General features: G+C 54.5%; 44 protein-coding genes and 5 pseudogenes. 16 read left to right on the plus strand and 33 right to left on the minus strand.

Annotated features, from left to right (window positions below; translation table 11 throughout):
* Positions 1-90 precede the first annotated feature (90 nt).
* The 15 genes and pseudogenes from KGB18_RS09660 to KGB18_RS09725 all read right to left on the minus strand — a co-directional run bounded on the left by KGB18_RS09660 (position 91) and on the right by KGB18_RS09725 (position 15,920).
* Positions 91-522 (minus strand): hypothetical protein, encoded by a 432-nt coding sequence (locus tag KGB18_RS09660; RefSeq protein ID WP_223569718.1) that lies wholly within the window; start codon positions 520-522, stop codon positions 91-93.
* A 287-nt stretch (positions 523-809) separates the two neighbouring features.
* Entirely contained in the window at positions 810-2,303 is a 1,494-nt protein-coding gene (locus tag KGB18_RS09665) for an aldehyde dehydrogenase (RefSeq protein ID WP_223569719.1), read from the minus strand.
* Entirely contained in the window at positions 2,300-3,205 is a 906-nt protein-coding gene (locus KGB18_RS09670; protein WP_223569720.1) for a dihydrodipicolinate synthase family protein, read from the minus strand. Before KGB18_RS09670 ends, KGB18_RS09665 begins: the two co-directional genes overlap by 4 nt.
* Positions 3,206-3,239: 34 nt before the next feature.
* Positions 3,240-4,571: an MFS transporter gene (locus KGB18_RS09675; protein WP_223569721.1), complete on the minus strand. Its 1,332-nt coding sequence runs from the start codon at positions 4,569-4,571 to the stop codon at positions 3,240-3,242.
* Between the two features lie 172 nt (positions 4,572-4,743).
* Positions 4,744-6,063, minus strand: coding sequence for an NAD(P)/FAD-dependent oxidoreductase (locus tag KGB18_RS09680; protein WP_223569722.1), 1,320 nt, complete (start codon positions 6,061-6,063; stop codon positions 4,744-4,746).
* Positions 6,064-6,167: 104 nt separating this feature from the next.
* Entirely contained in the window at positions 6,168-6,890 is a 723-nt protein-coding gene (locus tag KGB18_RS09685; RefSeq protein ID WP_223569723.1) for a GntR family transcriptional regulator, read from the minus strand.
* Between the two features lie 281 nt (positions 6,891-7,171).
* Complete coding sequence (locus tag KGB18_RS30010) at positions 7,172-8,059, minus strand: methyl-accepting chemotaxis protein (protein WP_411736816.1); 888 nt, start codon at positions 8,057-8,059, stop codon at positions 7,172-7,174.
* A pseudogene (locus KGB18_RS30015) lies at positions 8,033-9,127 on the minus strand (cache domain-containing protein); the annotation flags it as partial. The gene KGB18_RS30010 and the pseudogene KGB18_RS30015, both read right to left, overlap by 27 nt.
* A 51-nt stretch (positions 9,128-9,178) precedes the next feature.
* A complete protein-coding gene (locus KGB18_RS09695; RefSeq protein WP_223569905.1) occupies positions 9,179-10,162 on the minus strand; it encodes a GlxA family transcriptional regulator in 984 nt (327 codons plus the stop codon).
* A gap of 136 nt (positions 10,163-10,298) precedes the next feature.
* Positions 10,299-11,297 (minus strand): 4-hydroxyproline epimerase, encoded by a 999-nt coding sequence (locus KGB18_RS09700; RefSeq protein ID WP_223569725.1) that lies wholly within the window; start codon positions 11,295-11,297, stop codon positions 10,299-10,301.
* A gap of 12 nt (positions 11,298-11,309) precedes the next feature.
* Positions 11,310-12,161 (minus strand): ABC transporter permease, encoded by an 852-nt coding sequence (locus KGB18_RS09705; RefSeq protein WP_223569726.1) that lies wholly within the window; start codon positions 12,159-12,161, stop codon positions 11,310-11,312.
* Entirely contained in the window at positions 12,158-13,006 is an 849-nt protein-coding gene (locus KGB18_RS09710) for an ABC transporter permease (RefSeq protein WP_223569727.1), read from the minus strand. The genes KGB18_RS09705 and KGB18_RS09710 overlap by 4 nt, the downstream gene beginning before the upstream one ends.
* Positions 13,003-14,121 carry a glycine betaine/L-proline ABC transporter ATP-binding protein gene (locus tag KGB18_RS09715; RefSeq protein ID WP_223569728.1) on the minus strand — a complete coding sequence of 373 codons (1,119 nt, stop codon included), beginning with the start codon at positions 14,119-14,121 and terminating at the stop codon, positions 13,003-13,005. Before KGB18_RS09715 ends, KGB18_RS09710 begins: the two co-directional genes overlap by 4 nt.
* Before the next feature lie 75 nt (positions 14,122-14,196).
* Positions 14,197-15,045 (minus strand): glycine betaine ABC transporter substrate-binding protein, encoded by an 849-nt coding sequence (locus KGB18_RS09720; protein ID WP_223569729.1) that lies wholly within the window; start codon positions 15,043-15,045, stop codon positions 14,197-14,199.
* 200 nt (positions 15,046-15,245) lie between these two features.
* Positions 15,246-15,920, minus strand: coding sequence for a GntR family transcriptional regulator (locus KGB18_RS09725; RefSeq protein WP_223569730.1), 675 nt, complete (start codon positions 15,918-15,920; stop codon positions 15,246-15,248).
* A gap of 625 nt (positions 15,921-16,545) precedes the next feature.
* Between KGB18_RS09725 and KGB18_RS09730 the strand changes: the two are divergent.
* The 9 genes and pseudogenes from KGB18_RS09730 to KGB18_RS09770 all read left to right on the plus strand — a co-directional run bounded on the left by KGB18_RS09730 (position 16,546) and on the right by KGB18_RS09770 (position 27,044).
* Positions 16,546-17,563: pseudogene (locus KGB18_RS09730) on the plus strand (IS110 family transposase).
* A gap of 763 nt (positions 17,564-18,326) precedes the next feature.
* Entirely contained in the window at positions 18,327-19,016 is a 690-nt protein-coding gene (locus tag KGB18_RS09735; protein ID WP_223569731.1) for a GntR family transcriptional regulator, read from the plus strand.
* A 153-nt stretch (positions 19,017-19,169) separates the two neighbouring features.
* Positions 19,170-20,021, plus strand: a complete 852-nt coding sequence (locus tag KGB18_RS09740; RefSeq protein ID WP_223569732.1) for a glycine betaine ABC transporter substrate-binding protein — start codon at positions 19,170-19,172, stop codon at positions 20,019-20,021.
* A gap of 259 nt (positions 20,022-20,280) precedes the next feature.
* Entirely contained in the window at positions 20,281-21,333 is a 1,053-nt protein-coding gene (locus tag KGB18_RS09745; protein ID WP_223569733.1) for a proline racemase family protein, read from the plus strand.
* 178 nt (positions 21,334-21,511) lie between these two features.
* Complete coding sequence (locus KGB18_RS09750; protein ID WP_223569734.1) at positions 21,512-22,444, plus strand: ornithine cyclodeaminase family protein; 933 nt, start codon at positions 21,512-21,514, stop codon at positions 22,442-22,444.
* Positions 22,445-22,603: 159 nt separating this feature from the next.
* On the plus strand, positions 22,604-23,503 hold the full coding sequence (gene yddG / locus KGB18_RS09755; protein WP_223569735.1) for an aromatic amino acid DMT transporter YddG: 900 nt from the start codon (positions 22,604-22,606) through the stop codon (positions 23,501-23,503).
* 148 nt (positions 23,504-23,651) lie between these two features.
* Positions 23,652-24,572 carry a LysR substrate-binding domain-containing protein gene (locus KGB18_RS09760; RefSeq protein WP_223569906.1) on the plus strand — a complete coding sequence of 307 codons (921 nt, stop codon included), beginning with the start codon at positions 23,652-23,654 and terminating at the stop codon, positions 24,570-24,572.
* A gap of 167 nt (positions 24,573-24,739) precedes the next feature.
* Positions 24,740-25,982: pseudogene (locus KGB18_RS09765) on the plus strand (aromatic ring-hydroxylating oxygenase subunit alpha).
* A gap of 9 nt (positions 25,983-25,991) precedes the next feature.
* The gene (locus KGB18_RS09770) at positions 25,992-27,044 is read left to right on the plus strand and encodes a hybrid-cluster NAD(P)-dependent oxidoreductase (RefSeq protein WP_223569736.1); all 1,053 of its coding nucleotides are present in this window, start codon (positions 25,992-25,994) and stop codon (positions 27,042-27,044) included.
* A gap of 1 nt (position 27,045) precedes the next feature.
* Here KGB18_RS09770 and KGB18_RS09775 read toward each other — a convergent pair whose 3' ends face one another.
* From KGB18_RS09775 to ltrA, 12 genes and pseudogenes are all read right to left on the minus strand, one after another.
* Complete coding sequence (locus KGB18_RS09775; protein ID WP_223541904.1) at positions 27,046-27,756, minus strand: GntR family transcriptional regulator; 711 nt, start codon at positions 27,754-27,756, stop codon at positions 27,046-27,048.
* A 70-nt stretch (positions 27,757-27,826) separates the two neighbouring features.
* Positions 27,827-28,849, minus strand: coding sequence for a proline racemase family protein (locus tag KGB18_RS09780; RefSeq protein WP_223569737.1), 1,023 nt, complete (start codon positions 28,847-28,849; stop codon positions 27,827-27,829).
* A gap of 11 nt (positions 28,850-28,860) precedes the next feature.
* Entirely contained in the window at positions 28,861-30,342 is a 1,482-nt protein-coding gene (locus tag KGB18_RS09785) for an aldehyde dehydrogenase family protein (protein WP_223569738.1), read from the minus strand.
* Positions 30,339-31,637 (minus strand): NAD(P)/FAD-dependent oxidoreductase, encoded by a 1,299-nt coding sequence (locus tag KGB18_RS09790; protein ID WP_223569739.1) that lies wholly within the window; start codon positions 31,635-31,637, stop codon positions 30,339-30,341. The genes KGB18_RS09785 and KGB18_RS09790 overlap by 4 nt, the downstream gene beginning before the upstream one ends.
* Positions 31,634-32,677: a 4-hydroxyproline epimerase gene (locus KGB18_RS09795; RefSeq protein ID WP_223569740.1), complete on the minus strand. Its 1,044-nt coding sequence runs from the start codon at positions 32,675-32,677 to the stop codon at positions 31,634-31,636. The genes KGB18_RS09790 and KGB18_RS09795 overlap by 4 nt, the downstream gene beginning before the upstream one ends.
* 58 nt (positions 32,678-32,735) lie before the next feature.
* Positions 32,736-33,617 carry a dihydrodipicolinate synthase family protein gene (locus KGB18_RS09800; RefSeq protein WP_223569741.1) on the minus strand — a complete coding sequence of 294 codons (882 nt, stop codon included), beginning with the start codon at positions 33,615-33,617 and terminating at the stop codon, positions 32,736-32,738.
* Positions 33,618-33,654: 37 nt separating this feature from the next.
* Positions 33,655-34,320, minus strand: coding sequence for an amino acid ABC transporter permease (locus KGB18_RS09805; protein ID WP_223569742.1), 666 nt, complete (start codon positions 34,318-34,320; stop codon positions 33,655-33,657).
* 10 nt (positions 34,321-34,330) lie between these two features.
* A complete protein-coding gene (locus tag KGB18_RS09810) occupies positions 34,331-35,002 on the minus strand; it encodes an amino acid ABC transporter permease (protein ID WP_223569743.1) in 672 nt (223 codons plus the stop codon).
* 10 nt (positions 35,003-35,012) lie between these two features.
* Positions 35,013-35,834 carry an amino acid ABC transporter ATP-binding protein gene (locus KGB18_RS09815; protein WP_317850970.1) on the minus strand — a complete coding sequence of 274 codons (822 nt, stop codon included), beginning with the start codon at positions 35,832-35,834 and terminating at the stop codon, positions 35,013-35,015.
* A gap of 53 nt (positions 35,835-35,887) precedes the next feature.
* A complete protein-coding gene (locus KGB18_RS09820) occupies positions 35,888-36,730 on the minus strand; it encodes a transporter substrate-binding domain-containing protein (protein WP_223569744.1) in 843 nt (280 codons plus the stop codon).
* Between the two features lie 186 nt (positions 36,731-36,916).
* Entirely contained in the window at positions 36,917-37,828 is a 912-nt protein-coding gene (locus KGB18_RS09825) for a LysR family transcriptional regulator (protein ID WP_223569745.1), read from the minus strand.
* A 351-nt stretch (positions 37,829-38,179) separates the two neighbouring features.
* Positions 38,180-38,887 (minus strand): annotated as a pseudogene (gene ltrA, locus KGB18_RS09830) (group II intron reverse transcriptase/maturase); the annotation flags it as partial.
* Positions 38,888-39,837: 950 nt separating this feature from the next.
* Here ltrA and KGB18_RS09835 point away from each other — a divergent pair.
* From KGB18_RS09835 to KGB18_RS09850, 4 genes are all read left to right on the plus strand, one after another.
* Positions 39,838-40,689, plus strand: coding sequence for an IclR family transcriptional regulator (locus KGB18_RS09835; RefSeq protein WP_223569746.1), 852 nt, complete (start codon positions 39,838-39,840; stop codon positions 40,687-40,689).
* Positions 40,690-40,820: 131 nt separating this feature from the next.
* Positions 40,821-42,212 (plus strand): MFS transporter, encoded by a 1,392-nt coding sequence (locus tag KGB18_RS09840; RefSeq protein WP_223569747.1) that lies wholly within the window; start codon positions 40,821-40,823, stop codon positions 42,210-42,212.
* Between the two features lie 130 nt (positions 42,213-42,342).
* Entirely contained in the window at positions 42,343-43,272 is a 930-nt protein-coding gene (locus KGB18_RS09845; RefSeq protein ID WP_263292336.1) for a dihydrodipicolinate synthase family protein, read from the plus strand.
* Between the two features lie 214 nt (positions 43,273-43,486).
* Complete coding sequence (locus KGB18_RS09850) at positions 43,487-44,734, plus strand: OprD family porin (RefSeq protein WP_223569748.1); 1,248 nt, start codon at positions 43,487-43,489, stop codon at positions 44,732-44,734.
* A gap of 477 nt (positions 44,735-45,211) precedes the next feature.
* On the opposite strand, the gene KGB18_RS09855 is transcribed toward KGB18_RS09850, so the two are convergent.
* A complete protein-coding gene (locus KGB18_RS09855) occupies positions 45,212-45,784 on the minus strand; it encodes a TetR/AcrR family transcriptional regulator (RefSeq protein ID WP_032830684.1) in 573 nt (190 codons plus the stop codon).
* 133 nt (positions 45,785-45,917) lie between these two features.
* Here KGB18_RS09855 and KGB18_RS09860 point away from each other — a divergent pair, with 133 nt between their 5' ends.
* A complete protein-coding gene (locus tag KGB18_RS09860; protein ID WP_223569749.1) occupies positions 45,918-46,676 on the plus strand; it encodes an SDR family oxidoreductase in 759 nt (252 codons plus the stop codon).
* Positions 46,677-46,745: 69 nt separating this feature from the next.
* Here the strand turns inward: KGB18_RS09860 and KGB18_RS09865 are convergent, their stop codons facing one another.
* Positions 46,746-47,144, minus strand: coding sequence for a nuclear transport factor 2 family protein (locus KGB18_RS09865; protein WP_223569750.1), 399 nt, complete (start codon positions 47,142-47,144; stop codon positions 46,746-46,748).
* Positions 47,145-48,404: 1,260 nt separating this feature from the next.
* Here KGB18_RS09865 and KGB18_RS30020 point away from each other — a divergent pair.
* Positions 48,405-48,608, plus strand: a pseudogene (locus KGB18_RS30020) (HAMP domain-containing protein); the annotation flags it as partial.
* Positions 48,609-48,761: 153 nt separating this feature from the next.
* Entirely contained in the window at positions 48,762-49,466 is a 705-nt protein-coding gene (locus tag KGB18_RS30025) for a methyl-accepting chemotaxis protein (RefSeq protein WP_411736817.1), read from the plus strand.
* 859 nt (positions 49,467-50,325) lie between these two features.
* Here the strand turns inward: KGB18_RS30025 and KGB18_RS09875 are convergent.
* The 4 genes from KGB18_RS09875 to KGB18_RS09890 all read right to left on the minus strand — a co-directional run bounded on the left by KGB18_RS09875 (position 50,326) and on the right by KGB18_RS09890 (position 57,046).
* Entirely contained in the window at positions 50,326-52,764 is a 2,439-nt protein-coding gene (locus KGB18_RS09875; protein WP_223569752.1) for an efflux RND transporter permease subunit, read from the minus strand.
* A gap of 16 nt (positions 52,765-52,780) precedes the next feature.
* Positions 52,781-53,851 carry a WD40/YVTN/BNR-like repeat-containing protein gene (locus KGB18_RS09880; RefSeq protein ID WP_223569909.1) on the minus strand — a complete coding sequence of 357 codons (1,071 nt, stop codon included), beginning with the start codon at positions 53,849-53,851 and terminating at the stop codon, positions 52,781-52,783.
* 71 nt (positions 53,852-53,922) lie between these two features.
* A complete protein-coding gene (locus KGB18_RS09885) occupies positions 53,923-55,311 on the minus strand; it encodes a DUF1329 domain-containing protein (RefSeq protein WP_223569753.1) in 1,389 nt (462 codons plus the stop codon).
* Positions 55,312-55,330: 19 nt separating this feature from the next.
* Positions 55,331-57,046: a DUF1302 domain-containing protein gene (locus tag KGB18_RS09890; protein ID WP_223569754.1), complete on the minus strand. Its 1,716-nt coding sequence runs from the start codon at positions 57,044-57,046 to the stop codon at positions 55,331-55,333.
* Positions 57,047-57,671: the final 625 nt, after the last annotated feature.

Below are 57,671 nucleotides of genomic sequence, written 5' to 3' on the forward strand. Positions count from 1 at the left end.
TGTAGTGTCTTAAAGCTTGAGGGGGACATATCCGTTACAGATCGGGTACGGCAAATACTGGATGCAGTCGACGGACTGAACCACACACCTTCAGTCATGTGAACGTGTGTTGGCTATACGCTTACGCTGTGACGCCGGCACTAAAGGCAGCGCTTGCCACCGACCAGCGCGTTGATCCTCCCTGTAGACGAGGATGTCTCGATGCAAGGCCAGAACAGCGAACAGCACGTACTCGCCCATGATGTCAGCCATCGACCTATCAACCAGCCGAACAAGCGACAGCTGACCAGGTAACTGAGCCAAATCGAACTGATCGACACCAGCCCCTGCCGAATAAAGGATTCGAAGATTACAAAACTGCTCTGCAAGATCGCTAGGAGGCTCCCAAGCCAACAGATACTGAACGTCTGTAGGGTTACCTACATCAGGCCACTGGCGGAACTCTAACTCAGGAGCAAGCTTAAATAGGCAATCCCGCCACCTTTCGGCATCGGTCGAGCCCGCCATGTATAGGATGCACATTGAAAGCTCCTTGATCGGAAGGGCCCTATTGGTGATATGCCTCTCACACTGCAGTTTCGTCCTTTAATGCTTTATAAAAAAAGCTTCCGGATCGCTCCGGAAGCAAACTGTTGAACACACAACGATGGGTGACCAAACCGCAAGAAAACGACTGCTGTTTTTCAGCGTGAATTTTGCTTGCGTGTCCAAGCAGAGATAAATCCCGTATACCCAGACACACACTCATCTCGACCTCCCTGATGGATAATCGAGATGAATGTGCATACCTGCAATATTGAAGTAGTGCCTTACTCAGATACGTCAATCCAGATCGTCTTGATCTCGGTGTATTGATCGTGCGCCCAGATCGACTTGTCGCGCCCGCCAAAGCCAGACTCTTTGTATCCGCCAAACGGTGTCGAGGCATCGCCCTCACCGAAGCAATTGACCGTCACGATTCCTGCGCGTATTTCACGCGAGAGCTTGATTGCGTTACGCAAGTTGTCGGTGTAGACCGATGCCGCCAGGCCGTACACCGAGTCATTGGCCAGGGTGATGGCTTCGTCGATGGTGGCGAACGTCGTAACGGCGAGCACCGGGCCGAAGATCTCTTCCTTGAACAGCTTGCTATCAGCACCCACGCCATCTACGACGGTAGGCTCAACAAAAATATCGCTCTCGGTGTTGCCGCCAAAGACAACCCGCAGTTTCTCAACGCCAGCCTGTTCAAGGTAAGAACGGACTTTCTCGAAATGCGATTTGCTGACCATGGAGCCAATGCGGTTTTCCGGATCCAGTGGGCAGCCCATTTTCCATTCCAGCATCTGGACGCCGATACGCTTCAGCAGTTCGTCCTTAACATCGGCATGGACGATCAAGCGCGAAGAGGCCGAGCAGTTTTCACCCATGTTCCAGAATGCGCCATTGACCACATGGCTCGCGACCGAATCCAGATCCTCTACATCATTCATCACAACAGCCGGGTTCTTGCCACCGCACTCCAGCACAATGCGTTTGAGGTTCGAATCTGCCGCATAGTTCAGGAAGCGGCGACCGGTCGCTGTCGAGCCTGTGAAGCTGACCATGGAAACATCCATGTGCCGGCCAAGCGGCTCACCTACTTCACTGCCACCGCCCGATAGCACGTTGAAGACACCAGCTGGTACACCAGCTTCAAACGCCAACTCGGCGACACGCAGGGCGGTCAACGTGGTTTCCTTGGCGGGTTTGACGATGATCGAGCAGCCTGCGGCCAGCGAAGGGCCGATTTTCCAGGCCAGCATCAGCAGCGGAAAATTCCACGGCAGTACCAAACCCACAACACCGATGGCTTCACGCACCACAAGCGTCAATGCACCGGAACCGACTGGTGCCGTGTTGTCGTAGATCTTGTCGATCAACTCTGCGTGCCAACGGAGTGTGTGAATGGTTTCGGGAATATCCGTGAGCTGGCACTCGCGGACGGGCTTGCCGCTATCCAAACTTTCCATGACAGAAAGCTCGTGGGAGTTCTGCTCCAGGAGATCGGCAAAGCGCAACAACACTCGCTTACGCTCACCGGGGCTCAGCTTATGCCAGCGACCATCTTCGAAAGCATCTTTAGCTTTTGCTACGGCGAAATCGACGTCCTCTGCGTTGCAGGCTGTGATCTCGGCCAGCACTTCATCGGTTGCCGGGTTCGTTGTTGTGAATGTTTTGCCCGAACCGGAAGTGTAAGACTCGCCGTTAACGAAGGACTGCGTTGGGAACTTCAGTTTTTGGGCAATGGCGGCATATTCTGCCGCGCTGAGAAGGCCAGTCATTTTGAACTCCCGGTCACCTGAGCGACGTCACGTTTGAGAGTGGTGATAATTTCCTGCAGGGCCTGTTTTTCATGGTCATACAGGGGTTGAAGCGGCGACCGCACACTACCGGTACGCAGGCCATTCAGTTCGCAACCGACCTTGATGGACTGGACAAACTTGCCGCTTTCCAGGAAATCCATCAGAGGCATAAATGCACTCATGATCTTGCGACCTTTATCGAAGTCCTTTTCGACTACGCAGGCTTCATACAACGCAACGTGTTCGCGCGGGATGAAGTTCGATCCGGCACACACCCAGCTGCGGGCGCCCCAGGCGAAGAACTCAAGAGCCTGATCATCCCAGCCACAGGACAGGGCGATGTTTGGGTAATTGCGAGCCAGGTTATGCACCTGCGCCATGTCACCCGAGCTTTCTTTGATGGCGACGATATTCTTCGATTCGGAGACTGCCTTGAAATACTCCTGGCCCATGCTTACGCCCATACGTGCCGGGTAGTTGTAGAGCATGATCGGCAGGTCGGCAGCACGGTCGACAGTCAACGCGTGAATGGCGTTTTCTTCCTGAGTCGGCAGCGCATAGGGTGGCGAACCCACAAGGATGGCATCTGCCTTGATGGCGCGGGCAGCCTTCGCATATTCAACGGAATCTTCAGTGCGGATGGCGCCGGTGCCGATGACCAGCGGCAGTCGGTTGCCGATGACATCCTTAGCCTGCGTCGCGAGATCGATGCGCTCTTGAGAGGTATGAGCGTAATACTCGCCGGTCGAACCACCGATGATGATGCCGTGCACCTTCGACTCGATCAGGTATTCAAGCACTTCAGCGAATGCTGGCTTGTCGATTGCCCCAGTTGGAGTCAGGGGAGTAATTGCCGGGGTATAAATGCCTTCGAATTTCATGATTGCTTCTCCATCAGTAAGGGTTTTTTTCAACTCAGTTGCTCAATGCCGCCGCATCGCGCAAGTTTAGGGAACGTGTTTCCGGTGCCATGGCCCACGCCGCCGCCAACCCGATGAAGGTAACGGCTGCCGCCACATACATGGTGTTGCCGATACCCAGTGTCTGCAGTGAAATAGGTACCAGGTAGGTACCGACCGCTGCCCCAACACGGGACAAAGAAGTGCCGATGCCGACGGCAAAGGCGCGGATTTCTGTTGGGAAAAGTTCGTTCGGATAGACCAGTTGAAGAACCTGCGCCCCACCGATAAATATCGCGTAGGCACCGAACAGAAAGAGCACGAGCAATTCGTTGCCGTTTGAAAATACCGCCAGCAACAACAACGAGAGGCCCGACCAAAGAAAACTGTGGATTAGCATGCTGCGTCGGCCAATCGTGTTGATCAGTCGGGTTGCAAGTACGCAACCGACAACAAACAACAAGGTAATGGCCATGGAGCCATAAGACGCCCACTCGCCTTTCAGATTGAGTGCCAGCAAAACTTTGGGCGCGAAGGCGTAAACAGCAAAAACCGGAATGATCGAGCACGACCAGAATACCGAGACAAAGAACAAACGCTTGCCGTATCCGGAGTGCAACAAATCGCCGAAAGACATTTTCTTTTCGTCCGGTTCCTCCGGCAGATCCCGCAACGAATAGTGCGGGCCATAAACACGCTTGATCACGCTCTCGGCGTCGCTGTCGCGCCCTTTGCTCAACAGCCAGCGCGCGGACTCCGGTGTACCGATACGCAGCAAGAACAGCACCAACCCGATGACGGCGGCGCTCGCCAATGCATAGCGCCAAGCATCGTCACCACCTACGTTGAGAATAGCGTTACCGACGATGTAGGCAAATGCCGCACCGGCAAACCACAGAATGGTCAACGCGGCGAGTCGCGGCCCTCGTTGTTTCTTAGGCAAGAACTCCACCAGTAGCGAGGTGGCAACCGGGTATTCAATGCCTACCGCCAGACCGATAATGAATCTGAAGAAAAACAATTCCCCTGCCGATTCAACCCAGAATTGCGCCAGAGAACAGATGATAAACAGAGATGGCCCGATAAAATAAACGGTCTTGCGGCCTAACTTGTCAGTCAGCCAACCACCGATAAACCCGCCGAAAAAAACCCCCATCAATGCCGATGCCGCGATCATTCCCTGCCAGAACTCAGAGAGACTCAGAGCAGAGGTAATTTGCATCATTGCAATACCGATAATACTTAACACATAACCGTCCACAAACGACCCGCCCCCAGAGCGAGCCGTCAGCAAACGGTGAAAATTATTGAGCGGAACATCCTCGATGGATGCGTTAGGACTTGTCATTATTGTCTCCTATTTCGCCTCGGTCATTCGAAAGGCTTAAGCGCAAACCCAAAATTCGGGTGAACGAAAACCGTCTCGATCAGAAACAGTCAGCCTCCATGGACTAGCCAATAGAGCTAAAAATTTCCAATCAATCGTTTAAATTCGTAGTTATCTGTAAAGTGTTACTTGATCAGCTTTCCTTTCCTGCCCGACACTGACCCCATAGCAAGTTCATATTTACTCCCGCTGAAAGTATCGGCTCAGGTGGGTTTCTGTTTGGCCCTGGGGAGGACAGAAGAAAGTCAGTAAGATGGCTTTTCTTACCCGCTAACCAATCTGCCAGCAATGATCCAGTTACCGTTCCTCGCGTAACACCTAGTCCATTGCAACACAGAGCACCATAGACATTATTCGATAGCTGTCCGAATTGAGCCATGTGGTTTCGAGACAACGCTAAAGAACCGCCCCAGGTGTATTCGAAATCGACCTCAGGAAGCATGGGAAAACGACGACCAAATGAATCTTTGTGCCGTTGGACAAACCGCTGGAGGTATTTGGGATGACTGCGTCCATCGGCATTGAAGCTGAAGCTGTTGCGCACCAGCAGACGACTGTCAGTTGTTCGGCGCAAGGTAGTGCCAAAAGGATCGGCGGGAATCACGCCCCAATAAGGGAGGCCACCCAGTCGTGCTTGCTCCTCTTCTGTGAGCTGTCGGGTCAGGCTCGCATAAGTGAAAATCGGCAGCATGCGCCCTTTCAAAAAGCCAAAGCTCATGGCAAACGCGTTGTTGGTCAGGAGTAATTTGTCCGCAACAATACGACCGTTCTTGTGAGTTAGAACGGTTTTATCGCCGTACTCGACGCCAGTAATCGGGGTATTTTCGTAAAGTGTTACGTTGGCGGGCAAGCTATCGGCCAGGCCTTTGACCAGTGCCGCTGGTTGAATCAGGGCTGTACCAGGTGTAAACAGAGCCTTGCGATAGAAGTGCGTGCCAATATGATTCGGCAAGTCTTGCTCTTCGATTATCTGGTAATCCTGGCCAAGCTTATCCAAGCCACGACGGTACGCATCCAGAACCGCTATGCCTCTATTTTCGATGGCCGCTTGATACTTTCCGCACATCCGAAATTGGCAGTCGATTTGGTGCTTTTCCACCAGATCCTTCAGCATGGATTGCCCGGCCAGGTTCAATTCCATACTGATTTTGGCAGTCTTGATATCACCGATATAGTCATCAGCACCGATATCGTGTGGCAGGTCAATGGCGAAGCCGGCGTTTCTTCCAGATGCGCCATAACCAACCTCCTGAGCCTCGATCAGAACAATCTCATCATCAGGAAAATTCAGTGCCAGTTGACGCGCCGCTGCAAGCCCGGTGAAACCGGCACCCACAACAACCCAGCGTGCCGAGCGGATACCAGAGTGGGACGGACGAGCCACTCTAGGTTGGCTAAGGTGGAACCAGCCACAAGTAGAATCATCTGCCGGTGTGTATCTGATTTTTGCCATTTTCGCGACCTGGGTTCTTTATAGTTGTAAGTGCTATAAGCTTCCCGTCTGCACAACCTAACCACATTACGTGTAGTGCTTATGCAAGTAGAACCGGCTGCCTATTAATAGTTAATTGCTACTTCCAACCCTTCTGGCGCTGCGTATTCGGACATTCTGCGGCGCGACAGTTCAAGGTGCGCACGCACGATATCTCCCGCTAAAACCGGGTCATGGTTTTCAATAGCACTGATCATTTCGTCATGCTGTTCGGTCGCCAACTTCAGATCTTCCTGCATATCAATTGTCGTTGGGTGGCGATAAAAGATCTTCCCTAGACGCGCATGGTCGATCAGCAACCGCTGCAGGCTCGGCAACAAATAGGCGTTATGTGCCATCTTGCCGATCTGTAAATGGAACTCATCGTTATAAAGCACACGCTTCTCGACATCTTTTTCCTCGATTGCTTCTCGGAAAAACTCTTGTATGCGCTTTAACTCGGCAATCTCGGATGGTGTCGCGTGCGTGGCGGCCAATTGGGTTGTCGCGATGTATATCAATGGTGCTGCAAGGAAAAAGCTTCGCAGCGATTGATAGTTCATTGACGACACGCGGGCAGCCCGATTTGCCTCAAGGTCGATATAGCCTTCGGCAGCCATCTGCCGCATGAGTTCGCGCACAGGTGGGCGAGAAAGTCCGAATTCGTCACATAAGGCCAGCTCATCAACGACGGCACCGGGGGCAAGCTCCATGCTGAGAATGCGGCGCCGCAGCGTCTCTCCCAGCACGGCTTTACGGTCAACAGGCAGCTCAGAGGAAGCCTGCGGTTCGAGTTCTTTCGTTGCCATTATGGAAACCTTCATACGGGTAAGTGAGCACGGTCTACTACCTGTATTATCACTATAAAACAACATTATTCTTTGTGTCTACAATTAATATACACAACTTGATCAGCCTTTTTCACCAAGTGACAGACGGCTGCTTGGGTGAGAGCAACTCAATCTGCTGAGAGCGAACTGGAGGCAGTAGGCCTGGCACAGCCGCCTATTGCACTACGGTCTTGTAGAAGCTACGGGATACAAAAAAGGAGCCACCTGAAATGGGGAAAGCCCAATGCCGTGCGGCGTCTTCAATCGGTGTGGAAGCGGCCAACCAAACGATTAAGCTCGCGGGACACCTGTGACAACGCCTCAGTCGTTGTCCTAGACTCCTGCGACACTTGATTGATGCGTTCAGCGTCGCTATGAATGTCCACGATGTGCCGATTGATGTCCTCAGCCACAGCGTGCTGTTCCTCTGCCGCAGTTGCGATCTGAGTGTTCATATCCTTGATAGTCGTCACTGCCTCGTGAACCCCCGTAAAGGCTTTCTCCACCTGCGCAGTGAATGCCACAGATTCGTTCGACTGTGCCAGGCTCTGCTGCATCTCAGTCGCCACGCTCTGGGTGCTATTGACCAGCAAGACCAAGAGGTCATTAATTTGCTCAGTTGATTCAGCTGTTCGCTTAGCTAAGGCTCTCACCTCATCGGCGACTACCGCGAAGCCACGACCTTGATCGCCTGCGCGAGCGGCCTCTATTGCCGCGTTCAGTGCGAGTAGATTGGTCTGCTCTGCGATGCCTCGAATGGTGTCAATGATGGTCGTGATGCTTTGGGTGTTCTGTTGCAAATGGCTTATTGAGTCAGCAGCACCTTTGATTTTTTCGCCAAGGTTGCTGACCTGTTTGATCATCAACGAAATGACCTTTTGACCGGTATGAGCTTGATCCTCACCATGCTGTGCCGCTTCTGCCGCACGGTTACAACTCGCAGCTACCTCATTTGCAGTGGCGACCATTTCGTGAAACGCGGTCGAGACCATATCTACAGCAGTGGACTGACGCTGCACCGTATCGTCGAGTTGAATGGCTTGTGCTCCGATCTGGCTGGCCCCATGATCCACATGCTGGCTCGACGTTCGGATATCCCTAATCAAACCCTGGATACTGCTGACAAATCCGTTGAAGCCTTGGGCCATTTCAGACATTTCGTCACTCCCCTCGACCTCCAGACGCCCAGTAAGATCGCCGCCACCACTGGCGATATCCCTAAGGCGATCCGATGCAGCATTTATAGGTGAGATCAAGATCCTGGAAAGGGCTACACCACAAAGTGCAAATACAAACACAAGCCCTGCACTGAGAGCACTGATAACAAGCACTAAATGCCAAGCGCCTGCATTGATTTCACTATTTTCTATCAACCCTATGTATGTCCAACCTAGAGTTTCGGACTTAAACACATTGGCGACATAGTCAATACCGTCGATTTTTACGTCGTAAAATCCAGCTTGCTTGTTCGCTAACAGTGCATAGCCATCACCCAATTCATCCAGAGACTTCAAATTGTTATCCGGATGTTTAGGATCAGCGAGAAGCTTTCCGCTGCTTTCCAATACCAATAGATAGCCACTTTCCCCAAACTTAACCTTTTTTGCTGCTTCAGTGAGCTGCTTCAAAGAGACGTCTAGGCCGATAGCGCCAGTATTTCCCTGTTTGTCGATGAACGTCGATACGGTTGATATGTTCATCGTATTATCTTCCGCAAAGAGGTAAGCGGAGCTGCGAACAGGTTTTCCGTTGCCGGTCAGCCCGGTTTTGAACCAGGGCCGCAGACGAGGATCGTAGTGCGCTGCAACATTGGCATCAGGCCATTGGATGAATCGACCATCGCTCGTGGCCATGTAGACATATGCGTAGCTAGGGTGCGACTTTCCTAAGATGCTGAAAAAGTCATAGATACCTGCCCCATTGCCAGAATTCGGCGCACTCGTTTTTAATTCAGCCGGAGACTCGAGATAACTACTCAAGCTGTTATCTGCTGATTTTATAAGTGACATTTCCGCCAGAAGCATGACGTTCTCGGCAACGCTTGTAAGAAAAATATTAAAAGCATTGTCGACTTCGTGCATCTGCTTCAAGCTGCTTTGATTGAACTGTTCGCGCTCACGCTTCATGGCTTGATTGGCAATAAAAACCGTAATGATCAGCGTAGGGATTAGCGCGACGCAGATAAACGCAGCGATGAGCTTCATTCGGATAGTCATAAAATTCTCAATGATAAACTTAGCATAGCGGCGCAGCTCTAATGGCGCGCTCTACTTGACCAGCCTAACTTCCTTGGATGGACGATATCCAAAATAGGAGCTGTAACACTTGCTGAAGTGACTGGGCGAAACAAATCCACAGGCAACCAGCACATCAACCTGAGATAACTCCGTGTGTTGGAGAAGCCTGCGCGCTTCGGTGATGCGTAGTTCCATGTAATACCGCTGTGGCGTTGTGCCCAATTGCTCCCTGAACAGGCGCTCAAGTTGTCGACGAGAGCGACCTGCGTAAACCGCCAGTTGTTCCAGTTCCAGAGGCTCTTCGAGATTGGCGTCCATCAACTTCACCACCTCACGCAATGGCGCACTCACACAGATATTTTCAGCCGGCTTTATGCGCCGGTAGCGAGACTCCTCAAAAGCGAGGATGTCCTCAATCCCCTCGACCAGAGCTTTGTCATGCAGGCCCTTGATCCAGTCCAGCGCCATGTGGAAAGCTCCCGACGGGCTGGATGCCGTGAGCCGGTCTCGATCAATTACGTATGGCTCACTACTGACCTGTGTTGCCTTGCAGAACTCCGCAAGCGCAGGGCGATGTTCGGGGTGAACAGCGCAGCGATAACCCTCAAGCAATCCGGCGCGCCCCAAGAACCATGCGCCATTCCACAATCCAGCAAGACTGACACCCAAATCGGAGGCTGTTCTAAGCAAGCCAATCAAGTCATCCGTCGCCTTCAGTTCTGTCCGGTAGCCACCGCAAATAACCAGAAGATCCAAATCTTTGATTGAGGAACAATCGATACGGGCCTCTGGCCGAATGACCAGTCCCAGATCACTGACAACCTCTCCGTCGCTCATGCCGAAAGTTCGGGAGGAGAACAGCTTGGGTCGTAGAAGATTTGCAGTGACAACCGTATCCAGGACTTGAGTGAATGCGGGGAGAGAAAAGTGCTCAAGCAGCAGAAATCCAGCTCGAACCGTTTGAGCTGCTCCGTTGGGGTTGTCATTTAAATAGCGAAGATTTTTTCCCTTCATACCTCCGCTAAATTGGCGTCGTTCGATCACGGGTCGACCTACTCTTTTACGTTCGAGAACACGTCAGTTGGCGCATGAATAAATCGCATCACCAAGCGCAAGAAATCATTAATTCCTGGCGCAATGTGGCGCCCCATCAAGCAAGCTGAAAACCGTGGCGAAGAGGGTCTCTACCATCCACAAAGATGGTGTTGTGTCCGGTGATCTGTGCCCATCCGCCGATGCTTGGCCGGATGCCGTCGAACGTACCGACTTTGACCGATGCTTCGACTTTCCCTTCGAAGATCGTCCCTATCAAGCTTTCGTTGCGGTACGTATCCCCCACCTTTAAACGGCCCTTGCCAAACAGTTGGGCCATTCGCGCAGAAGTTCCCGTGCCACCGGGAGAGCGATCAATAGCCTTGTCGCCGTAGAACACTGCACCGCGTCCATCGGCTGCAGTAGTGTGTCCGTCGTCGCACCAGATGACATGGTGAACGCCACTGATTCTGCTGTTCTCGGGATGTACAGGGTCACTGACTTCAGCCAGTGCCGTGCGCAGCTTCTGGCTCAGGCTAACGATGTCTGCCGTGGTCAATCCTTCCAATCCTGCCCAGTTTTCCTGCGGCTCGACGACTGCATAGAAATTGCCGCCGTAAGCGATGTCCACGACGAGCTCACCTACACCGGGCACATCGACCACCACATCGGCACTGTGCAGATAGCTGGCCACGTTGAACAGGCGAATCGAGTCCACATATTCGCCGTTCATGGTGTAGGCGACGTCGACTCGCCCAGCAGGCGTTTCGATGGCCAGCGTGCCAGGTTCGCGAGGTGTGACCAGGCCTTCCTCAATTACGACAGTAGACATTCCGATAGTGCCTGCGCCACACATTGGCAAACATCCACTGACTTCGATAAACAATGCACCGAAATCACAGTCATCACGCGTGGATGGATAGATGATTGCCCCAGACATAACATCGTGTCCTCTGGGCTCGAACATCAATGCGGTTCGAATCCAGTCATGATCACGAACGAAGATATCGCGTCGCTCGGCCATCGAAACGGAGGGCAACAGAGGCCCACCGCCTGTCACTACCCGAACCGGGTTCCCGCACGCGTGTGAGTCAACACAAAAAAAGCTACGTCTCATTGTGAAAATCTCTCAAAGGAGTTTGTTTGGGGAGTGACGCTGCAACGCACCGCGTGACAGACGATCCAGAAGCAGTGCCACGGCGACAATCGCCAGCCCTGCACGTAGCCCCAACCCCATCTCCATCCTGGTGAGGCCCCGGGTCACTTCAGCACCGAGACCGCCAGCCCCCACCAGACCTGCCAGTACCACCATCGCCAAGGACAACAGGATGCATTGGTTGAGCCCGACCAGCAGCGTGGGCGCGGCGGTCGGGAGTTCGATCTTGAACAGAATCGCCCTCGGCGAAGCACCGATAGCCTGCCCCAGTTCAAGGAACTCCTTTGGCAGCTGCTTGAAGGCCAGGGTCGTCAGCCTGAGCATCGGTGGGATGCCGTAGACAATGGTCGCGATGATTGCCGGTACTCGACCAAGGCTGAACAGCATCACGGCGGGAATCAGATAAACCCAAGGCGGAACGGTCTGCATGATGTTGAGAATCGGCAAAAATGCGTCATCCACCTTCTTTACACGTGCGGCAAGAACACCGAGTGGGAAAGCGATTGCAACCGAGATCAGCACTGCCACGGACACCAGCGCAATGGTTTGCATCGACGCAACCCAAAGCCCGGAGAACAAGCAAAATGCCAACATCAAAGCGGCAAACACCGCGACCTTCTTGTTGGCGAAAAAGAAAGCGAGCAACGCCACACCGCCGATCATGACGTAAGGGTGCGGCGCAAGCAGCGCACCTTCAACGCCACCCAGTACGGCTTCGATTACTTGGCTGATGACCTTGAATAACCCATGCAAATTAGCGTTTAGCCAATCGACTGCGGGCGCCAGGAACTCACCTGGAGAAAAGTGGATTTCTGCAGAAGTCATTGGGAGTCTCCCATCCGAGAACGCGCAGCGCTCTGCGCCAATCGATCCAGAATCATGGTCAAAATCACGATGGCAATTGCCGCGTTGATCGACTTGGCGATATCCAGTGTGCGAACGGCACCATAGATAGATTCACCAAGACCGCCGGAGCCGACGATGCCAGCGATGACGACCATGCCAAAAGCCATCATCAGACTTTGATTCACCCCGGCCATGATGCTAGGCATAGCGAACGGTAAACGGATCTTGAAGAACATCTGAAACCCGGTGACGCCGCTCGCCTCCCCTAGCTCGATAAACTCTTTGGGAGTCATTCGAATCCCCAGAGAGGTCAAACGCATGGCGGGGGGCACAGCAACAATAAAGGTCGCTAAAAGTGCGGTGGCCGTGCCATAGCCAAGCAACGCAATGGCTGGAAGCAGATAGATGTAAGGAGGCATCGTTTGAACCAGATCCAGGCAGGGATCCACGACTCGATCAAATGAAGGAGCAAGGCCGGCCAGTACGCCTAGTGGTATTGCTACCACCAACGCGAGCACGGTAGCCGTCAGCACTAAAGCGAGGGTGCTGACCGTTTCTGGCCACAAGCCAATGACGTCACAGAACACCAACGCCAAACCTGTAAGAATCGCGAAGCGAACACCGACCGCTCGCCAGCCGATCAGGGCCATGACAATCGCGATGACGTAATACGGGGGATAGGCGATACACCATTGCACGCCTTCATAAATCCCTTTCAACACAGTATTAGCCGTGTCGAATACAAACTCGCCGTTGTCCATGAGCCATTCCAGGCTCGAATCGATGACTGCGTCGAATTGATCGGAAAAGTCAGGAATGCTCATGTCGACGCCTCCAGAACTGTGCCGGCAGGTGAAGCCGCGAATTCGTTCGGAATGCCTTGAACACCACGAAGCAGGTCACGAGGTGTGATGATCCCTACCACCACACCGTTATCCAATACGGCGAGTGCATCGCGCTCGGACTTCATCGTCAAACCGATGAGCTCGTTGATATCGGCGTCGAGCGCGGTCTTAGGAAGCCGGGTGATGTCACAGCTTGGGTTGGCAACCTTGAATGGCTCGACAGGTGTCATGACTGAATGAGCCCTGACCAAATGCAACCGGGAAATGCCTGCCACAAACTCCGCAACGTAGTCGTCAGCTGGATTGAGAACGATCTCCTCAGCCGTACCCACTTGAATGATCGCGCCGTCTTTCATGATCGCGATGCGGTCACCGATGCGGATGGCCTCGTCCAGATCGTGGGTGATGAATACAGCCGACTTGCCCAGCTCCTTGGTCAGTTGGCGGAACTCATCCTGCAACTGCCGGCGAATCAGTGGGTCAAGCGCACTAAACGGCTCATCCATCAAGATCACTTCAGGATCCGCAGTGATCGCCCGAGCGAGACCTACCCGTTGTTGCATACCACCAGAAAGCTCACTTGGGTAACGCGATATCCAATCGCTCAAGCCGACCTTGGCCAAGGCCTGCTCGGCCACCTTGTAGCGCTCGGCTTTGCCCACGCCCTGCACTTCCAGGCCAAACGCCGTGTTCTCCAAAACCGTTCGGTTCGGCAGCAAGGCGACGCTTTGGAAGACCATACCAATATGGCGCGCCCTCACCTCTCGCAGCTGTGCTGGATTCAAGGATGAGAGGTCTTTGCCTTTTACGACGATCTTGCCAGCGCTAGGCGTGATGAGCTTGTTCAAAAGCCTTATCAGGGTAGATTTGCCACTGCCGGACAAGCCCATGATGCAAAAGATCTCGCCTCTGCGAACCTGGAGACTGACGTCGGAGACTCCGACCACGCAGCCGTAGTTTTGCAGAATCTGAGTCTTGGTTAGCCCCTGCTGAACGACAGCATTCATAGCTGCAGGTGCGGCTTTACCGAAGATTTTCCAGACTGACTGGCAATCTATCAGCACTTCGTTGGTGTCAATTTTGGCCGTTGTCATTTTCGTACCCGTGAACCAGTTTTCTGGCTTCTCTATTGAATCAAAGGGCGGCAGTGGCGAAGAAAGAGACGCTCGTTATTTCTTTATGTTTTCCCAACGCTTTAACAGCTCGGTATTTTTTGCCGTCCAGCCTTGAATGGCCTGATCCATGGTCTTGCCATCCTTTACCTCGCTGTTGATAGCGGTAATGTCGGCCAGGGGTACGTACACGCTTGCGATAACTTCGCGTGCATGCGGGTATTCGGCAGCAAAACCTTTATGGCCAATCCAGTAGTACGCTTGAGGCGGAGGGAAAATAGCTTTTGGATCTTTCAGGAACTTCATGTCGAACTTCTGAACCATCCACGACGGCTCCCAAATCGTTACAACCACCGGTTCTTTACGATCAACAGCCGATTTCAACGCGGCGGTCATGGCAGCGGTACTGCCTTCAACGAGCTTGAGCTTCAAGCCGTAGCCCTTAACTGCGTTGGTCGCGTCGCTCATCAAGCCCGAGCCAGGCTCGATGCCGATGATTTTGCCGCCCAGCTTGTCCGCGTTGTCGTTCAGCTGGTCGACCGAGTCGATATCAACGTACTTGGGAACGGCAAACCCTTGGTAAAGCCCGAAAGACACCGGGGACAGCTTTTCCAGGCGGTTCTTGTTCTTGTTCCAATAGTCGTGCGACGCATAGTCAGTTTGGGAGGCGATTATCTGAATGTCGCCTTTGCTCAATGCAGCGTAAGCAATCCCCCACTCAGAAAACTCGATAACTTTCACCGTGTAACCGGAGTCTTCAAGCACCTTCTTCGTGATGCCGGTAATAGGCGTCAAGTCTTCCCACGACAATGTACCCATCGTGATGGTCTTTTCTTCTGCGTGAACTGGCAAACACATCATGCCAGCCACAGCGACAGCGCAGATTGCCTTCCAAATCTTCTTCATGGCCTTCCTCGATCTACGTTTGAACTTGTTATATAAACTTCCAGAAACAGAAGCCCGTGATGTACAACAGTAAGCCCACCATCTTTTTCAGGTAAGTTCTTGTCTTTCCATGACTTATTGAAACTCGTTGCCTTTAACCCTTTCGGCTTCATCTTTATTGAGCCTCAGCGTGAGTTGGCCAAGATCAATATAATTAAAGACTAGATCGGCAGATCTGCCCCTATTGCGGGAGGAGTAAACTTTTCCACGTTTTCGCGAGAAAGCTCCAAATGCTTGAAAACTAACGCCACTACCGCTCCTTCATCACGACCCTCAATGGCTGCAATAAAGGAATCGTGCTGATCTACGGAAAGCTGAAAACGTCGTTCCGCATCCTGATCAAGGGGTCGAAAAAGGGAATAACCAATACGAGCAAGATCAATAAGCAACCTTTTCAAGCTGAGCTCCAGATACTGGTTACCTGCCATCTCACCCATAATTGCGTGGAATCGGTTTTTTTGTTCGACCATCACCCGAGCATCACGCGATTGAGTAGCGTCGCGGAAACGCCGTTGAGTCTCTTTCAGATCAACCAGCTGGCGCTGCTTGAAATTCTGAACAGCTAACCGGCCTATCGCGGCAAAAATCATGGGCGCCACCAGGAAAAAGCTACGCAACGTCGAATGGTTCATGGGAATCACCCGCGCACCTCGGTTTTCCCTGATATCTACGTATCCATCACCTGCCAATCGCTGAAAAACTTCTCGCACTGGAGTTCGCGAAAGGCCGTATCTCTCACTGATAGCAACCTCACCCAGAGCCTCGTCAGGATCCAGTTCCATGGTGAGAATCTGACGCTTCAGGTCGTTGTAGAGAGTGCTTTTGCTGTTCTTCACTACGTTCTCCTAAGGTCGCCTTTACAGCGCCTCCGGCTTGTTGTGGAGTCCAGACTCGCATGCGGTGATAGCATCGTCAACGCTTAGTATTCCCTATGTATACAGAGAGAATACTGTTGAAATTCACATAGAATTATTAACTATTTTATAAAAAACAATAGGTTATAATTTCTCTATCAATTCTAGTGGTCGCTAATAGGAATGTTTGTTGTCGCGAATTGGACGCTTTTTTCGTCTCGAATTCAGGCAGCCGCTTGGCCAGGCAGTCTGAGGGCGCCATTCTGACGACCGTCTGCGACATACCGCTACCAAGCTGAAACGCCCGTGAATGACTGAGCGGTCTGTGGCGGTCGTCGCTATTGATTATGGGGCGGGAAATTTTCTAGAGATGCAGTTTGTTATCAGTGAGCACTACCTGTGTTGAATCTTCCGTCGGAGTTCGCGTCGACTCTTAAGCCCAGCCTGATCATCACTGCGTAGCCAATGGTCGCAAAGCAATGAGTTGCACGCGGCAATAAGGTGCGACCGCCTAAACGCCCTTCCCCTAATGAGATGGTCAGCCCGGCGAGAACCTCGGCGAGTCTAAACTTGCCGGGGCGCTCTCTTTACCGAAGGAGGGTCTCTCATGAATACCGTGACGCTTCTGGGTATCGACATCGGCAAGAACACTTTCCACCTGCATGGACAGGACGCCAGGGGCCATCGGGTGCTGCGTAAAAAGCTCAACCGCAACCAATTGTTCCCTTGTCTGGCGCAGCTTTCGACCTGCAAAATTGCCATGGAGTCCTGCGGCGGATCTCAGTGGCTTGCCCGGAAAATCAAGGAGCAAGGCCATCAAGTGCAGTTGATCGCACCGCAACATGTGAAGGCCTATGTTACCGGCAACAAAAACGACTTCATTGATGCCGAGGCCATTTGTGAAGCGGCCTCGCGCCCTAGAACCCGTTCGGTCCAAGTCAAAACCGTAGAACCGCAGGTGCTGTGCACTGAGCACCGACTGCGCAAGTCCTTGGTCAGTCGACGCACCGCCGTCATCAATCAAGTGCATGGATTTCTCCTGGAGTTCGGCGTCATCTTTCCCGCCGGATACGCCTCCCTTGATCGGGTCTCGGGCCTGATGCAAAGCCGTGAACTTCCCATCCGTTTGAAAAACGCCATTGAGCGCATGCTTGAAGATATTCGGCAGCTGATTGGCGAGATCAAAAAACTTGATGTCGAGATCAAGCAAAACCTCGTCCAAAGTGACGCCGGCCAACGCTTGCAAAGCATCCCCGGCATCGCCCCCCTCATCGCTAGCGCTCTGGTGGCCGATGTCGGCGACGCTTCGGTTTTCAAATCGTCCCGCGACTTCGCCGCATCGTTGGGGTTGGTGCCGCGACAGTATTCAACAGGTGGCGAAACTGTCCTCCTTGGCATCAGCAAACGGGGGCGATAAATACCTAAGAAGCCTGCTTGTACAGGGCGCTCACACCGTTTTGTACCGAGTCGATCACCGAACCGACGCCCTCGGTATCTGGGCCAAAAACTTGCTTGCCCGCAAGCCTCTGTACAAAGTGGCCTGTGCCTTGGCGAACAAAATGGCCAGAATCATCTGGGTGTTATTAACCAAGGGCGGCACCTACAACTCACAACTTTTGGCTTGATCCGTACGCTTCCCACCGGCTTTTGCGACGTTAGTAGCTGATGACGATAAACAGCAGACATCCTGGCTGAAAACCTGGGAGCGAAAGTAGCTTTTGAGGCTGAGCCCCTTATAAAGGACAGGCAGGAGCGACTACTCATCAAGGGCCGAGCACTATCCGTGCTCACGCTGAGCACGGATACATTAGCGCAAGCTCGATTTACCGCTCATCAGTGCTGGATGGCAGAAGATGGGCTGACCATACATTTCGTTCATAGCCCACTGCGCGCCAGGATCAAGTGGGTTGAGCTGTCCTCGCCACATTTTGTGTAAAGGTGCCAGGCTGACTTCTTGCGGCCCCATCGGAAATCTCTCTTCTGTTGATCATCCCGCTACAAGTCGCTTACCTGTTCAAGGACTTCGAAGTGACGCCCCGATGCTTGTCACGCGAGCGATCTCAATCCAGCTCCACATGCAGTGCGCGCCCGAGGTCAAGAACCGTCGTAATAACACTCTTCACTATTCACACCCGTGCTGAATGGACTAAATGAAATATGACATATCTCATTGCGACGACTTTCATACCTAATCACGACCAGCAAACACTTTTTGCTCCTTTTTTAACCCATTGAAACCTATACGTAATTTACCAGAATCCTTCGTTTCTTCTGTGTATTCACATCGTATACAGAATGAATACTTGTTGTTGACCAGTCGTTTTAGCCGTGCGAATCTGAGCTCATCAACCTACCGTCAATAGCGTTGGCACTATTTTGGAGGTCGCTGTGAGTAACGGCAAAAGTGCACTCTACGAAGACCTGAAGCGTCAGATTCTCACCATGGAACTCGACCCTGGCGAAGTCTTGGACGAAGTGACTCTCTGCGAGCGCTACGGACTTTCTCGCACACCTGTCCGCGAAATCTTTCGCCGCCTTGCAGGTGAGGGTTACGTAAACGTCCAAGAAAACCGTGGCGTTCGAGTGGTGCCCATGAACCATTCGATGCTTCGGAATTTTTTCCAGGTAGCGCCAATGATCTATGCCGCGATTGGTCGTTTGGCGGTTCAAAATTTTAAGCAGCGCCAGCTCGTCGATTTGAAAGAGACCCAGTACCGTTTTCGTCAGGCTATGGTCGCCAGGAATGCAAATGCCATGGTCGTCGAAAACAACCGCTTTCATGCTGTCATGGGTGAAATGGCGGGGAATCAATACCTTCAACCAAGCTTAGAAAGGCTATTGATTGATCATGCCCGCATTGGGCACACCGTCTTCCGGCCACACAATGAAGAGATGGAAAAGCATCTGCAATTGTCTGTTGATCAACATGACTTATTTATTGAAGCCATTGAGCGGCGTGATGAAGAAGCAGTAGTAGCTCTGGTTTATGCACATTGGGAACCCTCCAGAGAAAAAATGGAAATGTATATCGCCCCGGAGGGCATGAAAGCAGACGTGCTACTGGTAATCCCCGCCTAAAAATTTTCGGAAAATTGGTTGGTACGATCATTCGATACCAACCCGCGTAGTAAAGTTGGAAACGTTGAAGAAGTTGGAATAGTTCAAAGTACCGCACCGGCCTTTACTCCCTAAAGGCCTAATTATCGATTTGACCGTAGATCGGAGCACGCCATGAAAAAGATTTGGAAGGCAATCTGCGCTATCGCTGTGGCTGGCATGATGTGTTTGCCAGTTCACGCAGAAGAAAAGACCATCACGATGGGTACGCTGTCGTGGGAAGACTTGACGCCTATTACCGGCATCACGAAGAAGGTGCTTGAAGACTCCGGTTACACGGTGAAAGTTATCGAGTTTTCTGAGTGGGGGATTGCTTACGCTGCACTGAGCAAAGGCGACATTCAGATAATCGCCTCCCAAACTGACTATGCGTCGCACGACTATTGGAACAAGAACAAGAACCGCCTGGAAAAGCTGTCCCCGGTGTCTTTCGGGCTTTACCAAGGGTTTGCCGTTCCCAAGTACGTTGATATCGACTCGGTCGACCAGCTGAACGACAACGCGGACAAGCTGGGCGGCAAAATCATCGGCATCGAGCCTGGCTCGGGCTTGATGAGCGACGCGACCAACGCAGTTAAGGGCTACGGCTTGAAGCTCAAGCTCGTTGAAGGCAGTACCGCTGCCATGACCGCCGCGTTGAAATCGGCTGTTGATCGTAAAGAACCGGTGGTTGTAACGATTTGGGAGCCGTCGTGGATGGTTCAGAAGTTCGACATGAAGTTCCTGAAAGATCCAAAAGCTATTTTCCCTCCGCCTCAAGCGTACTACTGGATTGGCCATAAAGGTTTTGCTGCCGAATACCCGCATGCACGCGAAGTTATCGCAAGCGTGTACGTACCCCTGGCCGACATTACCGCTATCAACAGCGAGGTAAAGGATGGCAAGACCATGGATCAGGCCATTCAAGGCTGGACGGCAAAAAATACCGAGCTGTTAAAGCGTTGGGAAAATATCAAGAAGGATTGATTTCCAACTCATCCGCCAATAGAGGTCTCATGACCACCGTGGCATCAGTCTGATTTTTAGCGGGCGCCCTGCCCCATCAAAACAATTTGATTTTGTAGACGACAAAGATCTGCGCCCCACGGTTCCTGTTCAATCAGGAAGCGTGAACTGTCTTGGATGACTTTCTCTCTTTTTACTTCCACCGTTTGCTAACGGTAATGGGAGTAAGTCAGAGGGGCGCAACGGTCTTGTATACCTGCAGGTCATCAAGAGGTGAAAAATGGGCTTCAAAAGAATGATCCAGGCAATTGATACTCACGCCGGCACACCGATGCGTGTGATCACTGGGGGGGTTCCTCATATCCCAGGCAACAGCGTCTATGAAAAGATGAAATGGCTTGAGGCCAACGATGATCAACTGCGCAAATTGATGCTCAGAGAGCCTCGTGGTTACCCGGCTCATTGCTGCAACCTTCTTGTTCCACCAAATCATCCGGAAGCAGATGCCGGCTACATCATCATGGAGCAGATTGAATACCCGGTAATGTCTGGCGGCAACACCATCTCCGTAGTAACAGTGCTGCTCGAAATGGGAATACTGCCCATGAAAGAGCCTATCACTGAGCTTGTTCTTGAAGCCCCGGCTGGACTTATTCGCGTCACCGCAGAGTGCAAAGGTGGCAAGGTAAAGGGGGTTACCTTCAAAAACGTCCCAGCATTTGCGGTTCATCTGGATGCCGTGATCGACGTCCCACACCTGGGAAAGGTGACGGTAGATGTCGGTTGGGGTGGAATGTTTTACGTCATCGCCGATGTTCGCCAGTTCAAAGGCCTGGAGCTAATCCCAGAGCATGGCGCGGAGTTAGCACGAGTTTCTTCAATGATCCGCCAGGCGGCCATTGAACAATTGCCTGTCGCTCACCCCGACTATCCTGGTATCGGCATCACTGTGTCGCAGCTGTCAGGGCCAACCGATGACCCCAATGCAGATTGGAAGAATGTGGTGACGATGGCATCGGGCGAATTTTCCTGGGATGACCCTTCAACGTGGACGGGTGCGCATGATCGCTGCCCGTGCGGAACAGGGACTTGCGCCAAGATGGCCGTGCTTCATGCGAAAGGCGAGCTAGAGCTGAACCAAGATTTCCGCCATCAAGGAATCGTGGGGAACATCTACACCGGACGACTCGTAGGAACGACGACCATCGGCGATAAGCAGGCGGTAATTCCGACCATCACAGGGACAAGCTGGATCTATGGTATGAGCACCTACGTGTTGGATCACGATGATCCATTCACGGAGGGGTTCACCCTGGGAGACATCTGGGCGTAGCCCCTCCTCGCCCCGACTCGCAGCTGATCAGACCGAATCGTTCGTAGGTCTGAGAATAAGCCAACGTACATGAGCGCCATTTGTCTTCAACATGACAAGGGCGTTCATTGTCGAAGCTTGACGGCCAGCGATCCACTCCTAACCACCGCATAATTTACGTAACTGGAAGGGTTAAACGATGCAGATACTTTCGGCTGAGAGCATCAATTCTCTACTGGATTGGGATGGCGTTTTGGATGCGCTGCACAAAGCACATCTTGGCCCGCGCCCGGTCGGGGACAGCTTCTTTCTAGGGGATGCAGACTATGGTCTGCTAAGCCGTGGTGTGATTTTTCCCGGCGCTGGTGCGGGCCTCAAACTTGCCTCTATGTATCCCGCAAACACGTGTGCGAATCCACCATTACCCGTGGAGGATGCAGCATTTCTGGTCATTGATGAGAACACGAAAGCCATCGCCGCCATTTTGGACGGGCCAGAAATAAGCCGCTGGAAGACTCCTGCCGACTCAGCTCTGGCGGCTAAAAAGTTAAGCCGTGAGGACAGTCGCGTTCTACTGGTCTTGGGGGCAGGGCCAATTGCTAAAGCCCTCGTAGACGTTTACCTGCATATCCGCCCTTCAATCCGTAAGGTGCTACTGTGGAATCGCACCTCGGCGAAACTGGATAAAACCTACGCCGATTTGAAGGCAAGAAATATCGATGTACAAGTCGTTGTGGATCTCGATGCAGCCGTTAAATGGGCCGATATCATAACGTCCGCCACAAGCTCATCCACCCCTCTCATACGAGGAGAGTTTGTCCGTCCCGGTACTCATGTTGATCTAATCGGAGGGTACCGCCCTGACATGCAGGAGGCCGATAATAACGTTCTCGCTAAGGCGAGAATATTTGTAGATGATCGCTCAACTGCAGCCTGCTCTGGAGATATTCAGATACCGCTTTTGGCGGGCGTAATCCGCCAGGAACAGATTGAAGGGGATTTGTTCGACCTCTGTCAAAACAGTGCGTTTACCAGATCTGCCGATGAGATCACTGTGTACAAAAACGCAGGAGGAGCTCATTTCGATCTCGTGGTGAGTCAATATGCGATTAGCAAATCAAAGACCAGGTAACTGAGTCTTCAAGGCTTGGGCATCTGTGCCATCGGCATGATGTTGGAGGAGAATGCCTGCAGGGAAACTGGCGCGACCGTGCCCCATCTATGGCTAATCAGCCCGACATTAAGCCTGGTTGGCCGAGTAGAGTCACCGCTATTTCGGGCGAGTGGAAAAATGCAGATTAGAGGCGACAGGGCCGCCACAGCGTGTGGATTAGTGGCGATCATTTTGTGGAGTACCGCCGCCGGACTAATCAGAAGCATCAGCGAAATCTTCGGCCCATTAGGAGGCGCGGCAATGATCTATTCATTGGGCGCGATCATGCTTGTGGGCCTACTAGGACGACCGCGCCTTCGCTCTACATCAAAGCTTTATTTGGTACTGGGAAGCGCCCTTTTCGTAGCCTACGAGGTGTGTCTATCGCTGGCTTTGGGCTATGCCAGTAGTCGCACCCAAGCCATTGAGCTGGGTGTCGTGAACTATCTCTGGCCCTGCCTTACTGTCGTGCTCGCTACCATCATGAATGGACAACGGACACGCTGGTTTGTTGTACCGGGCACGGCGCTCGCTCTCTTCGGCATTTTGTGGGTCGTAAGTGGTGACGGGTTGTCATTGCCAAACATCATTGCGAATGTAGAGTCCAATCCTCTCAGCTACAGTCTCGCACTAGCATGTGCGATTACTTTCGCCCTGTATTGCAATGTCACTCGCCGATATGCGGGCGGGCAAAATCTTGTGGTTCTGTTCTTCGTCCTGACGTCGGGTGTGCTTTGGTTTAAGTACATTTTAAGCAGTGAGGTGATTCTCTCATTTACTCTGAGTAGCAGCATGGAGCTGCTTGTCGCAGGTACCGCAATGGCCGGAGGTTACGCTCTCTGGAACATTGGCATCTTGCGGGGAAATCTCACTTTGTTGGCTACCGCTTCATATTCCGCACCAGTGCTATCGTCTGCATTTGCTGCGGTATGGTTGGGTGCTCATTTGAATGCGCAGTTTTGGCAGGGAGCAGCGTTGGTTACCGCAGGATCGCTTGTCTGTTGGTATGCGACTCGACAGCGAGCTGATTCGGTCTGAGCTGGCTGTAAAAATCTCGCATTGGCGGACAGACGTCCTTATCCGCGATTGCTAGCGGGGTGCTGACAACACCGATGGATGGCGCAAATAGAATCACTCTATGTTGCAAGCTGTTACGACGCCCGTTCTCCTTTCAGGAGCAAACAAGATGTGTAGCGAAGAAACTAGAAAAAAAGCTGAGGATTATCCCTGGTTGACCCCTTCCATGACGGGAATAATGGAGTTCGAGGCAGTAGCGCGACTCAATAGCTTCACCAAGGCGGCTGAGGAACTCGAAATGAGTCAGTCCGCAGTAAGCCAACAGGTCAATTACCTAGAAGAATCGTTGGGTACCCCGTTGTTCCATCGCCTGAATAACACCATCAAACTCAGCAGTGAAGGGCACGAGTTGTATTCGGTGGTGACGGAGTCCATGCAGCGCATGGCGAAGGTCTTCGACAAAATTTCAGAGGACAACCCCCAACAAGAACTGTCCCTGGCCTGCACGACGGCGTTTTCACAATTACGAATCTTGCCTAGGTTGGTAGCATTGCGCCTGTTACAGCCCACCCTTCATCTGCGCTTGATTACTCACATACTTAATCCTGACGTGAGCCGACAGGATGTCGATATCGCCATTCGATTCGGCAATGGAAAATGGAACGACGGCACTGCAATCTTCCTGTTTGACGAAGAAGTTTTCCCCGTGTGTTCGCCATCCTGGTTGGGCACTCACGCGGCCCCCATGTGTGTCGACGACTTCCTGCATATTGATCTCATCGATTCGGACACCACATTCGAAGGCTGGATGACCTGGAACACCTGGTTCAAGGAACTGGGAGAGAGTCGCCCCAAAATGAGTTGCAGCCTGCGCTGCAGCAGCTACAACGATACGGTGCAGGCCGCGCTTAAGGGATACGGCATTGCCCTGGGCTGGAACCGATTACTCGGCCCCCTGCTGCTCAGTGGAAACCTGGTTCGAATTACCCCCTATGCCGTCAAACCCAAGGATGCTTATTACCTGATTGTCCAAAATGGAAGGGAAATAACGCCGTTAGTTCAAAGCCTGGTTGATTGGTTACGAGAATAATCCGTATCAGCGCACTGAAAAATACGATCAAAAACGCGGATTTAATATTGCATAACTTTTGGATATATCTGGGTGAAAATAAAGCGCATTGACGCAAATCCTGACCATTTCAATACTGGCCCTCACCGTCACTTTCTGATGATTTAGATCTACCCCGTGAGGCCACAATGACAACAGCCGGCGTTAAATCCCAACAAGAATTAGTAACCTCACGCACACCGGGCCATGGCATGCCGGGTGCGCTATTTGGTCGCCAGGATGTATTCGAAACCGACGTCGATATCTTTTTCACCAGACACTGGATCCTGGTTGGCGTCACCTGTGACGTACCCGAGCCTGACGGGGTTTCGACCATCGACATCGGAAAATCCTCGATCATCGTCGTACGCGATGACGACGAGCAGATACAAGCGTTTCGCAACGTATGCCGTCATCGCGGAGCGCGTCTGAAGCAGTCAGGCAAGTCGACAGTTGGCATGCTGGTTTGCCCTTATCACCAGTGGACTTATGATCTTGATGGCAGCCTGAAACATGCCGCTCACAGGGGAAAGGATTTCGACCCACAGTATAAAAGTCTGATTCCTGTTCATACAAAAGTTGCCGGCACGCATGTGTTCGTTTGCCTGGGCGATCAGCCTCCCGAAGATATTGCCTATCTAGAAGAAACAATGGCACCTCGACTAGCCCCCTACAACATCACCTATTCGAAGATTGCCCACGAAGCGGAAATCATTGAAGACGGTAATTGGAAATTGGTTATCGAGAATAATCGCGAGTGTTATCACTGTTCAGCGACACATCCGTAATTAACAGCCTCTTTCCTGCCGGAAGATGTCGGCTTCTGCGCCGAGGGTCTTGGTGAAGAATCCCTTCAGGCACTGGATGAATATGAAGAGCGCAATGCTGCTGCAAAACGATGGGTTTATCTGCGACGCAGTAGAGCACCTGGACGTCGACGCAGTGACCCAGTTTCGCACGAAGCGGCTGGTCATCGCCGGCAATGGCGAGTCTCAAACCCTCGATACGCGGGTGGCGTGTACGCGTCTGTTCGGTGACCTGACCCGTCGCGACCTCGGCGACATTCACCTGTGGACTCATAACTCCTGGACGCATGTGATGAGCGATCACGCCGTGATTTCGTACATCATCCCTCTCGCGCCTGACAAGACCTTGGTGCGTACCAAGTGGCTGGTGAATGCAGACGCCATTGAGGGCGTGGATTACAACATCGATAAGTTGACCGAAGTGTGGAAAGCGACCAATCAGCAGGACGCCAACCTTGTCACCATCACTCACAGCGGCACACAAGATCCCGGCTACTCGCCAGGGCCATTCTCGGCGTTCACCGAATCCTACGTTGATCTGTTCTCTCGCTGGTACGCCGCGCGGCTCGCCGCACATGGCGTGTGAGGAATGACCATGACCACTTATGAAAAGCCGTCGGTCACCGCCAGCGCCGAATCCGCGCAGAGCGTATTCACACATCCTGACACCTGGAACACCTACGGTGCCCAGTGGAACAGCGGCGAACAAAAGGCGCTGCAATACTGCGCAGTGCGCGACGAAACCCACGACGTAAAGACCTTTATCTTCCGTAGTGCGGATTTCAACGCAATCAGTTTTGAGCCCGGACAGTTCATTACTGTATCGCCGGTTATCGCGGGGCAAAGCGCGTCTCGCTGCTATACGGTTTCATCATCACCCACTCGCCCCTTTGCGCTGTCGATCACCGTCAAACGAGTGCCCGGCGGGACCGTGTCGAATTGGCTGCACGATAATTTGCATGAAGGCGATAAGCTGCTTGCGTCCGGCCCCGCGGGCAGCTTCACGCCGGTCGGCCGCCCAGCGACCAAGCTGCTTTACCTGTCGGCGGGTTCCGGAGTGACGCCGCTAATGTCCATGACTCGGGCGGGGTTCGATATGGCGGCCAGATTGGATATCGTCTTCGTGCACAGTGCACGAACGCCAATCGACATTATTTTCCATGACGAACTGAACCGGATACAAGCCTACATGCCTGGCCTGCGCGTGCTGAATATCTGCGAAGGACGCGGCGTCGACACGGATTGGTCCGGGCCGATCGGCCGTCTGGATTTGGCCTTGCTCAGCGAACGAGTACCCGACTTCAAGGAGCGAGAAGTGTTCACCTGTGGGCCGCAAGGCTACATGGATGCGGTCAAGTCTCTACTCAAACAGGGGAACTTTGATTTTCAGCATTATCACCAGGAAAGTTTCGATATCGCGGTGCTGGACGAAGAACCTCTTATCGAGCAGGCGTCCGTCCTCGATCAACAGGAGGGCTTTTTTACGGTCACGTTGTCCCACTCAGGTAGAACCTTCAGCATGCCAGGCAACCAGACAGTACTGACGGCTGCAAAAAAGGCCGGCGCGATCGTCCCCTCATCCTGCAGCCAAGGGCTGCGCTTGCTCTGTTGCAGTAAACCTACGTCAGACCTTGTGATCGATTTGTAAGCTAACCAACTGACATTTTCTCAGTCAGGTTCTGCTGCATGTACGCCAGAAACCGTCGTTGAAACAGCATCGTATGTTCGTGCGCCGCATTCTCGGCTTCATCGGGTTTGCGGTCCGCGATGGCATTGACGATCTCATCGTGATCCCGTCCCAATCGAGTTGAGGTGCTGGCCGCACTGATGATGTAATCGAAGTGCAGATGCAACAGGCGTTGGCCTTCACCCAACAGCTTTTCGTAGTAACTGATGAAATACGGGTTTTTCCCTGCTTCGGCGATCGCCATGTGAAAGGCCTTGTTGGTCTCGGACATGGCCTGAAAGTCTCCGGTGCTGACCGCATGCAAATAAGCTGCGTCGGCCGCACGTATACGCACCAGATCATCTTCGGTGCGCTGCAGGGCCGCAAGCCTTGTCACCGCGCGCTGAATCAGGTCCAGGGCGGAAATATAATTCGGGAACTCTTCGATTTCGAACGGCGTCACCAACAGCGTGCGGTTCGGCAGAATGGTGACCAAACCTTCGCTGATCAAACGGGCCAGCGCATCACGCACCGGAGAACGGGAAAGACCGAATTGGGCGGCTAAAGAGACCTCGTCCAGTGGCATGCCCGGCTTGAGCTTCAACGTCAGGATCTGCTTGCGCAACTCTTCGTAGATATAGCGCCCGCCATGGCGTTTCGCACCATTGGCCGGTTCAGTCGTTTCTTTGCTCATAGGTCATGTTCTCAGCGGTGCAGGCCAGTTATCCGACCAGCCTGCAACTTTAACACCGGCCTTGGGATAGTTAAAAACCTTCACCCCAGGTATCGCTCAGCATGAAGCCTGCGGCCAAGGGATCGTCCGGGTCGATCCCTATCTGATGCAACCCGTATATCCAGGCCCGCCCGGTGATTCTGGGCAGAACCGCCGGTTTGCCGCCCACCTCTGACAGCCCCAGCAGTTCGACCTGAAACTCACCCCCGATGGTCGAGCGCGAGGTGAGTTTGTCCCCCACCTCCACCAGGCCCCGTGCACTCAAGGTCGCCAGATTCGCCGAGCTGCCCGTCCCGCAGGGCGAGCGATCAACCCGCCCGGGAGGCAGCGTGGTGCAGGTCTGGTAGGTGCTCTTGTCCAGACGGTTGCGGAACATCACATAGGCCACTTCATTGAGTTCTTTGAACAATGGGTGACTGACCTTCACCTGCTCATTGATCAGCGCTTTCAGGCGAACACCCTGAGTCGCCAGTTCACGGGCGTTCTCGGGGGCGATGGTCAAACCGACCTGATCCACGTCCACCAGTGCGTAGTACACACCGCCGAACGCGATGTCAGCCTTGATGCAGCCGAATTCTGCCGTCTGGATCGGGGCGTCCAGCTGTTCGACAAAGGACGGCACCATATCCAGAGAGACACTCATGCAACGCCCGTCTTTGCACTGCGCACGAGCGGTCACCAGACCGGCAGGCGTATCCAGCACGACCGTGGTAACCGGCTCCTCCATCGGCAACATCCCAAGCTCCAGCAGCGCCGTCACCACACAGATGCAGTTGCTGCCGGACATGGGGTGAGCCTTGTCCGCCTGCAGCACGATGAACCCGGCCTGGGCCTCGGGCCGGGTCGGTGGCAACAGCAGGTTCACCGACATTTGCAGGCAGCCGCGCGGCTCGAGAATCACTAACCGTCTTAGACTGTCGTCGACTTCGTTGATGTAATTCATCTTGTCGAGCATGGTCTTGCCGGGAATATCAATGACCCCACCGGTGATGACCTTGCCGATCTCGCCCTCACAGTGCACATCGGCCATTTGCAGCGTTTTTTTCCAGCGCATAACGGGCTCCTTTACTTGATGTACCAGCCCCACGGCTGTTCGCTGTCATAGCGGGTGATCTGTTTGGTTTCCAGGTAGTTGTTCAGCCCCCACTCCCCCAGTTCACGGCCGATACCGCTTTGTTTGTACCCGCCCCAAGGGGCTTCGGTAAAGGTCGGTTGCGAGCAATTGATCCAGACGATACCCGCTCGCAGTCGCCGGGCGACGCGTTCGGCTCGCTCCAGATCTCGCGACATGACTGCAGCGGCAAGTCCGAAGCGCGAGTCGTTGGCGCTGCGCAGTGCTTCAGCTTCATCGTCGAAAGGACGAACGCACACCACCGGCCCGAAAATTTCTTCCTTCCAGATCCAGCTGTCCTCGGGAACGTCGGCAAAGATCGCCGGTGTCAGGAAATAACCCTTGTCGCAGTTCGCCGGGCGGGTGCCGCCGGTGAGCAGTGTTGCACCCTCCTCCCGACCACGGGCGACGGCTTCCAGAACCTTGTCGTACTGGCCGCGGCTTACCAGTGGGCCAAGCAGCACGCCTTCGCTCATCCCGTTGCCGATGCTCAGACTTTGGGTCTGCTCTACCAGGCGCTTGAGCAAAGGCTCATACAGCTCACGCTGGACCAGCACCCGGGACGTCGCCGAACACACCTCGCCCTGATTCCAGAAAATCCCGAACATGATCCATTCGACGGCCGCCTCGATATCGCTGTCATCGAAGATGATGAACGGTGACTTGCCACCCAGTTCCAGGCTGATGTTTTTGATATCTCGGGCGGCGGCTTGCATGATCCTGGTGCCTGTCGGAACGCTCCCAGTAAAAGCCAGCTTGTCGATACCCGGATGCTCGCTCAGCGGTGCGCCGGCCTCCGGCCCGAGGCCGGTCACGACATTGAGCACGCCTGCAGGCAAACCGGCCTGATGGGCGATATCCGCCAGTTCCAGGGCGGTCAACGGCGTCAGTTCCGATGGTTTGAGCACCATGCAGCAACCGGCAGCCAAAGCAGGGGCCACTTTCCAGGCGGCCATCAGCATCGGGAAATTCCAGGGAATGATGGCCCCGGCAACCCCCATTGGCTCCTTGCGCGCGATAGAAGTGAAGCGTTCATCCGCGAGCGAAATGTTCTGTTCACGATGCCCATCGAGATCGTCGGCCAGGTCGGCGTAAAAATCGAAGCAGCCCGCCGTATCACCAATGTCCCAAAGGGCTTCGGGCAACGGTTTGCCGTTGTCTCGAACCTCCAACTCGGCAAGCTTGTCCTGGCGTTCGCGAATACCACTGGCGATTGCCCGCAGAACCGTCGCACGCTCAGCTCCGGTCATTTGCGGCCACGGACCTTCATCGAAGGCACGGCGCGCGGCGTTTACCGCCAGGTCGACATCTTCTGCCGTTGCCGCCCCGACCTGAGTAATAACCGACTCATTGCTGGGGTCGATGGTGTCAAAGGTGCCGCCTTGCTTCGGGCGAACCCACTGGCCGTCGATATAGAGCTGATCATAGGATTTCATGCGTGGTCTCCAAAAAGGGCAAAGCGCCTGGCGCTAAAAGGACTCAAGTCTTGGGCGGGTGTGCGACCGGCGACCATGTCGGCAATCAGTCGCCCGGTCGTGGCGCCCAATGTCAGGCCGAGCTGGCCGTGGCCAAACGCCAGGAATACGTTCGATAGACGGCTGCTGCGGTCAATGATGGGCTTGGTGTCGGGAAGAAACGGGCGATAGCCGACGCCGTACTCGATGTTTTCCAGCTGCAACTGGGGTAATATTTTTCGGGCTTTCTCAAGAATGATGTCGGCACGTTTGAAGTTGGGTTCGGCGTTGGGGCTGGCGAACTCGATGGTTCCACCGATCTGCAGGCCGCGGGTCATGGGGCTGAAGCAGAACCCGCCATCGGCATAGATCACCGAATGGCGAACCTCCACCCCCGGTGTCGGTAACAGCACCTGGTAGCCGGCGATGCCAGCCAAAGGAACCTGAGCACCGATCTGTTCGAAGAACTGTCGCGAACCGGTTCCCGCGGCAATCACCACATGGTCGGCCGCGTAACGTTCGCCGTTGGTGAGGGTGACGCCGCTGGCACGGTCAGCCACCTCATCGATGCGTTTGACCTGTGCACGAACACGAACACCGCCCTGATCGATAAAGCTTTGCGTGAGTGCCGCGATAAATCCTTCGGTATCGCTGACCGCGCGCCAATCCGGAAACAACAGGCCATGGCTGAATTTACCCGCTAGGGAAGGTTCGAGATCCGAGATAGCGGCGCGGTCCAGCACTTCGGACTTGAAGCCCAGGGCTTTGCGCAGCTCCAGATGTGGCCGTTCGTGATCCAGCCCCGAGGGCGAATCGAACACCTCGATGATCGGCCTCTGCCCCATCAGGTTCTTATCCGGGCATGCGTCCAGCAATGGTGCATAGTCCTCATAGACATGGTGCGTGAGCGTTGCCATGTCCTCGGAAATCTCGACGATTTTCGAGTGCCGGGCGCAGGCCAGAAACCGCAGGAACCACGGCAGGATGCCGGGCAGTGCGCCCGGTCTTAACGCCAGCGGGCCTTTCTGGTCGAGTAGCCAACCGGGGATTTTCTTCAGGATCCCGGGCTTGGACAGCGGAATGACCTCGCTGACCGCCATCTGCCCGCAACTCCATTTGGCAGTGCTGTCCCCCGCCGCTGCCGGGTCGATCAGGGTGACCGCATAACCTTCCCGTTGCAGATACAGCGCACAGCAGACGCCAACGATGCCGCCGCCGACCACGACGGCCTTTTCGCGCAGGATGGGTTCTTGTGCAGGTGCCTGCAGAGGTGTCATAGAAAAGTCTCTTGAACAGAGGTTGGAGCGGCAAAATCTTCCAGGCTGAAGCCGTCCCACCAGGGTTGGGTATCGTCGACAATAAACTCGGCGCGCCCGGTGATCCACGCCCGCCCTTCAATACTGGGGCGAATCGCAGAGCGACCATCTTCCAATTCAAGCTGCTGCGCCACACGACCGACGAAAAAACTGCCAATCAGGCTTTCATGGCGATAAGCAGCGTCTTCGGCCAGCCAGCCACGGGCAAATCGCTGCGCGACCCGGGCCGAGCTGCCAGTGCCGCAGGGGGAACGATCGATGAGGCTGGCCCCAGCAATGACCACCGCCCGTCCCTGGGACTCGGCCGACAGCGGCGCGCCTGTCCACATGCAGTGTTTGACGCCCTTGATCGCCGGGTTTTCCGGATGGATCACGTCGATGGATTGGTTGACCAGATCCTGCATTTGCCGTCCCCAGTCCAGCAGCTGCTGCGGGCTGAAATGTTCACAACCCGGGTAATTGGGCTGCATCTCGACAATCGGATAAAAGTTGCCGCCATAGGCAATGTCGACCTTTAACGGACCCAATGGCGGGAAGTCGATAGTCAGATCCCGGTGCAGTAAAAAGGACGGCACATTGGTGAAACACACCGAACTGACTTTATCGCCGCTGCGGGTGTAGGTGGCGTGAATCTGGCCCGCTGGAACATCCACCACCACCGTACCCGGAACCTTCGGTTCAATCAGACCGGCCTCGAGCGCGAAGGTAATGGAACCCAAGGTGGCATGTCCGCACATCGGCAGGCAGCCGGAAGTCTCGATGAACAACAGACTGAAGTCACTGTCGGCCCGCATCGGCGGATAGAAAATCGTTCCCGACATGTGTGAATGGCCGCGTGGCTCAAGCATCAAGGCGCGGCGCACCCAGTCGAACTCGGCCATGAAATGTTCACGTCGCTCGCTCATGGTCGCGCCTTTAAGCTCCGGCGCTCCAGCGACGACCATACGCACCGGCATGCCTTCGGTATGGCCTTCGATGCAGTTGAAAACGTGTCGGGTCATGTCATATCACTCCGTAGAGCCGCACCGGCCGGCGTGGTGACCGATGCGGCAGGCACCCTTAACCTTGAGCCAGTTCGAAGGCCTTGCGGAAGCTGGCCTTTTCCTCGGTGGTCAGCGGTTGCAATGGCATCCGCGCGATGCCGGCTTCGAAGCCGGCCAACTCACAGCCATACTTGACCTTCTGAATGAACTTGCCGGATTCCATATCCGCCAATACCGGGAACAGCGAGCGGACGATGGCCTGGGCACCCGCCAGGTCGCCGCTGGTGTACTTGGTGTAAAAGTCGCAGACCTGCTGGGTCAGGCAGTTGGCCGGACCGCAGATCCAGCTGGTCGCGCCCCACAGGAAGAAGTCCAGGGCCTGGTCATCGGAACCGCAGGACAACTGGTAGTTATCCTTGTAGGTGCCGCCGATTTCGATGGCGCGCAGCAGGTTGCCGCTGCTTTCCTTGATGCCAATCACGCGCTCGTTGTCCTTGAACGCTTCCAGCACGCCGAAGCCGACTTCAACGTTGGTGCGTACCGGGTAGTTGTACAACACCACATTGATATCCGGTGCCGCATCGAGAATCGCCTGGTAGTGACCGATCAGCTCTTCCTGCGATGGCAGTGCGTAATAAGGCGGAGCGATCAGCAGATTGGTGTAACCCGCGTCACGGGTCTGCTTCACCTGTTCGATGACTTCACGGGTGCAAGAGCCATTGGCACCGGCAATCAGCAAGCCACGGTCACCGACCACTTCACGCACGTTCGCCAATACCTGACGGCGCTCTTCGTTGGTCAGTGCGTAGTACTCGCCGGTAGAGCCCAGAGGGACGAAGCCTTTGACGCCGGCCTTGAGCTGAAACTCGATGATGTTGCTGAGCATGTCGTAATCGACGTTACCGGTCTTGTCGAAAGGCGTGACCAGAGCAGGCAGGATGCCTTTGAGTTGAGTCATTGAAGACACTCCACTTAAGTTGGATGACAGGGTTGGGTTAGTACGCATAACGTCGCAGCATCCGTGCCTCGATCACGCCGACCAGACGGGTCAACGGGAATGCCACGAGGAAATAGATGACGGCCACCGCCGAGAGAAACTCGACCGGGCGAGCCGTGCTGTTGGAGATGTTCTGGCCAACGAACATCAGGTCGGCGATGCCCACCGAGGAAATCAGCGCGCTCTCCTTGAACAGCGAAACCACATTGGAGAGCAGCGGCGGAATGCCCCGGAGCAAGGCCTGGGGAAACACCACAAAGATCGTTTTATTCCAGGACGCCAGACCTAATGCGACGCACGCATCGTGCTGTTCGCCGGGGATGGATTTCAGCGCGCCGCGGAAGGTCTCGCTGGTGATGGCGGTCATGTACAGGGTCAGCGCCAGCAGCACCGAAACGTAGGGCGGTACATCGATGCCGAACACCACCGGGAAGCAGAAGAACACCCAGAACAGTTGAATCAGCAGCGGCGTACCGCGAAACAGCTCCACATAGAGACCGGCCGGCACGCTTAACCAACGACTGCGGGACGCTCGCAACAGACTCAACAGAAAACCGCACAAACTGCCCAGAATGGCGCAGCCCACGGTGAACGCCAGCGTCAGTGCCAGCCCCTGCAGCAAGGCTTGCCAGTAGGAGAACACCACGGTGAAATCAAGATTCATGACAGTCTCCTCAGCGCGCGAGCGCAGCGTCCTGGCGACGTTCCAGCCACTGCACGAACTGAGCAATCGGCAGCGACAGGGCGAAGTAGATGAGCGCGATCAGCGAGTAGGTTTCCAGCGGGCGGTAGGCTTCGGTCGCGATGCTTTTGCCGACATACATGAGGTCCGCCACGGCGACGATCGCCACCAGCGCACTCTGCTGAAGGATCGAGATGCCGTTGGTCATCAACACAGGGATAGCACTGCGTAGCGCTTGCGGAAGAATTACGTAGAGCGTTTGCTGCCATGGGCGCAAGCCCAATGCAATGCAGGCATCCAGGTGTTCACGCGGTACTGCCTGCACGCCCGCCCGATAGGCTTCGGCGTTGAATGCCGTGAGGTTCAGCCCCAGGGCGAGCACGCCCATGGTGATCGGGTCGATGAACACGTCGAAGAGCATCGGCACGCAGTAGAAGAACCAGACGATTTGCAGCAGCACCGGCGTGCAACGAAAGAACTCGATGAACAGCTGTGCCGGCCAACGCAGGAAAAACCAGCGACTCAAGGTCAGCAGACATAGGCCAAACCCCAGCACCAGCCCGACAATGTTCGACACCAGCGCCAGCTGCAGAGTGACTTTCAGGCCATCCCACAACAGACCGAAATTGCCGCTGAGGAAGTTGAAATCGAATTGATAATTCATGATCGCCTCCTCAGTCCAGGTGCAGCACTTTTTCCAGAAACTCGCGGGTGCGGGCTTCCTTGGGTTGAGTGAACAACTGATCGGGATGGCCTTGCTCGACCACTTTGCCGTTGGCGCAAAACACCACGCGGGTCGCGATATGGCGGGCGAAATGCATGTCATGGGTGACGATGATCATCGCCATCTTCTGTTCGGCCAGCTGCAGCATCACGTTCTGCACCTCGATGACCATCTCGGGGTCGAGTGCAGATGTGACCTCATCGAACAGCATCAGCTTGGGCTCGAGCATCAGCGCGCGGGCAATCGCCACACGCTGTTTCTGGCCTCCCGATAACTGACTGGGGTAGACGTTGAGTTTGCTTTCCAGGCCCAGGCGAGCCAGTAATGTCTGAGCCTTCTCGGTTGCCTGAGTCTTGGTCAAACCATGGACTTTCATCGGTGCCAAGATCAGGTTGCCCAGCACCGACAGGTGCGGAAACAGCGTGTAATGCTGAAACACCATGCCCACCTGGGTTTGCAGCGAGCAGTCCATCGGCTTGCCTTTGCCCCGGGCGTTGCCATCGATATAAGGGTTGCCCTGAAAACGGATGGTCCCGCCCTGAATGCTCTCGAGCCCCATCATCACCCGCAGCAAAGAGCTTTTACCGCTACCGCTGGGACCGATGATCACCAGGCGGTCATCGGCCCGCATATCCAGGTCCAGATGGTCCATCACCACCAGATTTTCACCGTAGGACTTATAGACGTCGCGCAGCTGAATGAACTCAGTGCTCTTCGTTTCACAGGCGTGCAGGGGCCGTGGCGGCACCGCCGCTAGATTGGAAGTATTCATCGAACATTCTCCGTCGAGCGCGCAGCTCGCTGCGCGCTCGACATCGGCGGGGTTTACTGAAGGGTTTTGTCGGCGTTGGCCAGTTGCGAAGCCTTGTCGACCAGTGCATCGATTTCACCGGTCTCACGACGCTGGGTGAGATAGATGTTCAAGGTCTGCAAGTCCGCGGCACTGACGTCTCGACGGACACCGAACGCGACACCCTGTTTGGCCAGCGCAGGTTTGGGCAGGACTTCCTTCGTCCAGCCCGAGTTGGCCACGGCAAACAAGTGATTGGTGTCGCTGGCATCGACCAGTACATCGGCGCGCTTGGACATGACCGCCAGACGCACTTCATCCATCCCCGGCAGGCGCATGATCTTGCCTTGCTTGACGACCGACGAAATCGCCTTGTCCTGGGCGGTACCTGACATCACCGCGAAGGTCACGTCCGGTTTGTCGAAGTCCGCGACGGCGTTGCCGGCACTCGCCAGTTTCGGGTTGTCCTTGTTGATCAGCAATGAGACTTGATAGTCGGTCGCGGCGACCGAAAAACTGACTGCCAGTGCGCGTTCAGGTGTCTGATTCAGCGCCATGGCCATGTCCCACTTGCCACCTTGCAAACCTGCCACAAGGTTGTCCCAGTTGGTGTCGACGAACTCGACCTTGACCTTCAACACTCTCTCGCCGAAGTCGCGGCACAGGTCCACGAAGTAGCCGCTGTATTCACCCGAACGGGCATCGCGCATGACATAAGGCGCCGCCACGGCAGCCCCACAGCGTAGAACCCCAGCTTTCTGAATGTCTTTCCAGAGTGAAACATCAGCCGCCTGGGCTGGGACCTGAGTGAGCAACGCGCCGATAGCGGATGCACAAACGAGCATGTTGCGGATGGAGCGTGGAAGGAACCGAGCCATTTTGACCTCTCCGATGATTTCGTTCTTGTAGGCAGGAAGGTACAAACTCAACATCACTGTGCGCCGTCATGTGTGCAGCGCTGTATGCAAGATAGATTTGAATGAATCGAACTGTCAACACGCGTCGAAAAAATTCATGAGGAAAATGACCGAGCGGTCGGACGACCGCTTTGGGGAGGGGGAAAACTAAAGAGTTCGCTGAATGGCTTCGAGGAAGTGGTCGAGAATCAGGCTTGGTCGACGGCTTTTCGAGGTGACCACGGCCAGTGGCGCATCGAAATACAGGCGCTGTGGCGCAAGGGGTTTCATCAACCCCTTCTCGACCCAGCCGGCGGCGAAGTGGTCGGGAAGAAAGCCGATGTAGCTGCCCGTGAGGATCAGGAATGCGATGCCTTCGCGGTCCGTGGCGGTCGCCGAACATTCCAGCAGGTGATGAAGACCGATCGCCTCAGCGGTCATTCGGTAGCTCGGGACAACCGCATCGACATGCCGCAGATTGTCGTTGCTCACCTCCTCTGCCTGACCGAACAACGGGTGCTCCCAGCTGCAATAAAGATTCGAGCGCTCCTCGTAGAGCAAGCTGTACTCCAGCCCCGAGAGTGGCGTAATCAACGGGATTGCCCCGACATGCAGGCGCCCGTCCAACAGGCCTCGCTCAATCTCCCCGGGGGTGCTCATGCTCAGGTTGATCGTGACGCCATCCCCTTGGCCACGCAGTGATTTCAGGGCGCGCGTGATGCGCATTTTCGGCTGTGTCACCAGGTTGTTCATGACGCCGATGTTCAGATCGCCGCGCAGTTGGCTGTGCAACTGATTGACCTCGCTGCGAAATCCCTCGATCGCTACCAGCACCGCTTCACTGGAACGCAGAACCTCCCGGCCCTCATCGGTCAGCGCGAACCCGGCGCGCCCTCGCTGGCATAGCCGCATGCCTAAACGCTTTTCCAGGTCGCTCATGTGCAAACTGATCGCCGAGCGACTGATGCCGAGTGTGCTTTCAGCGGCGGAAAAACTGCCACATTGCACCACCGTTTTAAACAATCGAAGCAAGCGCAAATCGAAATCGCTGACCTGGGTCAGGGGGTTTTTCTTGCTCATGGGTGAGTTTTTCCGAAAGTTAACGTAAGAACTTAAAGATTTAACTCACCAATTAGATTGGCTACAAGCTCCACAACGGAAATATTCTCAGGAGCCTGGCCGTGAACAAACCTGCCAACGCCCACAAAGCGACCTTGGCGCGATGTTCGTGTGGCAACTGACCCGAGCACTCGCAATAGAGACGGTTCGAGCGGATTGGGGCAGATGTTCGATCCAGTTTAAGGCTGTAGATGTGAGCAGAATGATGTCCGTAGGCGATTTTGATCTCCTCTTAGCGAAGCCCAATAAAGTACGCAATCGAGTAGGAGGTGGATTTACATCCGCCGTCCTCTCACACCACCGTACGTACGGTTCCGTACGGCAGTGAACCACCGCATCGTCGGCGTAGCGTGCAAATGGACAACCTGGAAAAGTCCGTTGTATCCAGGCATCGAACGCATAGTGCATGAACAGATTCATCAATAAGGGACTGACAATCCCACCTTGGGGTGTACCGCTTTCACGTGATACCTGAACGCCGTCAGCAGTCTCAAACGGCGCTTTAAGCCACCGTTCGATATACAACAGAATCCAGACATCCTTCACATGATGCCTCACAGCTTTGAGCAGCAGCTCATGATCGATATGATCAAAAGCCCCCTTGATATCAAACTCCACCACCCAATTCATATTCCAGCAGCGCCTGCGAGTGATCTCGACCGCCTGTTTGGCTGATTTTCCCGGCCGGTATCCATAGGAATCCGAATGAAAAAGACGGTCCAGACGCGGCTCTATAAGCAGCTTGACGGCGGTCTGAGCCACCCGATCGGCTACTGTCGGAATACCCAGCTTGCGTTTGCCTCCTGATTGCTTCGGAATTTCCACCTGCCGAACCGGTGGCGGAAAATAGGAACCCGACGACATGCGGTTCCAAACCTTGTACAGGTTCCGTTGCAGCTTCTGCTCGAACTGGGCAATAGACTGTTCATCTATCCCAGCGGCTCCTCGATTGGCTTTCACTCGCTGGAAGGCCTCCCAAACTATCAGTTTGGAAATGCTGTACGACTTTGCTGCGCTCATACCGCTCTTCCCCGCCGAAGCCGGTTGACGACATAAGCGAGCTGGGCAACGCCATCCCTTCGCTCCATTCTCATTACAAGAACTTCATCACTACTACGAATGGCTCCGCCCCTCGGCCTTTGCATCGGTATTCTTTCTTGCGGTGATAGCCGCTTGTCATTTCCCTTGGCATCAAAGGCGAGGTTCTCACGTTCCATATCAAAGCCTGTATTGAGCTCATGCCGCCTATACACCGGCTGCCATCTGGACGGTAAGCAGGTGTCCTCCAGACTTGCTCCCAAGGCTACTTGCCAGCCTCGGTTCTGACAGCGCTTGAGCCCTTAACGATGCGTCTTCGGACGGTTTGCTTTCGCTCATCTGCTCAATACGTACCTGACGCCTTTATTGACGCCTTTTCCACGGTCGCTCACCACCACGCCTTTTGAACGCAGCAGCACCGGGCGGTTTGAAGCCAGCTCCTGCAAGCGGACTTCGGGAGGCCTACTCCCATCTTCGATACAGCATCGCTGGCTTACGCCCGCGTTCGTGACACACGCAAGTATTGGGCTTTGGCAATTTTGGCTACCTTACCCCGCTGCACCGCCTAATCCGCTTCCTGTTCGTCAGGCCAGCATTTTGCCTCGGGCTTCCTTCAGATTCGCAGTCGCCCGCGACACCCTTGCCTCTGGCTAACACTTCCCCTTGCCGGGTGTGTAGAGGACTTTCACCTCCAAGTCACCAGCGTGGCCACCACAGCCAAACTGGTTGCGCTTTCGCGCAACGCGCCATGCCTGGCGCACCAAAAAAAACGCCGCTCAAATGAGCGGCGTTTTTTCGTATTCGTATATTCAAAAATGGAATAAAAAGAACTAAAAATCAGCAAATAGATATAGGACAACGAAGCCCAAAAACAATATTCTATTTGAAAGAAAATAATTTCGCAATCCGAAAAAACAAAAAAGGCGAAAAAAATGATAAAGACACTTGAACAAAACACTGCTAGTACCGAATCCACCTCGAACATTGATGACAAAAAGGCACGCAGCACTGTTCAGTCCCTTGCAAAGGGGTTCCGGGTGCTGGAAGCCTTCACTTCTGAAAATGACGAACAGACCTTAAGCCAGATAGCCATGGCTGCAGATCTCGACCCAGGTACCACCTTCCGTATGCTCAATACGTTGGTCGATCTGGGATATGTATCAAGAATCCCGGAAAGTCGTCGCTTCGCACTGACACTCAAGGTGCTCGACCTTGGTTTCCACGCCATCGCTCGCACGGACCTACGTAGCATCGTGCGGCCAATTCTTCGCGGCTTGGTCAGTGAAACCAACGAAGCTGCGAGCTTTGCCGTATTACAAGGTGCAGATGTGCTGTATCTAGAACGGGTGCGGGCGGGTATCACTCGACTAGGCGTGGATATCCGTATCGGTACCACAGTACCCGCAACTCAGACCGCTATCGGGCAGTCAATACTGGCCTTCTTGCCGGAACAACAGGTACAGAAAGTCCAGATGCTGACGCCCACAACACCGTTCATTATTAAACCCCACGCCACTGAGCCTGCCCTACAGGACTTGCTTGTGCAGATTCGTGAGGACGGTTTCGTTCTAACCGAATCCCTTTTCACCGATGGCTTAAGAATTCTTGCGGTACCCGTACTGGATATTGACGGGTATCCGGTGGGTGCAATCAGCATCGCGGCACCTTCGGTCAGATGTACTGCGGAGGAACTACGATGCCGCGCATTGAACTCCACACTGGAAGCAGCCAAGGATATCGGAAAGGCGCTCGAAGCCAACGGAAGTATCGGCTCGCACTTCTAGATGATTATCACGAGATAAAACAGGTTTACATTTAAGCCCGCTAATAGCTGTACAAAACCTCCAGCATTGTGCCCGCACAGAATGCTAGCACCCGCACGCCTCTACAATCTGAAAACAAGAAAGGAAGTGCTATGTTGATGCAGAATATAGAAACAGAACCCTTAATTGAGGGTGTCAAAAGCCAAGCCAATATAAGTGCGAGGCTTGAACGCTTACCTATTACCAAACAAGTGTTCTGGGCCAGGAATATTATTGGTGCGGCCACCTTCTTTGACGGTTACACGGTTATTGCAATTGCTTATGCGATGCCAGTGCTCGCGAAAGAATGGAATCTTACCCCCACACAGATCGGTATGCTTCTTTCGTCCGGTTACATAGGCCAACTGTTTGGAGCGGTGTTTTTCGGCTGGTTAGCTGAACGTATCGGACGGATGAAGGTACTTACCTTCACCATTCTCTTGTTTGTTGCGATGGACATTGCTTGCCTTTTCGCATCGGGGGCGGCTGCCATGATGGCATTCCGTTTCCTCCAGGGTATCGGCACGGGGGGTGAAGTACCGGTAGCCAGTGCTTATGTGAACGAACTCATCAGTTCGAAGAAGCGCGGTAGATTCTTCCTGCTTTATGAGGTGATGTTCCTGCTCGGACTGGTAGGCGCGGGAATAATCGGCTATCTGCTAGTCCCAATCTACGGCTGGAAAGCGATGTTCGCGGTAGGATTGGTGCCCGCGACACTGCTAATTCCGCTACGGTTCTTTCTGTTTGAGTCACCACGCTGGCTGGCCTCCAAAGGCAGGCTCGATGAGGCTGATCGTATCGTTACTCGCCTGGAAAACAGCGCACTGAAGGCTGGAAAGAAACTGGCGCCCCCCGTCGAGGTTCCACAAATTCAGGCGCAAAAGAGCACTCAGGGCTGGCGAGAACTGTTCCGAGGCATGTACTTCAAGCGGTCAATGGTCATCTGGTCCATGTGGTTCGGCGCCTACATGGTAGCCAACGGCTTGATCACCTGGCTACCAACCCTCTATCGTCAACACTTCAACCTGTCTCTGGACACCAGTCTCGCCTATGGCTTCATTACATCGGCGGGTGGCGTTGTCGCAGCCGTCATCTGTGCACTCCTGATCGACAAGATCGGCCGACGCCGCTGGTATATCGGCGCGCTGTTTCTGGCAGCTGTTCCATTGTCCTGCCTCGCGCTTACCGGGGCGACCACCCCATTACAGATCCTGATGCTGGCGGGCTTGGGGTATGCCTTGGTGCAAACAGTCACCTTCTCTCTTTACCTGTACTCAGCCGAACTCTATCCCACTCGCCTGCGGGCCCTTGGCACAGGACTGGGAAGCGCGTGGCTGCGTCTTGGATCGGCCGCCGGGCCGCTCGTGGTAGGGCTTGCGGTATCCGGTGCAGGGGTGCATTACGTATTCGGTGTGTTTGCGGTAGTACTGGTAGTTACCGGATGTATTACAGCGTTGTTTGCGATTGAAACAAAAGGTCGAATTTTAGAAGAACTGTCTCCGTAACTATGGACACTTGTCGCGCTATAAAAACTGCAAGTCTGACCTTCCCAATTAACCTCAAAAAATACTCATCAGTGTTTTTTGCGCCACTGCACGCGTTAGCTGCGGAAACTTAGTAAACAGAGGAAATAAAATGAGCACTAAGAATATGATCGATCTCAAAGGCCTGGTACCGGCTCCTGTCACCCCGTTTACTCGCGATGGCAAGGTCGATTACGACGCGATCCAAAAACTGGGGTCCTGGCTGGGCAGCTTCGACGGAGTCAAAGGCCTGGTGGTTCTCGGCCATGCGGGGGAAGGAACATTCCTGACCCAGGCGGAACAGGCCCAAGTCATCCGAGCCTTCAACGAGTCGTGCGAGGGCCGTCTTCCCGTAATCGCTGGCATTACCGGAGAAGGTACTCAAGTGGCTGCCGAAGAGGCCAAGCGCGCCGTAGATAATGGTGCTGCAGCAGGCTTGGTTTATCCGTCTCACGGCTGGTTGCGCTTTGGCTACCAGAAAGGCGCAGCGCAGGATCGCTACCGTGCGATCTACGAGCACAGCGGATTGCCGCTGATCCTGTTCCAGTACCCGGATGTCACCAAGGCCACTTATGACCTGGAAACCCAACTGGAAATCGCCAAACAGCCGGGCGTGTTCGCCATGAAGAATGGCGTGCGCAACATGCGTCGCTGGGACACAGAGATTCCGGTAATCCGCAAGGAAGTACCGGACCTGCAGATACTCACCTGCCACGACGAATACCTGCTGCACACCATGTTCGATGTGGATGGTGCCCTGGTTGGCTACGGCGGTCTGACCCCAGAACCGCTGATCGAGCTGATCGCTGCAGGCAAACGTAAGGATTACCCAGCTGCTCGCGCCATCCACGACAAACTGCTGCCGGTGACACGCAACGTCTACCACCGCGGCTCCCACATGGAAGGCACCGTGGCACTGAAGCATGGCTTGGTTGCTCGCGGCATCCTGGATCACGCAACTGTCCGTTCGCCGCTGCTGCCGCTCGCAGAAGGTGCTGACCGCGAAATCGCCGATGCACTGCGCTCCGCCGGCCTGATCTGATCCAACGGACGGCGCGGCACTTTAGTGTCTCCCGTCCGGACGCTCATATCAAAACAGGGCTCCGCTACTGCGAAGCCCTGTCTCTACGCTCGTACCCATTGAGATACCTGACCCAATAGTCGATCAGTTCCCCCAGACGAGCAATTCGCAGAATTGTCTCCCAAGGGAATTGCAGATCGCTTGTGCCCTTCAATAAAAACAACAGGGGAAAATCATGGTCTTGAATTCAAACGCATTACATGTAACGGGCGCACTCCTCGTGTCAACCATGCTGTTGCAACCGAGCAGCTTTGCTCAGGGTTTAGTCGAAGACAGCACTGCAAACCTGACACTCAGAAACTTCTTTTTCGAACGCACTTTCACAGCGCCGAACTATCCGCAGGATAAGGCCCGAGAATGGACGCAAAGCTTCATCTTCGATCTTCGCTCTGGCTTTACCTCCGGCACTATTGGCGTCGGAGTCGACGTGCTTGGCAAATACGCCGTGAAACTGGACGGTGGTGCCGGCCGTTACGGCGCATTACTGCTACCCAAGGATAGAGATGGAGAACCGGCAGACAATTTCGGCCGGCTCGGGGTAGCGCTCAAGGCGCGACTTGGCGCAACGGAACTGAAGGTCGGCGAATGGATGCCAAATCTGCCGATCGTGACCGCCGACGACTTCCGCGCATTGCCGCAAACCTTCAAAGGCGCTCAATTATCCTCACAAGATATAAAACATTGGACGCTCTATGCAGGCCAACTCAACAAAAGCAGCTTGCGTAACGACTCCTCCATGGAGGACTTGGCCTTCGGCAGCGCCCACAGTGACGCTTTCAACTATCTGGGAGGGGATTATCGCTCTGAGTCCAAGAACACCACGGTTCGCCTTTGGTCAGGACAACTCGAGGACATCTATCAACAGCAATACGTTGGACTTAACCAACGCTGGCAGCTATCGAAATCGGCCACACTGAATACAAACATGGGCTATTTCTGGGGCAAGGATGATGGCAGCGCTAAAGCGGGACGACTGGATAACCGCACGGCTTCGCTGATGATTGGTTTAGGGTTGTATGAGCACACGTTCAGTATTGGTCTTCAACAAGTCAGCGGTGACACCGGATGGATGCGGATTTCCGGAACGGGAGGCATCTACCTAGCGAACAATACATTTAACCACGCGTTCGACAACCCCAGGGAAAAGTCTTGGCAATTGCGCTACGACTTAAACTTTTCAGGATACGGAGTGCCGGGGCTTTCGTTGATGACCCGTTACGTTCGTGGTGAGGATGTCAGACTGCAAAAGATCGATAACGGCTCTGAATGGGCTCGCGAAACGGAACTTGGTTATGTGATCCAAAGTGGTCCCGCCAAGAACCTGGCCGTACGCTGGCGCAATGCGAGCGTGCGTCGTGACTTCAACAACTCTGATTACGATGAGAATCGTGTGATCCTCACGTACCCTATCAATATTTTGTAAACCAAAAGCGATGCGAACAATATATCCGTCCTTATTGGCGTGCGGCGCAACACCCGAAAATAACCGCGGCTTATTTAAATCAGAATACTGCCAAGCAACAGGGCCGCTCTTACTACCATTAGCACTTAGTAATACAAGTGAAAACCACCTATCCTTTTGTCAGGAGTAAATAATTTTGAAACTATACGAAGCATGCGAAGTTATCGAAGTACACGGAAGTTTAAACACCAATGAAAAGCTCTTGGAAGGTTGGATACTATTGGCTGTGGTAGCCGGAGCCAACGCCTGGCCCTGGTACGTTTTAGGTAGAAAGGCTTCGTCAAAACAAAGCCAACAATCGAACTCAAATACCCAGTAAGTTGGCCGGACTTTAGTATGGGGCTGGCAATCGATACCTCCTATTCGTTTGCTCTTCTGGCGTAATCGTTCGCCCAACACCCATCTGGATCCAGGCGGAGCAAGCCCCTCTTGGCCGAGCTAGGGAACGCGCGCGGGCGCGCCTGCACGCAGTCCGTCCATGACGAGGTCCATGAGCCGGGTGAGGCGTGGCTGCCAGTCTCCACCGGAATCGATCTGCCAAATGCCGGCGATGGCCAGAAAGAAGTCGTCCGTGGTAACTCCCGGGCGAATGGTACCGGCCTCCTCATTAACGCCGAGCAGGAGTTGGGCCGCAGCGGCCACCGGGGCATAACCCGATTTCCCTGGGCAGTCTCGTGCGCTGGCGGCCTGACGGATTGCATCCGCCAAACCAGCCTTGGTCAAGGCGTATTGGGCAAGGCGATCCATCCACTCCCGCAGGGCCTGATCCGGCGGACAGGTCTGGAGCAAATGGGCTGCGAGATCAGCAACCTGCTCCATCTCGTAGCGGTAGACCTCCATTATCAAGGCCTCCCGGTTGGGGAAGTTGCGGTAAAAGGTAGCCTGCCCGACACCCGCCTTCTTAGCGATTGCGCTCAGCGGTACGTCCGCCGAACGTGTCAACTCGGTGATCGCCACTTTCAAGATACGTTCACGATTCTGTAGCGCGTCCGAACGTAACGGTGTGTCCATCTGCTGCGGCACTCGTCCTCCTTCCCGAACGGGATGTTCTTGCGAAACGGACAGCTGTCCGTTAGGCTTCGGTAAAACGGATATCTGTCCGCTTTTGGTTATTGTAACCACAATGCAAACAGGAAATCATTTCATGAAGACTACAGGCAACACGATCCTGATCACCGGCGGCACCTCAGGCATAGGGCTTGGCTTAGCGCTGCGCTTTCATGAGGCTGGCAACAAGGTAATCGTCGCCGGCCGACGTAAAGAGCTGCTCGACCAAATCACGACAGATCACCCGGGCATCGAGGCGATCGTGCTCGATGTAGCAGACCCCGCATCAATCACCCATGCGAGCGAAACGGTGGCAGCCGACTACCCTGAACTGAACGTCTTGGTAAACAACGCGGGCATCATGCTGGGGGAAAACCTCCGTGACCCCAACTGCCAGCAGATTGCCGAAGATACAGTCACCATAAACCTGCTCGGCACGATTCGGATGGTGTATGCCTTTTTGCCGCAACTGGTGGGCAAAGCCGACGCAGTCATCATGAATGTCACGTCTGCGCTGGCGTTCGTCCCGCTACCAGCCACCCCCACCTACAATGCAACCAAAGCCGCGATTCACTCCTTCACCGAGAGCCTGCGCGTCCAACTCGCCGACACGTCTGTCAGCGTGATAGAAATAGCGCCGCCGGGTGTGCGAACGACTTTGTTTGGCCAGCAGGATGATGAACAGTCCATGCCGCTGGAGGACTTCCTCTCCGAAACCATGACTCTCCTGCATGCCGACCCGGGGGCGCACGAGATTATCGTAGAGCGCGCCAGGTTCGTGCGCTACGCAGAGGCCAATGGCACGTACGACAATGTCCTGAGCATGCTTAGCACTGTAAAACCGACCCACGGCTGAGTAGCTGGAACAGCAGCGCCCCGTCAGTGGTGATGGGGCGACTTCCTGTCGCAATCCGCAATGACCGAATCAGTCATCTGAACCGGACACAGGTTCGATTTTCAGCACGCGACTCGCTAGACGCCAACCCGCCAGGGTTGGCCGAAGCTTGTCCAGGAAGGTAACGCTTGCGACTGCCCCATTAGCCAGCAGCCCCAGACCTTTGGACTCCGCGATGAGTTCGTCTCCTGGCCCATCTTGCACATACACATTGGTCGTGTGATGCGCCCGAGCATGGCCTTCCTGATCAAACATCCCTCGAATCGCGTCAATACCCGAAACAGGTGTATATCCGAAGATGCTGCAGTCATAGAGCGCATCGTCGGTAAGCACCTCATCAAAACGGTGCCATGCGCGCCTGTCAACGAGGTGACCCCAAAGGGATAAAAGCTGGTTGACTTCAACGATGTCACTGATGGACGGCTTCATAGATGATTTTCCGTGCTGAATGATGGGCTGGTAAACGTTGAGATGAGCGGCTCTGAATTTATTGATACTGATATCAGTATTACAGGATCTCTTGGTTACTAACCGACGATCGACCCTCTGCCAAAAAAGCCAATATTACAGACCTGCCTTACGCCAAACCCTATCGAAGATTATTGACCAGATCAAATTAACTGGTATATAAATTTAACAGGAATTTCAGCAGACAGAAAAATGCTGATACGCCCTGTCTGACGACAGCTCATAAAAATAAAAATGAAAGGGAGACGTCTTGTGAAGCGCCTGCTGTATCCGGCCATCGAGCTGATGAATCGCCTGAGCTTTGGTATGAAGTTCAGCCTGATCAGTATTCTGTTTTTCGTACCCATGCTGGTAATCAGTTTTTACCTGGTCCGCGATTCTTACGTTGAATTCCTGAGCACTCGTGTTGAACTGCAAAGTCTCGACCTGCTGAGTACCAGTCTGACCTTACGCAGGGATTTGGAAACCCTGGGCAGTCTGGTCGAAATCAATGCAAATCTGGGGCAATTGGGCAAGGCTGGTGATATTGAATCGAAAATCAGTAGCCTCGAACAGACCATTTTGAATCACTTGCAAGGCCTGACGGCGGTCAGCATCGACCCGGAACAAATCGCCACTTTTAATGGTAAACGCGACGAGATGGTTGCAGCGTTTCAGGCGCAGCAGGTAGATAAGTCCTTGCTGAGTAGAAGTACGCAGATCGAAAAGCTGCTCGGTAGTGCGCAGATATTGAGCAAGATCGTCGCCAGCCAGGCCAGGCTCAACCAGGATAGCAAGAGCGAAGTGCGCCAGATGAGTGATTTGATTACCAGTGCTACGCCACTGATCACTCAGACCATCGGCAAAGGCCGGGCGATGGGGGCCTCCTCTTTAGGTCAGGGCTTTCTCCTGTCATCAGCCAGCAGCCGTTTCGATGAATTGCTCCAGCAACTCGAGAAGCTACAAGGTGAATATGATTTGAGGTTGCAGGATGCTTTTGGGGCTAGCAAGTCCGCCCGTGACGCCCTGGATCAACTGGCCAGCGGCAGCCAGGCGACACTCAAGCAAAGCACTGGATTGTTCGAAAAACAGGTGGTCATGGCTGACACTCTGGATACACCCTGGCAAGCGTTTTATGACCAAGTCACAGGTTTGATGGAGAAAACCTACCAACTGAATGATGCAACCCTGGCCTTCCTCGACCAGGAGCTACAGCAACGCCTGGAGCAGAATCGTCTGCATATGCTGCTACTGGTCGCCGCCCTGACTAGCGTATTCCTGCTGATCGTCTACCTCTACGGTGGTTTCTATGTCTCGACGCGCACCACCCTGAAAAGATTGGGTGAAGTGATGAACCAGGTCGCAGCCGGGGACATGACCGTGTGCTTCACCGCCCAGAGCCATGATGAGTTGGGGGAATTGGGACAAGTATTCAATGGCACAGTGGCGAAGATTCATGACCTGATCGAGCTGGTCAGCAAGACAGTCATCGAAGTCGAGCAGCAAGCGGCACAAGTGGAGTCGATTTCCGCGGTGAGCAATCAGGCCGTCGCTGGGCAGCGCCGCCAGATCGAGCAAGTTGCCACGGCCATGAACCAGATGGCAGCCACCGCCCAGGAAGTGGCGCGTAGCGCTGGCGCAGCGGTCAGCAGCGCCCACAATGTCAATGAAGAGACGGTCAGTGGGCGCGGGCTGGTGCAGTCCCAGCAAGGCAGTATTGCCCAGCTGGCCTGCGAGATAGATCAGTCAGTATTGGTGATCAATCAACTGGCCAGCGATAGCCAATCCATCAGCCTTGTGCTTGAAGTGATCAAGAATATTGCCGAGCAAACCAATTTGCTGGCGCTGAATGCGGCTATCGAGGCCGCCCGCGCGGGTGAGCAAGGTCGTGGTTTCGCTGTAGTGGCTGATGAGGTGCGAACACTGGCCAAGCGTACTCGGCAGTCCACGGAAGAAATCGAGCAGATGATTTCTAGGATTCAGGGTGGCGTGGGCGCGGCAGTGAAGGCCATGAACGTCAGCCATCAGATGGCCAACGGCACAGTCAGCCAGTCGGAGAAAGTCCAGCAGGCCCTGGAGAATATTCTTGGCGCGATGGGGATGATCGTCGATCAGAACCAACAAATCGCCGCGGCAGTAAAGCAGCAGACGGCCGTTGCCCATGATATCGATCAGAACATCGTGGAGATCAACCGTGCTGGCGAACGTACCGCCGAAGGTACTTGTCAGACTGAACATGCCAGTCGCCAACTCTCATCGCAGGTGCTCCAGCTCAAACAACTGATCAGCGCGTTTCGCATCTGAAAAAACTTCGCCGACAGCGCTAATCTATCGCCTGATTGAACAGTTCTCGGGCACTTTCCAGTGCCATTGATTCCGGGTTAGGTATGCGCTCTGCGGGGCGGCAATTTCATCCATTGGTGGCAAGCCTGCACAGCAAGGAAGCGCTGGCTTATGGCATCAGCAGCGCTTCATGGATCTCAATGCAAGGTATCCCGCCATCCCTGCGCTTGCCTGCAAGCCAAACCCTCATTTTGCTCACATCGAAAATCTGTCCCTGCTCCATCAAGGATAATACGAGGGCATCAGAAACCCGGTAATGCCCGCAGGATGGACAGTCTCGTTCCTCCCAATCACCATCACACACAATGCGCTCGGCGGTTCCCGCACAAATGAGACAGCTCATGGGCGCACCCTTCTTTTTTCAATAATCGCTACCCGATCCATCATCGGCGTACCCTCCCCCCATCCAAAAGCCGTCGCCTATCCAGATTGCAGTGTTTTAAATCAATCAGCCACACATATGTCAGCATTGGTATCTGACTCCAGATAGAGAGGCGACATACCGTTGAGGCACGCGACAAGATTCGCAAGCGGAGCAGATTGCTCGACTGGCTCGATGAATATTATGGTGGACGCTTTCAGCCGAAGCGCTGAGATGAGATGAGAAGGGTATATGGGTCAGACCTGCGGAGGTACTGCACTGTATCCCAGGCCGTCAGGCCCACCCCGCTCACCAGGTTGATACGTCTCACTAGCTCTTGGGCAATGGGCTCGTAAGGCGTTACAGCCTCCTCCACCGCAGACTCGGATGCGGCAGGAGGAAGGCCGAAACTCCACTCTGATTAATCACATTTCCTGATGGTCAAACCGTTACGGAACCTCATATCCAATGCGGCGACGGGTGCTTTAATTGGACTGGACCTACTGGCCGGACGCGCCGCAACAAAAAATATGACAACGCTGGAATCAGCACTAAAGCCCCGATCATGTTCCAGACGAACATGAACGCTAACAAAAGCCCCATATCGGCCTGAAACTTGATCGGAGACCACATCCAGGTAATCACCCCAGCGGCCATTGTTATACCGATTAACGCAACCACTCTCCCGGTAAAGCCTACAGCCGCCCCATATGCCTGCGCCAGGGTTGCACCTTGACGCTGCATGACGAGTTGCACGCTAAGAAGGTAGAGGGCGTAGTCGACGCCAACCCCAACACCGAGTGCATGTACGGGAAGCGTTGCCACTTTCAAACCGATACCGGCCTTGACCATCAGCGCCTCACAAACCACTGCGGTAATAAGCAACGGAATGAGTGCGACGATCACGGCTCGCCAATTGCGGAATGTGACAAAACATAGCAACGCAACGGCGCTATAGAGCAATAACAGCATTTCGCTATGCGCTTTGCGCACCACTGTATTGGTCACAGCCTCGACGCCGGCGGTACCTGCGATTGGCAGGAACTGTATCTTGTCGGAGTCATGTGTCCGCGCGAAGTCTTCGACGATTTTTAGCATACGAGCCAGTGTTTCAGCCTTATGGTTCGTCAGATAGGCAATAACCGGCATAACCGAATAATCGGCATTTACCAGCTCAAGACCGCGTTGCGTATAGATGTTGTAGACCGCCACCCCAGCGTTGCTATTACGCGGAATGGTGAGCCATTTAGGATTGGCTTCAAACTGGCCCATGTTGACAAACGGGACATCCGCTGCAATCGAGGACACACCTTGCACGTCCGGGTCTTGTTGCAACAGCCAGCCGAGACGATCCATTTCTACGAGGGTGTTGTACTCCTGACCACCGTTCTTTGATGTTTTTACTATCACGGCAAATTGATCGCTCGATAAACCAAAGTTTCGGTTCACGAAGTCGACATCCCGGTTGTAAACCGAGTCGGGCCATAGCTCGGGGGCTCCCGCATCCAGATCCCCAACCTTCAAGTCGCGACTGATCAGCCAGCTTGAACCGGCCAGCACCGCGGCTACGACAAGGGCCGCTGTAGCCCAGCGCCGCTCGGTGAAGCGAGTGAGGGTGGCCAACCCCAGCCCCTTCACGCCTTGTCCAGGCGCTCGTTCTGAATCCAGTGCCAGGCGGCGCATTGCTGCATGGTGATTCACACCGATGTAGGAGAAGGCAACAGGGATCAACACCAACTTGGTTAAAATCAATATCGTTACACCGACACTCGTGATGAAGGCCATCTCCCGAATGACCGGAATATCCACCACCATTAGCACTGCAAAGCCCAGGATATTGGTCAACAACGCAGTCAGGCCGGCCAGAAACAGGCGGCGAAACGTATAACGCGCCGCAATGTATCGGTGCGTACCGCGAGCAACGTCCTGGGCGATCCCGTTCATCTTCTGTGCGCCATGACTGATGCCAATGGCAAAGATCAGAAACGGCACCAGAATCGAATAAGGATTCAACTCGCGTCCGAGCAACCCAATCAATCCCAACAGCCAGACCACGCCAAGTACCGATACCCCGACGAGTACGAAAGTGCTGCGCAGACAGCGGCTATAGGAATAGATGATCACCCCGGCGATGACCACCGCGGCCCCGAAAAACACCATGACCTTATAGAGGCCCTGGATAAGTTCGACCATCAGCACGGAGAAGCCAACTGCATGAATCTTGATTTTGTCGGTCTGAAGTGCAAGCAACGCCTGAATCCCCGTCCGACCGAATTCCTCATAGTTGAGCGGCTCTCCGGTGTCAGGGTCATAGTCCAGCATCGGTATCACAATCATGCTCGACTTAAGGTCCGGCGACACGAGCTGGCCAACCAGGTTGGCACGCTGCACGTTCAGCCGAAGTTTCCCGATCATCGAGGGCGAGCCGTCGAAACCATCTGGCATCACCGGTCCACCGGCGTAACCTTCCGCAATCACATCTGTCCAACGCACCGTAGGTAACCAAAGCGACTTTACCCAGCCGCGGTTGACGCCCTTGGTGACCATGGCTTGATCTGTCACCTTGGCCAACACTTCCAGGTAGGCCGGGTCAAAAATATCGCCATCCGTGTTTTCCACGGAGATGCGCACGGTATTGCCCAGAGCACTCAGATCCCGCAGGTGAGCCAGGTAGTTCTGCATGTAGGGATGCGACTGGGGAAGCATCTGTTCATAACTGGCATTCACGCGCAAATGCAGTGCCTGCCAGCCGAGCAAGATCGAGATCACGAGGCAGAGCAGCAGCACCGGTATGCGATTGTTAAAGATCAGTCGCTCAAGCCAATTTCCCGATTGAGTGTCAAAGTCTTCAATCCGTTTCACCACAGGCATAGCATTGAGATTTATATCGGCAGTCATGTCTGCAAAGGCCTATTCAAGGAGTAACGCTGCTAAGCGCGCGTACGCCGCCAAGACCGGCCAAGACCAAGGTCTTGCCACCAGCATCGACAACTCCGGTATACGGTCGCGCAGCGCCTATGTGCCACGCAGAAAAATGGCGGCCGTTGTCGTCGCTGACCCACAGACCCGCACCACCATCAACCAGCACCACCCGCCCATCGCCAAGCACAGCGCCCCCGGTCACCGAAGACGCACCAAGGCCGGATGATTGATCCCAGGTTTTGCCATCATCGCGCGACACAATGGCCCGGCCCAACAGACCGTAAGCCAACACAAAATCTGGCGTGCCGATCACACCAAAAAGGCTACCGCCTTCCGGTGGGTGAGTGCTGATGAAGCGCCCACTGGCGGAGTCCAGCTTCAACAACAAGCCTTGATCGCCGGCGATCCAAAACTCCGATCCGATGGAGCGAATCGCGTAAAGATGCCCGGTGCCAGGGTTGTCGACCAGATGCATCCAAGGTTTCCACGTCGCTCCGGCGTCCGTGGTGTGCAGCATCAGGCCCCATGCACCGACAATGAATCCTTCATTTGCATCGCTGAACCAGACATCAAGGAAGGGCCGGGCCCCCTGCTCCTTCACAAAGCGCCGGGACTCTGCGAGTGCAGCCTGCATGCGCGGGTCGTCAGCGGGCTGCGCCGCATAAAAATCGAGCATGAGTTGTGCCGCGCGTCGTCCATCAAGTACCAGTTTCCAGGTACTCCCGGCGTCAACGCTCTTGAGCACAACGCCGTCATGCCCCGTGGCCCAACCGACCTGCGGAGTCGGAAACTGGACACTGACCAAATCTACACTCACCGGCACTTGTGCCTGCGTCCACTCCAGACCCTGGTTATCCGAATACACGATATGGCCCCGAATACCGACCCCGACGATTCGAGTTCCGGCGACAGCTACCGCGATTATCGGAGCTGTCGTGGCCAGGCGACTGCTCATTGCAGGAACCTGTACCGGCTCGAGCACCGTCTGTCCGCCGCTCGCAGCACTCAGCGGCAGCACAAATGCCCACAGAGCACACCACGCGAGGGTGGCAAACTTCCCCATCAGCAAGGAGACAACTCCCGCTCTTTTCGGCCCTGCCGTCGATCGGCACATCGTGTATTCACCAACCATGGTTAACGGACCCCTCGCGCCGCGATCGCATCAGGAGACCAGTCACCCTTGCTCCAGGCATCCGCCGCCGCCAGCCCTTTCAATCCTGCCTTGATCGGTCCGTTGCTCGGCATGCCGCACATGACATAGACGTTGTTGGAAAGGTCATAAACCAGCCATGGGATCGCATACGGAATCACCTTGTCATAGAGCTGGATCGACATGGTCAGGTTGACCCGCAGCAACTTACCGGCGTTGTCGTATTGATCGGACATACCAGCGCCCGCGTTGTCTTCATCCCAGTAGAAAACCCGCTTCGAATAGAGATGGCGCTTGCCTGGCAACAAGGTGGCTTCTACCACCCAGACACGGTGCAATTCCCAGCGCATATAGTCGGGGTTCACAAACTTGGGCGATCCAACAGCCTCCATCCCCTTCTCAAAACTATTGGACTGCAATGCCCCATAAAGCTTGTAGAGGTTGTAGGGGATATACACCTCCTTCTTGCCAATCAGCTTGAAGTCGTAACGGTCCATACGCCCCGAAAACACCCCAACATCATCCAGCGTGACCATACCGGCACCTGCTGGAAACGGGGTGTCGTAAGCCAGCTCAGGAGCCACTTTGACTCGACGTTGCCCAGGCACATACTGCCAGGCACGGCGATCACCGGTAGTGAAGTCAAGTGGATCGAGAATCACGAACTGTTGCCCTGCCAGCGCTGCAGGCTCTAACGCACTGGTGTTTTGCTTGAGATAATAGGTGCTTCGATCCGGATTCTCCGGCTGATAGTAAGGATAGTCGTAGCGCATTTCCGAGTTCCCGGTACTGGTCTTGCGGCCGGACTGGTCAACATAGAAATTGCTGGAGGTAAACTCCGCAACATCGCCCCCGTAAGCCAGCAGATGGTTCCACATCACCTCGTGGCCAGTTTTGGGTATCGGGAATGGTGTGCCGCCTTCGGCACCAGTGATTCCGACGCCATTACCGGTCGTCTGTGTGCGCGTGGCGTTCTTGACGGATGCGTCAAGCACCGCTTGCGGCATCGCCACGGACCGGCGAGTCGGATAAACGTCCATCTTGTAGTCGGGGTAACGCGTAAGCAGCGCCTTCTGACCCTCAGTCAGCTTGTCGGCGTATTGCGCCATGTTTTTGGAAGTAATCGAGAACAGCGGTTTGTCGTCTTTATACGGATCTGGATAAATCCCACTGCCCTCCTTGAATTCGGCGGGCGACTTTTGCAGGCCACCGGTATAGGGCGGGATGCTGCCGTCCTTGTTGCCTGCGGCCTCGGCTCCCCACGGCGTGAGTGCACTACCAAGTTGTTTGGCTTCGTCAGCCGACACAGCAGCCTGGGCAACGCCTGCAGATGCAATCAACAGCCAGGCGAACGGTAAAATTAACTTTTTCATGTTGATACCTCCTCGCGACTCAGAATGTGGTTTTCAGGGTGAGCGAAACCCAGCCACGGTCGTCGAAGGTGTTACCGACGCCATTGACTGAACTCACCGCAGGTAAACCGTTGACGACGCCTTCCTTGGTCTTGAGCAGATAACCGTTGTACTGAAGACTGACGTTGTACTTGCTGCGCACGTCCGCGGTCAGGCCGATACTGTAGGAGCCTGCCCCTTGGTTACCCCCGAAAGGCACCGGTGAATTACCCTTCAAACCCGTCTGCAAAAACAACGGCGCCTTGAGATCGATACCGGGAAAAACCTGGTACCACACCGGCGTAAAGGCCAGCGCCAACCCCCAGGCGTCACGTGTTGCGCAACCGTCCCATTTGTCGTTGGTCGGGCACCCGTCATAGCCAACGCCGCTGAAGTTTTCTGCGTGGCTCGTCACCTTTTGCAACCGACTGTAGGTCAACTCGGCGACGTAGCTGGCGCTGTCGAAAACCGCATTGCCAGGCATCAGCCCCAGCACGTTAACCAGTGCGTGAAAGGTGTCACCACGAGGCTCATCGCCAACCAGCGTTGCATCGCCGTTGAGCAGGCCAGTGTCCATGCGGTAGACCATTTCGGCACCCACACTCAGACCGCCAACTTCTTTACTGAGACTGATCCCTGCAAGCTTCGTTTTTCGCAGGTAAGACAACCGCAAATCCGTTGGAAGGCCCGACTCCTGGAAGCCACCTAATACGTACTGCGGGAAGCGGTCGGTAAACTCGCGGTAGTAGAAGCCAAGCGCACCGTCCAGCACCTCGGGACGCCAGGATGCCTTGACGCCCCAGTCACCACTGTTCTTGGGCCGGTCTTGCACACCTAGAAAAGGCACAGGACCGATCGAGCCGGGAGGCAGCCCGGCTCCGGACGCAATCGCCGCAGCCGCTGCGGGATTGACCACATAGGTATTGCCGCCCAATGAGGAAAAGTCGACCGCACCCAAATAGGTTCCACCATCAGGCAACCTCGACGGATCCCATTCAAAGAAGTACTGCGCGCCCACACTGAAATTGTCAGCCAGCTGGGCTTCGCCTGAGATCTGATTCTGTGGCAAGTAGAGTTCTTTTGCTTCTGCACCCGGCGTACTGCCGAGCTTACGAAGATCTACAGGCCCCTGGGAGTACGAAACGCCATGTACGAATGAGAAAATCGACTCACCCCAGTAGAGGTTGTGACGCCCCAATCGCCCATCCACTGGCACGCTCCCGACATCGAAACGGCCAAACACAAACGCATCGAGTAGCTCCCCGGACGGGCCGCGATTCCAACGTTCGGTGTATGAGGAATATCGAGCGCCCGGATAGGCCGTGCTGGCATTTCCGAACGCCGGGTTGGATTTGACGTCGGTATCCCTGTAGGCGTCGTCGTACCAGCCCGCCGCGCTGACGCGACCGCCATACCGTTTCTTGTACTTGAAGTCGAACTCACTCATCACATCGATGCGATTGGTGACCACGTCACCTCGATCGAACTTCGAATCAGAATCGTCGTAGCGCGCGTTGTTGAGTAGCCCTTGGTCCTGCTTTTGAGCCCGCACGCCCACGTTGTAACGAAGGGTGTTGTCCCACCGGGCAGTCCAGTCGGGATCTTCAAGTTTGAGCTGAAACGCCGATGCCGCAAACGGCAGCCCGCAGCATGTCAACACTGAGATCGTCTGTTTGACGTACCTACCGCAGTAGGCCGAACCTGTTTTTCGCGCCATCGTTTCCACCCTCTTCTTATTTTTCTTATCTCAAAGGACCGATCGGACTCCCAACGGTCAATCGCCGCTATAAAAACCGTTCGGGGTTATCGGACCGGAACTACAAGGCCCGTTTCGCGCCCACACAGAGCTTGTGATACGAAAGACCAGGCACTCGAGAAACCAGCGCCCCTCCCCCGTACAACGGAGAGGGATCGGTCTCGGGGCTTCATGCGGATGAAGGAACTCTGCTGCGCGGGGGAACCCACTCCAGCTGGGGCGTGCTGCACGATGGGCAATAGAAAGGGATTGGCGTTTTCGCGCGACCGCGTGGTCACGGAACAGGCAATTTCGAGGTGTGTAACAGGTTCACGCACGGCTACACGGTACTTCACGAATAGAGTCACTTTTCGTCTCCATCTTATTTTTATTATGAGCAGCACATCTGCGTCTGCTAACCAGCGCATGACATTGCATAGAGGACAAGCTAGATCTATTTTTTAGGGATGTCAATATTATCTAAACAAGGTGTGTGACGAGTTCATTTGAGAATGATTACCCACAAAGTCACAGCTTGGATCCAGTGCATAAACACGGCACCCAACTGCGCTCACAAAGGTCTAAAGGAGTCACTCCCTTATCAATA

Origin of the sequence: Pseudomonas sp. BF-R-26 (assembly GCF_019947395.1) — a bacterium.
Classification (GTDB): Bacteria; Pseudomonadota; Gammaproteobacteria; order Pseudomonadales; family Pseudomonadaceae; genus Aquipseudomonas; species Aquipseudomonas farris.

Bases quoted from the DNA above. Each gene is read 5' to 3' on its own strand.
- KGB18_RS09660 (WP_223569718.1), bottom strand. From the start codon at position 522: ATGTGCATCCTATACATGGCGGGCTCGACCGATGCCGAAAGGTGGCGG.
- KGB18_RS09665 (WP_223569719.1), bottom strand. From the start codon at position 2,303: ATGACTGGCCTTCTCAGCGCGGCAGAATATGCCGCCATTGCCCAAAAA.
- KGB18_RS09670 (WP_223569720.1), bottom strand. From the start codon at position 3,205: ATGAAATTCGAAGGCATTTATACCCCGGCAATTACTCCCCTGACTCCA.
- KGB18_RS09675 (WP_223569721.1), bottom strand. From the start codon at position 4,571: ATGACAAGTCCTAACGCATCCATCGAGGATGTTCCGCTCAATAATTTT.
- KGB18_RS09680 (WP_223569722.1), bottom strand. From the start codon at position 6,063: ATGGCAAAAATCAGATACACACCGGCAGATGATTCTACTTGTGGCTGG.
- KGB18_RS09685 (WP_223569723.1), bottom strand. From the start codon at position 6,890: ATGGCAACGAAAGAACTCGAACCGCAGGCTTCCTCTGAGCTGCCTGTT.
- KGB18_RS30010 (WP_411736816.1), bottom strand. From the start codon at position 8,059: ATGGCCCAAGGCTTCAACGGATTTGTCAGCAGTATCCAGGGTTTGATT.
- KGB18_RS09695 (WP_223569905.1), bottom strand. From the start codon at position 10,162: ATGAAGGGAAAAAATCTTCGCTATTTAAATGACAACCCCAACGGAGCA.
- KGB18_RS09700 (WP_223569725.1), bottom strand. From the start codon at position 11,297: ATGAGACGTAGCTTTTTTTGTGTTGACTCACACGCGTGCGGGAACCCG.
- KGB18_RS09705 (WP_223569726.1), bottom strand. From the start codon at position 12,161: ATGACTTCTGCAGAAATCCACTTTTCTCCAGGTGAGTTCCTGGCGCCC.
- KGB18_RS09710 (WP_223569727.1), bottom strand. From the start codon at position 13,006: ATGAGCATTCCTGACTTTTCCGATCAATTCGACGCAGTCATCGATTCG.
- KGB18_RS09715 (WP_223569728.1), bottom strand. From the start codon at position 14,121: ATGACAACGGCCAAAATTGACACCAACGAAGTGCTGATAGATTGCCAG.
- KGB18_RS09720 (WP_223569729.1), bottom strand. From the start codon at position 15,045: ATGAAGAAGATTTGGAAGGCAATCTGCGCTGTCGCTGTGGCTGGCATG.
- KGB18_RS09740 (WP_223569732.1), top strand. From the start codon at position 19,170: ATGAAAAAGATTTGGAAGGCAATCTGCGCTATCGCTGTGGCTGGCATG.
- KGB18_RS09745 (WP_223569733.1), top strand. From the start codon at position 20,281: ATGGGCTTCAAAAGAATGATCCAGGCAATTGATACTCACGCCGGCACA.
- KGB18_RS09750 (WP_223569734.1), top strand. From the start codon at position 21,512: ATGCAGATACTTTCGGCTGAGAGCATCAATTCTCTACTGGATTGGGAT.
- yddG (WP_223569735.1), top strand. From the start codon at position 22,604: ATGCAGATTAGAGGCGACAGGGCCGCCACAGCGTGTGGATTAGTGGCG.
- KGB18_RS09760 (WP_223569906.1), top strand. From the start codon at position 23,652: ATGTGTAGCGAAGAAACTAGAAAAAAAGCTGAGGATTATCCCTGGTTG.
- KGB18_RS09770 (WP_223569736.1), top strand. From the start codon at position 25,992: ATGACCACTTATGAAAAGCCGTCGGTCACCGCCAGCGCCGAATCCGCG.
- KGB18_RS09775 (WP_223541904.1), bottom strand. From the start codon at position 27,756: ATGAGCAAAGAAACGACTGAACCGGCCAATGGTGCGAAACGCCATGGC.
- KGB18_RS09780 (WP_223569737.1), bottom strand. From the start codon at position 28,849: ATGCGCTGGAAAAAAACGCTGCAAATGGCCGATGTGCACTGTGAGGGC.
- KGB18_RS09785 (WP_223569738.1), bottom strand. From the start codon at position 30,342: ATGAAATCCTATGATCAGCTCTATATCGACGGCCAGTGGGTTCGCCCG.
- KGB18_RS09790 (WP_223569739.1), bottom strand. From the start codon at position 31,637: ATGACACCTCTGCAGGCACCTGCACAAGAACCCATCCTGCGCGAAAAG.
- KGB18_RS09795 (WP_223569740.1), bottom strand. From the start codon at position 32,677: ATGACCCGACACGTTTTCAACTGCATCGAAGGCCATACCGAAGGCATG.
- KGB18_RS09800 (WP_223569741.1), bottom strand. From the start codon at position 33,617: ATGACTCAACTCAAAGGCATCCTGCCTGCTCTGGTCACGCCTTTCGAC.
- KGB18_RS09805 (WP_223569742.1), bottom strand. From the start codon at position 34,320: ATGAATCTTGATTTCACCGTGGTGTTCTCCTACTGGCAAGCCTTGCTG.
- KGB18_RS09810 (WP_223569743.1), bottom strand. From the start codon at position 35,002: ATGAATTATCAATTCGATTTCAACTTCCTCAGCGGCAATTTCGGTCTG.
- KGB18_RS09815 (WP_317850970.1), bottom strand. From the start codon at position 35,834: ATGAATACTTCCAATCTAGCGGCGGTGCCGCCACGGCCCCTGCACGCC.
- KGB18_RS09820 (WP_223569744.1), bottom strand. From the start codon at position 36,730: ATGGCTCGGTTCCTTCCACGCTCCATCCGCAACATGCTCGTTTGTGCA.
- KGB18_RS09825 (WP_223569745.1), bottom strand. From the start codon at position 37,828: ATGAGCAAGAAAAACCCCCTGACCCAGGTCAGCGATTTCGATTTGCGC.
- KGB18_RS09835 (WP_223569746.1), top strand. From the start codon at position 39,838: ATGATAAAGACACTTGAACAAAACACTGCTAGTACCGAATCCACCTCG.
- KGB18_RS09840 (WP_223569747.1), top strand. From the start codon at position 40,821: ATGTTGATGCAGAATATAGAAACAGAACCCTTAATTGAGGGTGTCAAA.
- KGB18_RS09845 (WP_263292336.1), top strand. From the start codon at position 42,343: ATGAGCACTAAGAATATGATCGATCTCAAAGGCCTGGTACCGGCTCCT.
- KGB18_RS09850 (WP_223569748.1), top strand. From the start codon at position 43,487: ATGGTCTTGAATTCAAACGCATTACATGTAACGGGCGCACTCCTCGTG.
- KGB18_RS09855 (WP_032830684.1), bottom strand. From the start codon at position 45,784: ATGGACACACCGTTACGTTCGGACGCGCTACAGAATCGTGAACGTATC.
- KGB18_RS09860 (WP_223569749.1), top strand. From the start codon at position 45,918: ATGAAGACTACAGGCAACACGATCCTGATCACCGGCGGCACCTCAGGC.
- KGB18_RS09865 (WP_223569750.1), bottom strand. From the start codon at position 47,144: ATGAAGCCGTCCATCAGTGACATCGTTGAAGTCAACCAGCTTTTATCC.
- KGB18_RS30025 (WP_411736817.1), top strand. From the start codon at position 48,762: ATGGCAGCCACCGCCCAGGAAGTGGCGCGTAGCGCTGGCGCAGCGGTC.
- KGB18_RS09875 (WP_223569752.1), bottom strand. From the start codon at position 52,764: ATGACTGCCGATATAAATCTCAATGCTATGCCTGTGGTGAAACGGATT.
- KGB18_RS09880 (WP_223569909.1), bottom strand. From the start codon at position 53,851: ATGGGGAAGTTTGCCACCCTCGCGTGGTGTGCTCTGTGGGCATTTGTG.
- KGB18_RS09885 (WP_223569753.1), bottom strand. From the start codon at position 55,311: ATGAAAAAGTTAATTTTACCGTTCGCCTGGCTGTTGATTGCATCTGCA.
- KGB18_RS09890 (WP_223569754.1), bottom strand. From the start codon at position 57,046: ATGGCGCGAAAAACAGGTTCGGCCTACTGCGGTAGGTACGTCAAACAG.